At 69.3% G+C, this 52,162-nt stretch carries 56 protein-coding genes, 1 tRNA gene and 2 pseudogenes; 27 read left to right on the top strand and 32 right to left on the bottom strand.

Translation table 11 applies throughout. From position 1 onward, the window contains the following. From QM582_RS15605 to QM582_RS15585, 5 genes and pseudogenes are all read left to right on the top strand, one after another. A partial coding sequence (locus tag QM582_RS15605) for an ArsB/NhaD family transporter (protein WP_415085912.1) occupies positions 1 to 686 on the top strand: 686 nt, incomplete at its 5' end. Next, positions 683 to 1,168 (top strand): universal stress protein, encoded by a 486-nt coding sequence (locus tag QM582_RS15600; RefSeq protein ID WP_415085911.1) that lies wholly within the window; start codon positions 683 to 685, stop codon positions 1,166 to 1,168. The genes QM582_RS15605 and QM582_RS15600, both read left to right, overlap by 4 nt. A gap of 251 nt (positions 1,169 to 1,419) precedes the next feature. Next, the gene (locus QM582_RS15595) at positions 1,420 to 3,447 is read left to right on the top strand and encodes a glucose PTS transporter subunit IIA (RefSeq protein WP_415085910.1); all 2,028 of its coding nucleotides are present in this window, start codon (positions 1,420 to 1,422) and stop codon (positions 3,445 to 3,447) included. Positions 3,448 to 3,499: 52 nt separating this feature from the next. Next, positions 3,500 to 3,925, top strand: a pseudogene (locus QM582_RS15590) (CAT RNA binding domain-containing protein); the annotation flags it as partial. A gap of 211 nt (positions 3,926 to 4,136) precedes the next feature. Continuing rightward, a complete protein-coding gene (locus tag QM582_RS15585; RefSeq protein WP_415085908.1) occupies positions 4,137 to 4,334 on the top strand; it encodes a PRD domain-containing protein in 198 nt (65 codons plus the stop codon). A gap of 159 nt (positions 4,335 to 4,493) precedes the next feature. On the opposite strand, the gene QM582_RS15580 is transcribed toward QM582_RS15585, so the two are convergent. Both QM582_RS15580 and QM582_RS15575 read right to left on the bottom strand, forming a co-directional pair. Next, positions 4,494 to 4,988 (bottom strand): universal stress protein, encoded by a 495-nt coding sequence (locus QM582_RS15580; protein ID WP_415085906.1) that lies wholly within the window; start codon positions 4,986 to 4,988, stop codon positions 4,494 to 4,496. Between the two features lie 84 nt (positions 4,989 to 5,072). Beyond that, a complete protein-coding gene (locus tag QM582_RS15575; protein WP_415085904.1) occupies positions 5,073 to 6,941 on the bottom strand; it encodes a universal stress protein in 1,869 nt (622 codons plus the stop codon). 491 nt (positions 6,942 to 7,432) lie between these two features. On the opposite strand from QM582_RS15575, the gene QM582_RS15570 reads away from it, so the two are divergent. Beyond that, positions 7,433 to 8,638 carry an ROK family protein gene (locus tag QM582_RS15570; RefSeq protein WP_415085903.1) on the top strand — a complete coding sequence of 402 codons (1,206 nt, stop codon included), beginning with the start codon at positions 7,433 to 7,435 and terminating at the stop codon, positions 8,636 to 8,638. Between the two features lie 18 nt (positions 8,639 to 8,656). Here QM582_RS15570 and QM582_RS15565 read toward each other — a convergent pair whose 3' ends face one another. The 3 genes from QM582_RS15565 to QM582_RS15555 all read right to left on the bottom strand — a co-directional run bounded on the left by QM582_RS15565 (position 8,657) and on the right by QM582_RS15555 (position 11,419). Further along, complete coding sequence (locus tag QM582_RS15565) at positions 8,657 to 9,859, bottom strand: integrase (protein ID WP_415085902.1); 1,203 nt, start codon at positions 9,857 to 9,859, stop codon at positions 8,657 to 8,659. A 338-nt stretch (positions 9,860 to 10,197) separates the two neighbouring features. After that, positions 10,198 to 10,446 carry a hypothetical protein gene (locus QM582_RS15560; RefSeq protein WP_415085900.1) on the bottom strand — a complete coding sequence of 83 codons (249 nt, stop codon included), beginning with the start codon at positions 10,444 to 10,446 and terminating at the stop codon, positions 10,198 to 10,200. Positions 10,447 to 10,489: 43 nt separating this feature from the next. Further along, positions 10,490 to 11,419 carry an alpha/beta hydrolase gene (locus QM582_RS15555; protein WP_415085898.1) on the bottom strand — a complete coding sequence of 310 codons (930 nt, stop codon included), beginning with the start codon at positions 11,417 to 11,419 and terminating at the stop codon, positions 10,490 to 10,492. 267 nt (positions 11,420 to 11,686) lie between these two features. Between QM582_RS15555 and QM582_RS15550 the strand changes: the two genes are divergently transcribed. Both QM582_RS15550 and QM582_RS15545 read left to right on the top strand, forming a co-directional pair. After that, a complete protein-coding gene (locus QM582_RS15550; RefSeq protein WP_415085896.1) occupies positions 11,687 to 12,361 on the top strand; it encodes a hypothetical protein in 675 nt (224 codons plus the stop codon). Positions 12,362 to 12,374: 13 nt separating this feature from the next. After that, positions 12,375 to 12,773 (top strand): hypothetical protein, encoded by a 399-nt coding sequence (locus QM582_RS15545; RefSeq protein ID WP_415085894.1) that lies wholly within the window; start codon positions 12,375 to 12,377, stop codon positions 12,771 to 12,773. A gap of 40 nt (positions 12,774 to 12,813) precedes the next feature. Here the strand turns inward: QM582_RS15545 and QM582_RS15540 are convergent, their stop codons facing one another. Together QM582_RS15540 and QM582_RS15535 are read right to left on the bottom strand one after the other, a co-directional pair. Then, on the bottom strand, positions 12,814 to 14,001 hold the full coding sequence (locus QM582_RS15540) for a serine hydrolase domain-containing protein (protein WP_415085893.1): 1,188 nt from the start codon (positions 13,999 to 14,001) through the stop codon (positions 12,814 to 12,816). Continuing rightward, complete coding sequence (locus tag QM582_RS15535; RefSeq protein WP_415085891.1) at positions 13,988 to 14,665, bottom strand: TetR/AcrR family transcriptional regulator; 678 nt, start codon at positions 14,663 to 14,665, stop codon at positions 13,988 to 13,990. The genes QM582_RS15540 and QM582_RS15535 overlap by 14 nt, the downstream gene beginning before the upstream one ends. Before the next feature lie 182 nt (positions 14,666 to 14,847). Between QM582_RS15535 and QM582_RS15530 the strand changes: the two genes are divergently transcribed. The 3 genes from QM582_RS15530 (at position 14,848) to QM582_RS15520 (ending at position 17,450) form a co-directional block, all read left to right on the top strand. Beyond that, positions 14,848 to 16,248, top strand: a complete 1,401-nt coding sequence (locus tag QM582_RS15530; protein ID WP_415085889.1) for an amidohydrolase family protein — start codon at positions 14,848 to 14,850, stop codon at positions 16,246 to 16,248. A 12-nt stretch (positions 16,249 to 16,260) separates the two neighbouring features. Then, entirely contained in the window at positions 16,261 to 16,941 is a 681-nt protein-coding gene (locus QM582_RS15525; RefSeq protein WP_415085887.1) for a helix-turn-helix domain-containing protein, read from the top strand. A 155-nt stretch (positions 16,942 to 17,096) separates the two neighbouring features. Then, positions 17,097 to 17,450 (top strand): VOC family protein, encoded by a 354-nt coding sequence (locus QM582_RS15520; protein WP_415085885.1) that lies wholly within the window; start codon positions 17,097 to 17,099, stop codon positions 17,448 to 17,450. 143 nt (positions 17,451 to 17,593) lie between these two features. Here QM582_RS15520 and QM582_RS15515 read toward each other — a convergent pair whose 3' ends face one another. Next, a complete protein-coding gene (locus QM582_RS15515) occupies positions 17,594 to 18,475 on the bottom strand; it encodes a type II CAAX prenyl endopeptidase Rce1 family protein (RefSeq protein WP_415085884.1) in 882 nt (293 codons plus the stop codon). 117 nt (positions 18,476 to 18,592) lie between these two features. On the opposite strand from QM582_RS15515, the gene QM582_RS15510 reads away from it, so the two are divergent. Then, the gene (locus QM582_RS15510; RefSeq protein ID WP_415085882.1) at positions 18,593 to 19,054 is read left to right on the top strand and encodes a methyltransferase family protein; all 462 of its coding nucleotides are present in this window, start codon (positions 18,593 to 18,595) and stop codon (positions 19,052 to 19,054) included. 80 nt (positions 19,055 to 19,134) lie between these two features. Here the strand turns inward: QM582_RS15510 and QM582_RS15505 are convergent, their stop codons facing one another. Then, complete coding sequence (locus QM582_RS15505; RefSeq protein ID WP_415085881.1) at positions 19,135 to 19,794, bottom strand: response regulator transcription factor; 660 nt, start codon at positions 19,792 to 19,794, stop codon at positions 19,135 to 19,137. Further along, entirely contained in the window at positions 19,785 to 20,954 is a 1,170-nt protein-coding gene (locus QM582_RS15500; RefSeq protein WP_415085880.1) for a sensor histidine kinase, read from the bottom strand. The genes QM582_RS15505 and QM582_RS15500 overlap by 10 nt, the downstream gene beginning before the upstream one ends. A 131-nt stretch (positions 20,955 to 21,085) precedes the next feature. On the opposite strand from QM582_RS15500, the gene QM582_RS15495 reads away from it, so the two are divergent. Further along, a complete protein-coding gene (locus QM582_RS15495) occupies positions 21,086 to 22,012 on the top strand; it encodes a lysostaphin resistance A-like protein (RefSeq protein WP_415085878.1) in 927 nt (308 codons plus the stop codon). Positions 22,013 to 22,036: 24 nt separating this feature from the next. Here QM582_RS15495 and QM582_RS15490 read toward each other — a convergent pair whose 3' ends face one another. Next, a complete protein-coding gene (locus QM582_RS15490) occupies positions 22,037 to 22,372 on the bottom strand; it encodes a YdeI/OmpD-associated family protein (protein ID WP_415085877.1) in 336 nt (111 codons plus the stop codon). 93 nt (positions 22,373 to 22,465) lie between these two features. On the opposite strand from QM582_RS15490, the gene QM582_RS15485 reads away from it, so the two are divergent. Further along, positions 22,466 to 22,957: a winged helix-turn-helix transcriptional regulator gene (locus QM582_RS15485; protein WP_415085875.1), complete on the top strand. Its 492-nt coding sequence runs from the start codon at positions 22,466 to 22,468 to the stop codon at positions 22,955 to 22,957. Positions 22,958 to 22,978: 21 nt separating this feature from the next. Here the strand turns inward: QM582_RS15485 and QM582_RS15480 are convergent, their stop codons facing one another. Then, positions 22,979 to 23,701, bottom strand: coding sequence for a class I SAM-dependent methyltransferase (locus QM582_RS15480; protein WP_415085873.1), 723 nt, complete (start codon positions 23,699 to 23,701; stop codon positions 22,979 to 22,981). A 9-nt stretch (positions 23,702 to 23,710) separates the two neighbouring features. Further along, positions 23,711 to 24,457 carry a hypothetical protein gene (locus QM582_RS15475; protein WP_415085871.1) on the bottom strand — a complete coding sequence of 249 codons (747 nt, stop codon included), beginning with the start codon at positions 24,455 to 24,457 and terminating at the stop codon, positions 23,711 to 23,713. 161 nt (positions 24,458 to 24,618) lie between these two features. Between QM582_RS15475 and QM582_RS15470 the strand changes: the two genes are divergently transcribed. The 3 genes from QM582_RS15470 (at position 24,619) to QM582_RS15460 (ending at position 26,787) form a co-directional block, all read left to right on the top strand. Next, the gene (locus QM582_RS15470) at positions 24,619 to 25,065 is read left to right on the top strand and encodes an SRPBCC family protein (RefSeq protein WP_415085869.1); all 447 of its coding nucleotides are present in this window, start codon (positions 24,619 to 24,621) and stop codon (positions 25,063 to 25,065) included. Between the two features lie 121 nt (positions 25,066 to 25,186). After that, positions 25,187 to 25,537: a YciI family protein gene (locus QM582_RS15465; RefSeq protein ID WP_415085868.1), complete on the top strand. Its 351-nt coding sequence runs from the start codon at positions 25,187 to 25,189 to the stop codon at positions 25,535 to 25,537. Positions 25,538 to 25,545: 8 nt separating this feature from the next. After that, entirely contained in the window at positions 25,546 to 26,787 is a 1,242-nt protein-coding gene (locus QM582_RS15460) for an RNA polymerase sigma factor (RefSeq protein ID WP_415085866.1), read from the top strand. Positions 26,788 to 26,902: 115 nt separating this feature from the next. Here the strand turns inward: QM582_RS15460 and QM582_RS15455 are convergent, their stop codons facing one another. Next, on the bottom strand, positions 26,903 to 27,505 hold the full coding sequence (locus QM582_RS15455; RefSeq protein WP_415085865.1) for a DNA-3-methyladenine glycosylase I: 603 nt from the start codon (positions 27,503 to 27,505) through the stop codon (positions 26,903 to 26,905). A 104-nt stretch (positions 27,506 to 27,609) separates the two neighbouring features. On the opposite strand from QM582_RS15455, the gene QM582_RS15450 reads away from it, so the two are divergent. Further along, on the top strand, positions 27,610 to 28,785 hold the full coding sequence (locus tag QM582_RS15450) for an aminotransferase class I/II-fold pyridoxal phosphate-dependent enzyme (protein ID WP_415085863.1): 1,176 nt from the start codon (positions 27,610 to 27,612) through the stop codon (positions 28,783 to 28,785). Here the strand turns inward: QM582_RS15450 and QM582_RS15445 are convergent. Then, on the bottom strand, positions 28,782 to 30,551 hold the full coding sequence (locus QM582_RS15445; protein WP_415085861.1) for an oleate hydratase: 1,770 nt from the start codon (positions 30,549 to 30,551) through the stop codon (positions 28,782 to 28,784). The two genes, QM582_RS15450 and QM582_RS15445, sit on opposite strands and share 4 nt — an antisense overlap. Before the next feature lie 84 nt (positions 30,552 to 30,635). On the opposite strand from QM582_RS15445, the gene QM582_RS15440 reads away from it, so the two are divergent. After that, the gene (locus tag QM582_RS15440; RefSeq protein ID WP_415085860.1) at positions 30,636 to 31,298 is read left to right on the top strand and encodes a TetR/AcrR family transcriptional regulator; all 663 of its coding nucleotides are present in this window, start codon (positions 30,636 to 30,638) and stop codon (positions 31,296 to 31,298) included. Positions 31,299 to 31,368: 70 nt separating this feature from the next. Here QM582_RS15440 and QM582_RS15435 read toward each other — a convergent pair whose 3' ends face one another. After that, complete coding sequence (locus QM582_RS15435) at positions 31,369 to 31,749, bottom strand: VOC family protein (protein WP_415085858.1); 381 nt, start codon at positions 31,747 to 31,749, stop codon at positions 31,369 to 31,371. Between the two features lie 55 nt (positions 31,750 to 31,804). Here QM582_RS15435 and QM582_RS15430 point away from each other — a divergent pair, with 55 nt between their 5' ends. After that, a complete protein-coding gene (locus QM582_RS15430; RefSeq protein ID WP_415085856.1) occupies positions 31,805 to 32,554 on the top strand; it encodes a helix-turn-helix domain-containing protein in 750 nt (249 codons plus the stop codon). 46 nt (positions 32,555 to 32,600) lie between these two features. Here QM582_RS15430 and QM582_RS15425 read toward each other — a convergent pair whose 3' ends face one another. After that, positions 32,601 to 33,146: an NADPH-dependent FMN reductase gene (locus QM582_RS15425; RefSeq protein ID WP_415085854.1), complete on the bottom strand. Its 546-nt coding sequence runs from the start codon at positions 33,144 to 33,146 to the stop codon at positions 32,601 to 32,603. A 117-nt stretch (positions 33,147 to 33,263) separates the two neighbouring features. Here QM582_RS15425 and QM582_RS15420 point away from each other — a divergent pair, with 117 nt between their 5' ends. Further along, on the top strand, positions 33,264 to 34,163 hold the full coding sequence (locus QM582_RS15420) for a LysR family transcriptional regulator (protein WP_415085853.1): 900 nt from the start codon (positions 33,264 to 33,266) through the stop codon (positions 34,161 to 34,163). 253 nt (positions 34,164 to 34,416) lie between these two features. Here the strand turns inward: QM582_RS15420 and QM582_RS15415 are convergent, their stop codons facing one another. The 6 genes from QM582_RS15415 to QM582_RS15390 all read right to left on the bottom strand — a co-directional run bounded on the left by QM582_RS15415 (position 34,417) and on the right by QM582_RS15390 (position 40,675). Beyond that, positions 34,417 to 35,169 (bottom strand): ABC transporter permease, encoded by a 753-nt coding sequence (locus tag QM582_RS15415; protein WP_415085851.1) that lies wholly within the window; start codon positions 35,167 to 35,169, stop codon positions 34,417 to 34,419. Next, a complete protein-coding gene (locus QM582_RS15410; protein WP_415085849.1) occupies positions 35,166 to 35,894 on the bottom strand; it encodes an ABC transporter ATP-binding protein in 729 nt (242 codons plus the stop codon). Before QM582_RS15410 ends, QM582_RS15415 begins: the two co-directional genes overlap by 4 nt. Then, positions 35,887 to 36,432 carry a TetR/AcrR family transcriptional regulator gene (locus QM582_RS15405; protein WP_415085847.1) on the bottom strand — a complete coding sequence of 182 codons (546 nt, stop codon included), beginning with the start codon at positions 36,430 to 36,432 and terminating at the stop codon, positions 35,887 to 35,889. Before QM582_RS15405 ends, QM582_RS15410 begins: the two co-directional genes overlap by 8 nt. A gap of 79 nt (positions 36,433 to 36,511) precedes the next feature. Next, a complete protein-coding gene (locus QM582_RS15400) occupies positions 36,512 to 36,751 on the bottom strand; it encodes a response regulator transcription factor (protein ID WP_415085846.1) in 240 nt (79 codons plus the stop codon). A 343-nt stretch (positions 36,752 to 37,094) separates the two neighbouring features. Continuing rightward, a complete protein-coding gene (locus tag QM582_RS15395; protein ID WP_415085844.1) occupies positions 37,095 to 39,434 on the bottom strand; it encodes a CHAT domain-containing protein in 2,340 nt (779 codons plus the stop codon). A 359-nt stretch (positions 39,435 to 39,793) separates the two neighbouring features. Then, a complete protein-coding gene (locus QM582_RS15390; RefSeq protein WP_415085842.1) occupies positions 39,794 to 40,675 on the bottom strand; it encodes a LysR family transcriptional regulator in 882 nt (293 codons plus the stop codon). A 25-nt stretch (positions 40,676 to 40,700) separates the two neighbouring features. Between QM582_RS15390 and QM582_RS15385 the strand changes: the two are divergent. Next, positions 40,701 to 41,018: pseudogene (locus QM582_RS15385) on the top strand (hypothetical protein); the annotation flags it as partial. 67 nt (positions 41,019 to 41,085) lie between these two features. Then, a complete protein-coding gene (locus tag QM582_RS15380; protein WP_415085840.1) occupies positions 41,086 to 41,673 on the top strand; it encodes an EamA family transporter in 588 nt (195 codons plus the stop codon). A gap of 508 nt (positions 41,674 to 42,181) precedes the next feature. Here the strand turns inward: QM582_RS15380 and QM582_RS15375 are convergent. Together QM582_RS15375 and QM582_RS15370 are read right to left on the bottom strand one after the other, a co-directional pair. Then, positions 42,182 to 42,619 carry a toxin-antitoxin system YwqK family antitoxin gene (locus tag QM582_RS15375; RefSeq protein ID WP_415085838.1) on the bottom strand — a complete coding sequence of 146 codons (438 nt, stop codon included), beginning with the start codon at positions 42,617 to 42,619 and terminating at the stop codon, positions 42,182 to 42,184. Continuing rightward, complete coding sequence (locus QM582_RS15370) at positions 42,616 to 43,050, bottom strand: VOC family protein (protein WP_415085836.1); 435 nt, start codon at positions 43,048 to 43,050, stop codon at positions 42,616 to 42,618. Before QM582_RS15370 ends, QM582_RS15375 begins: the two co-directional genes overlap by 4 nt. Before the next feature lie 45 nt (positions 43,051 to 43,095). On the opposite strand from QM582_RS15370, the gene QM582_RS15365 reads away from it, so the two are divergent. Together QM582_RS15365 and QM582_RS15360 are read left to right on the top strand one after the other, a co-directional pair. Then, entirely contained in the window at positions 43,096 to 43,401 is a 306-nt protein-coding gene (locus QM582_RS15365; protein ID WP_415085835.1) for an ArsR/SmtB family transcription factor, read from the top strand. Beyond that, positions 43,398 to 44,321, top strand: coding sequence for an SRPBCC domain-containing protein (locus QM582_RS15360; protein WP_415085833.1), 924 nt, complete (start codon positions 43,398 to 43,400; stop codon positions 44,319 to 44,321). The genes QM582_RS15365 and QM582_RS15360 overlap by 4 nt, the downstream gene beginning before the upstream one ends. Before the next feature lie 81 nt (positions 44,322 to 44,402). On the opposite strand, the gene QM582_RS15355 is transcribed toward QM582_RS15360, so the two are convergent. Both QM582_RS15355 and QM582_RS15350 read right to left on the bottom strand, forming a co-directional pair. Continuing rightward, positions 44,403 to 44,475, bottom strand: a tRNA-Ala gene (locus QM582_RS15355). Between the two features lie 65 nt (positions 44,476 to 44,540). Then, positions 44,541 to 45,479 carry a phosphotransferase family protein gene (locus QM582_RS15350; protein WP_415085831.1) on the bottom strand — a complete coding sequence of 313 codons (939 nt, stop codon included), beginning with the start codon at positions 45,477 to 45,479 and terminating at the stop codon, positions 44,541 to 44,543. A 125-nt stretch (positions 45,480 to 45,604) separates the two neighbouring features. Between QM582_RS15350 and QM582_RS15345 the strand changes: the two genes are divergently transcribed. Continuing rightward, positions 45,605 to 46,681, top strand: a complete 1,077-nt coding sequence (locus QM582_RS15345) for an alpha/beta fold hydrolase (RefSeq protein WP_415085830.1) — start codon at positions 45,605 to 45,607, stop codon at positions 46,679 to 46,681. A 123-nt stretch (positions 46,682 to 46,804) separates the two neighbouring features. Next, positions 46,805 to 49,552 (top strand): PEP/pyruvate-binding domain-containing protein, encoded by a 2,748-nt coding sequence (locus QM582_RS15340; RefSeq protein ID WP_415085828.1) that lies wholly within the window; start codon positions 46,805 to 46,807, stop codon positions 49,550 to 49,552. A 453-nt stretch (positions 49,553 to 50,005) separates the two neighbouring features. Here QM582_RS15340 and QM582_RS15335 read toward each other — a convergent pair whose 3' ends face one another. The 5 genes from QM582_RS15335 to QM582_RS15315 all read right to left on the bottom strand — a co-directional run. Further along, positions 50,006 to 50,623, bottom strand: a complete 618-nt coding sequence (locus QM582_RS15335) for a histidine phosphatase family protein (protein ID WP_415085826.1) — start codon at positions 50,621 to 50,623, stop codon at positions 50,006 to 50,008. Between the two features lies 1 nt (position 50,624). Then, positions 50,625 to 51,008, bottom strand: coding sequence for a ribosome silencing factor (gene rsfS / locus QM582_RS15330; protein WP_415085824.1), 384 nt, complete (start codon positions 51,006 to 51,008; stop codon positions 50,625 to 50,627). Positions 51,009 to 51,039: 31 nt separating this feature from the next. Then, positions 51,040 to 51,672, bottom strand: coding sequence for a nicotinate-nucleotide adenylyltransferase (nadD, locus tag QM582_RS15325; protein ID WP_415085823.1), 633 nt, complete (start codon positions 51,670 to 51,672; stop codon positions 51,040 to 51,042). After that, positions 51,672 to 51,806 carry a hypothetical protein gene (locus QM582_RS15320; RefSeq protein WP_415085821.1) on the bottom strand — a complete coding sequence of 45 codons (135 nt, stop codon included), beginning with the start codon at positions 51,804 to 51,806 and terminating at the stop codon, positions 51,672 to 51,674. Before QM582_RS15320 ends, nadD begins: the two co-directional genes overlap by 1 nt. 150 nt (positions 51,807 to 51,956) lie before the next feature. Continuing rightward, on the bottom strand, positions 51,957 to 52,162 hold a 206-nt coding region (locus QM582_RS15315; RefSeq protein WP_415085819.1), incomplete at its 5' end, for a hypothetical protein.

Genomic DNA, 52,162 nt, shown 5'->3' with positions numbered 1-52,162 from the left:
TCGAATACCTGGCGTTCCGGCAATTCTTCGGCTCCGACCTGTCCATCCCGGCGACGGATCCGGAGCCGCCGGAGGTGCCGCCGCTGCCGCGGTTCTCGGCGATCGTGCTGGCGCTCACCCTGACCGGCTTCGTCGTCGCCTCACTGCTGGGGATCGAGGCCGCCTGGGTGGCGCTGACCGGTGCGCTGGTGATGCTGATCCGCGCCCTGCGGCTGGGCCAGGTCACCGCCAAGGACGTCCCGGGCTTCGTCAACCTGGGCTTCCTGGCCTTCGTGCTCTCCCTGGGCATCGTGGTCACGGCGGTGGTGCAGGGTGGCCTGGGCACCGCGATCGGCCGGGTCGTGCCGTCCGGGGAATCGCTGCCGGCGCTGTTGCTGTGGGCCGGTCTGGCGGCGTTGCTGGCCAACCTGGTGAACAACCTGCCGGCGGTCCTGGTGCTGCTGCCGTTCGCGGCGGGCTCCGGCGCCGGCGCGGTGCTGGCCGTGCTGATCGGCGTCAACGTCGGACCCAATCTGACCTATGTCGGGTCGCTGGCCACCCTGCTGTGGCGGCGCATCGCCCGGGCCCACGACCACGAGACCCCGATCCAGGAGTTCACCGCGCTCGGCCTGTTGGCCACACCCCTCGCCATCGTCGCCGGGGTGCTGGCACTGTGGGTCTCGCTGGCGATCGGAGGTGCGGCATGAGGATCGCGGTCTGGGTGACCGAGGGGACCTGGCCGGCCTGCGTGGACGCCGCCCGCGAGCTGGCCGGCTCGACGGACGCCGAGTTCATCCTGATCCACGTCCGCGAGGAATCCGGCGGCCCGGCCGATCCCGGTTTCGGCTCGCTGATCGGACGCGGCCGCCGCCGGCACGCCGACCAGGAACTGCGGCGGCTCAGCGAGGAGGCGGCCGGCACCATGCTGGCCCGGGCCGCGCGGCGGCTGGGCGCAGAGCCGCAGGTCCGGCTGGAGTCCGGTTTCCCGGAACGGGTGGTCACCGCCCTGGCCGCACAGGTCGACTACCTGATCGTCGGACGCGACGGCGATCGCAGCCGGCTCGGACCGGCCAGCCTGGGCCGGCACACCCGGTTCGTGATCGACCATGCGCCCTGCCGGGTGCTGCTGATCTGGCCCGGCGACGTCCCGGGTCTGGGTTCGATCCCGCCTCCCCCGCCTGAGCCCTGAGCCGGTGCCGGGCCGCCCCGGGAGCGGGGCCGCGACCCGGGGTCGGCGCCCGTCGCGACACCATCGATTATCCGTCGGGGAAGTTGCTGCGGGCGCCGACGCCTGGTGCTACTGTGCTCGGAGAGCAACGCGCTCTACCAAGGGTTGTTACCCGCCTAGGGGCAAGACCTGAGCTGCATCTAGCGGTGCAACTCGGGTCGTTTTTTGTTTCCGAATAGAGATTTCCCCCAGCTAGTAGACAGGAACCGACAATGGCGTCCACTACAGCCGAACAGATCGTCGAGAAAGTCGGCGGTCCCGGCAACATCACAAGTCTCACCCACTGCGCGACCCGGCTTCGCTTCGAACTGAAGGACGCCGGCCTCGTCGATGCGAAGGCCCTGGACGCCATCCCCGGCGTCCTCGGGTCGGTCCCGCAGAGCGGTGACCGTTACCAGGTGATCATCGGCGGCGCGGTCGCGTCCGTCTACGCCGACATCACCAACCTGCCGTCCATGAAGGGCGGCGCCGCACCTGCGGCCGCAGCGGCCAGCGATGCCGACATCAAGGCCGCCGAACGGGCCAAGGTCCGCGGCAAGGTGGCCTGGCTCGACGCCTTCTTCGAGTACCTCTCGAACGCGTTCCGGCCGCTGCTCGGCGTGCTGCTCGGCTCGTCGCTGATCATCGCCATCGCGGCCGTCCTGGACGCGCTGCATGTCGTCCCGTTCCAGGGTGTCGACCGGCTGACCGCCGCCGGCGCCAGCTGGGTGTTCTGGGACTCCATGTGGCGCTCGGTGCTGTACTTCCTGCCGATCATGGTCGCCTACAACGCGTCCAAGGCGCTCAAGATCGATCCGTGGATCGGCGGCGCGGTGATGGCCGCCATGTTCACCCCGGAGTTCTTGTCGCTGAACGATGCGGTCGACACGATCTGCACCAAGACCGACCTCGGCACCCAGTGCGTGGCGCACATCTTCGGGCTGCCGATGCAGCTCAACGGCTACGGCGGCCAGGTGTTCGTGCCGCTGATCATGGTCGCGGTGCTGGCCCAGTTGCACAAGCTGCTGCAGAAGATCTTCCCGGAGAACCTCCAGATGGTCTTCGTGCCGTTCTTCTGCCTGCTGATCATGGTGCCGATCACCGGCTTCGTCATCGGCCCGCTCAGCATCTGGATCGGCAACGGCCTGGGTGCCGGGCTGGCCTGGTTGAACAACACCGTCCCGCTGCTGTTCGCCGTGCTGATCCCGATGATCTACCCGTTCCTGGTGCCGCTCGGCCTGCACTGGCCGCTGAACGCACTGATGCTGGCCAACATCAGCACCCTGGGCTACGACTTCATCCAGGGCCCGATGGGCACCTGGAACTTCGCCTGCTTCGGCGCCACCGCCGGTGTTCTGGTCGTGGCCAGTCGCGCCAAGGACAACGAGGTGCGGCAGACCGCCATCGGCGCCCTCGCCGCCGGCCTGCTGGGCGGCATCTCGGAACCGTCCCTGTACGGCATCCACCTGCGCTACAAGCGGATCTACCCGCGGATGCTGGTCGGCTGTGCCGTCGGCGGCGTGACGATCGGCATCCTGGGCTGGATGTTCGGCACCGTGAAGGCCTCCACCTTCGCCTTCACCTCGCTGCTCACCATCCCGGTGTTCAGCCCGATGTGGATCTACACCATCGCCATCGTGGCGGCCTTCGTGGTGGCGATGATGCTGGTCATCATCAGCGACTACCGCACCCCGGAGCAGAAGGCCGAGTTCGCGGCCGAGCAGGCTGCGGCGTCCACCCCGGCTCCCAGCGCGGTGACCGTGACCACGGCCGCCCCGGCCGCCGGCAGCGTCGGCACCCTGGTCGCCACACGCACGGTGGCCGCCCCGGTCGCCGGCCAGCTGGTCGCGCTCACCGACGTCAACGACAAGGTGTTCGCCTCCAAGGCGCTCGGTGACGGCGTCGGCATCATCCCCTCCGACGGCCACGTCATCGCACCGGTCGCCGGTGTGCTGATGACGGTTCCGGACAGCGGCCACGCCTTCGGCATCAAGACCGATGACGGCGTCGAGGTGCTGGTGCACGTCGGCATCGACACCGTCCAGCTGGAGGGCAAGGGCTTCGCGCTCGACGTCGCCAAGGACCAGCGGGTCGAGGTCGGAGATCCGCTCGTCACCGTCGACCTGGACGCCGTCAAGGCAGCCGGGTACGACACCACCACGATGATCGTGGTGATCAACACGGCCACCTTGAAGTCGGTCACGCCGGCCGCCCCGGGCGAAGTTTCCCTGGGCGATCCGGTCATCGACATCGAGGCCTGAAAGGAGTCGCCGGTGGCCGTCCCCGCTCGGGGGCGGCCACCGGTGTGAACGCATGGAAATCGTCCGCGTCTTCAACAACAACCTCGTCCTCGCTCTGGACGAGCGGGGGCGCGAGGTCATCCTGACCGGCCGCGGCCTGGGGTTCCAGGCCCGGCCCGGTCATCGGGTGGACGCCAGCAAGGTGGTCCGCACCTTCATCCCGGCCGACGGTCGCGACCCCGATCACCTCGCCGAACTGCTGGCCGGGATCCCGCCCGAGCACATCCAGCTGGTCGGCCAGGCGATCTCGGCGACCGGGCTGGACACGGTGGGCCAGAACCCGGCCGTGGTGATCGCCCTCGCCGACCACGTCAGCTTCGCCATCCGCCGGATCAGCCTGGGCATGGACATCGTCTATCCCCTGCTCGCCGAGGTGAAGCACCTCTACGCCGACGAGTACTTTCAGGCCGAGGCCCTGCTGCGGGCGATCAACGAGCGCAGCGACGTCCAGCTGCCCGGCACCGAGGCGGTCGGTCTGGCGCTGCACCTGGTCAACGCCGGTTTCGCCAACGGCGACCTGTCCTACACCTACCGGATGACCGGGGTGATCCAGCAACTGGTGGCGGTCATCGAACAGGCCTACGGCATCAACCCTGGATTCCGGCAGCGTCAGCGTCGGCCGGTTCATCACCCACCTGCGCTACCTCTTCGTGCGGATCCACAACCACAAGCAGCTCGACTCCGAGCCGACCAGCGTGGGCAACGCGATCCGGGACGCCTTCCCGGACGCCGCCGACGTCGCCGTCCGGCTCTCCGGGGTGCTGGAGTTGCGGCTCGGTGCCGCGCTCACCCCCGACGAGATCGCCTACCTGGCGCTGCACGTGGCCCGGGTGACCAGCGAACGCTGATCACGCCCCGTCATCCTCCCGGCGCCTCCGTTATCCCAGCCCCCGTCATCCCGGCGACCACCGAGATCCCGGGTCGGAGCCCGTACGCAGCAATGTCGCGCCCCGCTCCGCAAGGGAGCGAGGCGCGACATGGGACCGCGTCAGGCGCGGCGGCCTGGTTCAGTTGTCGCTGTCGGACAGTGCCTCATCGGTGGCCGGATGCCCCTGGTTGCTGCCCGGGGTGCGGACCACGACGACGGTACAGGCGGCGTGCGCCGCAACGTGCTGACTCACCGAGCCCAGCAACATGCCCGCGAAGCCACCGATGCCGCGGCTGCCGACCACCAGCAGGTCGGCGTCGTGCGAGGCATCGATCAGTTCCTTCGCAGCGCGCCCGGCGACCACCCGCGGACGGACCAGCACCCCCGGGTCCTCCCCGAGTTCCTCACGAAGGATCGAGAGCAACTCCTTCTCGGCGATCGAGGCCTGATCGGCATCGTCGAACTCCGGGTTGTAGGTGGACGCCGACCCGGCGGGCGGCGGCGTCACCTGTCGCCAGGTCATCAACGCGGTCAGTTCCGCATTCTGCGCCAGCGCCACGTCATAGGCCCACTGCAGGGCGGCGCGACTGCTCTGCGAGCCGTCGACCCCCACAACGAGGTTCTTCCATTTCATTTCTTGATCTCCTCCATGTCTGTGCAACTGCTGGGTGGAAGCCGTCCGCCGGGTAGCCGAAGGCCGCCCGGCGAACGAACGCGGTCAGCGCAACCCCGCGCCACCCGCGACCACGGAGCCGTCGTCGTTGGTCTGCACGATCATCACGTTGCACACTGCGTGCTTGACGATCTCTCGCGGCACCGCGCCCAGCGCCTCGCCGCTGGCCGCCCCCAACCCTCGGTTGCCGACCACGATCAGGTTGTTGGGATCGTTGCCTGCGGCCTCCAGCACGGCATGCGCCGGGCTGCCGGGGATGGTGTGGGTCTCGATCCGCTTGAATCGCTGTTTGGTGAGCTCGTGCACCGATGCGTCGACCGCCGCCTTTGCCGCGGCTTCGCCGTACAGGTCGCGGTGTTCGTTCTCGCCCGGCTTCGCGAGCCCGGCCGAGACGTCCGGGTTGTAAGCGGAGACGACCACCAGGCGCGCCTCCGCGGCCGCCGCCAGACCGGCGGCGTGGCCAACGGTCGCCAGCGATGCCGGGGTGCCGTCCGAACCGACGATCACGCGCTTGTAGACCGAGGTGATCCGACGCGGTGAGCCCAGCGGCATGATCGGCGACTCCTCGTCGGCGGTCGGTGCGTTCACCCACATCGCCGCGACGCCGCCGAGAGCGAACAGCACGCCGCAGAAGGTCATCGCGTTGCCCGGGTCGTTGCCCAGCAGATGCTCGTAGATCCAGCCGAAGGTCAGGGTCTGCACCAGCTGCGGCACCACGATCATCATGTTGAGGATGCCCAGGTAGACGCCGATGCGCGCCTTGGGCACCATCGAGGTGGCCATCACGTAGGGCAGCGACGCAATGCTCGCCATCGCGACGCCGTAACCGATCAACGGCAGGAACATCAGGTAGCGGTCGGCGACGTGCGGGAAGATCGAGAAGCCGACGCCCGCGATCAGCAGGCACGCCGAGTGGACGCGCTTGGCGCCGAAACGCACCGCGATCGGAATCAGCGCCAGCGAGACCAGCAGCTGGACGATCGAGCTCCACGCGTTGGCCAGGCCTGTCCAGCCGACAGCTGCTTGGTAGGCGGCGTCCTCCGGTCCGGCGTTGAATACGGTCTTACCGATCGCCAAGGAGGCGAACTGCCACCAGATGAACAGGCCGTACCACTGGAATGCGTAAACCAGGCCGAGCTTGTGCATGCCGACCGGCATTTCTTTCACAGCACTGGCGATCTCGGCGACGATGGCGACCGGGCTGGCGCCCTGGCTCTTCATCTTGGCCAGTTCTTCGTCGGTCGGCGGGATCTCCTTCGTCACGGTCGCGGAGATCATCACGGTGATCAGCGCGCAGGCTGCGCCGGTCCAGAACACCGCCGGAACCCAGTGCGGGATGCCCGACTCGGACGCCCCCTGCACCAGCGCCTGGAAGCCGAACAGGGCGACGTTGGCGACGATGCCGCCGGCCGCGCCCAGCATGGCCTGGAGCAGGAAGCCCTGGGTGCGCTGGGAGAGCCGCAGCTTTCCGGCGATCAGCGCTTTGTAGGGCTCGGCGGCGGTGTTGTTACCGGCGTCCATCGCCCACAGCAGCACCACCGCCATCCACACGGCCGAGACGAACGGGAACAAGAACAGGCACAGCGCGGCGAGAATGCAGCCCGCGACGATGTAGGGACGGCGCTGGCCGAACTTCGGATGCCAGGTGCGGTCGCTCAACACGCCGATCATCGGCTGGATGAGCAGGCCGGTCATCGGGCCGGCCAGGTTGAGAATGGGCAGCGAAGCAGGGTCGGCGCCCATCATCGCGAACAACGGATTGATCGCGGTCTGTTGCAGACCGAAAGCAAAAGACGTACCGAATCCACCCAGATTCATCAAGAGGATGGTCTGGGTGGAGAGTAGCGGCTTTCTCTGGTCCTCGGGGTCGGCGAGATCCGCCTCCGCGATCTTGTCCCTGGTCAGGGTCGTCATCCATGTCTCCTCGGCGTTGATGGTCCAGGACGCCGCGAAGGTTAGCACGATGTTACAGGGCGATGAAAGGTTCGCCTTACCACCACGAATGGTCCTCCGCAGCTCAACCCATCAAGTGACAGGTGTCGCTGCTCGCCGCTCGTCGACTGCGCACCGAACGAACGTCTCGCGACTCCCGGCATGCCTCACTTTGAATGCACGCGAGGCCTCTGCGCATGCCTCACCAACAAATGTACGCGGGTAACAACCTGCCTGGTCAGACAACACGGTTCAGCGCCGCGCATGCCTCACTAAAGAATGCACGGGATGAGGCTGGGTGACAACCAAATGATCTGCGGTCTGATGGGCGATCACCCCGGTGGAATCTCCCCGGATTCGGGCTGTCGCCAATCAATCATGCGGCGCAGGCAGATGCCTGCCGACGTCCGCGAGCCCGTTCCTGTCACCTCAACCATCCGCCGGCCAGCGCCGCTCCCGGTACACTCGCGCCCGTGCCCGTCCGTTCCGCCAGGTCGCCGCGGATGATGCGGCGGATGAACTGGGAAGCGGTGCTGCGCTACGCCCTCGACACCGACGAGTTCACCGCGGCAGACATGATGCGCGCGACGGGCCTGACCCGCGCCACCGTGCTGGACGTCTGCGCCGATCTGGCGTCCAGAGGCTGGCTGGAGGAGCTCTCCGACCCCCAACTGCCGTCCACCGGCCGGCCCGGACGCCCCTCGCGGCACTATCGGCTGCCCACCAGTGCCGGACTTCTCCTCGGGCTGGACGCCGGAGAACACCGATTCCGAGCGATGGTCACCGACCTCCGCGGCCGACAGCTGGGCGCTCGCGAACTGCTTCTCCCGGCACCGTCCGGGTCCGGACCGGAGCGACTGTCAGCGGCCTCCGCTCTGGCAGCCGAGCTGTTGGACGAGGTCGGGGCCGACCCCGGCGAGGTCCTGGTCAGCGTCGTCGGCGTGCCTGCCCCGGTCGACGGCGAAGGCCGATCACCAGCCCACGACAAGGGCTTCTGGAGCTTGATGAACCCGGGATTCGGCACCGCACTGCCGGGACGGGTCAGCGTCGAGAACGACGCCAACCTCGCCGCCGTCGCGGAACGGGCTCAACTGGACACCGCAGGCAATATGGCCACGCTGCTGTCCGGTGAACGGTTGGGCGCCGGGTTGATCGTGGACGGACGCCTGCTGCACGGCGCCCGCGGCGGAGCCGGCGAGTTGCACGCCCTGGACATCGTCGCGGGCGCCGGCTCACCGGACGGGCTCGCCGCGCTGGCCCGCACCTGGGCGCTCGAGCTGTTCACCGATCAGCCCGCGGCGCGGCACGGGGTCCCGCCACCCAACGGCACCGTCGACGCCGCCTGGGTGTTCCAGGCCGCAGAGCGGGGCATTCCCGGTGCAGAGCAGATCGTCGTGCGTCTGGGCAGCCGGCTGGCGCGCGTGGCGATGATCCTGGCCAGCCTGCTCGACGTCACCACGATCGTGGTGGCCGGCGCAATCGCGGCGTCCATCGAACCCGTCCTGCGGGTCGCGCGCGAGCAACTGGACGCCGACTACCCTCCCCCGGCACCCGAGATCCTGGCCAGCTCGCTGGGCGGCGACGTGGTGGTGCTCGGCGCCATCGAGCGCGCCCGCCACCTGCTGCGGGCCGACCCGCTCGGCTTCGTCCCACCACACCCGGCGCCGCCATCCGACTGAGCGGGCGCCCGCCGACGATCAGCAGGCGGGCCGTGCGGCGTCCGGTGCGGCAGTGTCGTGGAGCTCGCTTTGAACCTGCAGTTCATGCTGAAGCCGCTCAATGTGGCGGGCGATCTGGGCGGGGTTCAGCCCGGCGTGTTGCTCGGCCATCAGGGCGCGGTCCGCCGGCGCGAGACCGGGTTGCTCCAGGAGCCTGCGATAGGGGGTGCGAGGACGGTCGTAGATCCGCTTGCGCCCGGCGTCCGACACCACCCAGCCCACGGCCTTGATGCACGGCAGGAGGTGGTTTCGACGAGCGGCGCTCAGCTCCCAGAGTTGATCAAGCAGCAGCCGTTCGGTGCCGGTGCGGTAGCGGACCCGGGACGCCTGCCGGACACTCCGTTCCGCTCGGCGTTTCTCGGTGTCGGAGAGCCCGTCGCCCCGATCCTGGGCACCCACCACCAGATCGACGGCCCTGGCGTCCGCCCAGCAAGCCAGCGCTCGGCAGATCACGTCGTCGGCTCTCGTCGCCACCACCATGCCTTGGAGTGGCAACGGGACGCTGTCGGCGATCCAGTCCATGGCGGCCACGACATCCCGAACCGACTCGTTGGAGGCGGTCCGCAACTGGGTCCAGCCGGTCACCGGGTCGGTCGCTATCAAGGTCCACAGGAAATCGCCGGTGAGGTGGTCGCCGCAGTGGGCGACCGCCTTCAGCTCCAGAAAGCCGGCGGTGAGCGGGGTCTCGGCGGCAACCTGGGTATGGCACGGCGGACCCAGAATCTGGCCCAGATTGGGCACGTCCGGGCACGCCGGACGGACGTCCCCCCGGTACGGCTTCAGGTAGCGGTCGATGGTCGCCGCCGACATGGCTCGCACCTCGTCCAGCACCTCCGGACTGAGCCGTGCAGCGACCCGATCGAGTTCGGCGAAGCGGAGCAGCCGGTTCAGGGTGTCGTCCATCACCGCGGCCAGATACTTGCCAGCGGGCCGGCCGGCGAGGCGCCAGACCTCCTGCAACACCACCAGGGCGTCGTCGGAGTACTTTCTCGGCTTCGGCTTACGGGGTCGCGGATCGCTGCCGCGAAGATCGAGGGCTGCCTCACGGATCGCTCGCCGGGCATGGTCCCGGGTCCAGCCCGTTGTCGCGGAGAGCCCGTCCAGCAACTCGCCCTTGTGGGCCTTGTCGGCCCGCGCGTAGCTGCGGGCGAACTGCTTGGTGACCTCGTGACGTCCCGACAATCACAACCTCCACGTCCCACCCGCGCGACCAGGGCAGTCACGCGAGTCCTTCGATGTGCGGCGCGCGCATCGACGGGCGCCGTTCGCGAGGCCGTCGCGCCGGAACAGCAGCAACCACCCTCGGATTAATATAGAGTCTATAACAATCCGCTGGGTGTCAACCGGCTGACATCGCCGGCGCGGTCATCCGGCGCCGGACACGGCTCTGGAGGCATCGGTCCGGACGCTCCGCAGCCGAGCGCGGTGGACGAGAGCTCGCCGATCCCGCTGGCCCGGGGCGTCGACCTGTCAGCGCAGCCGATCGCGCTCGCGGATCAGGTCAGCGCGCCGCTGCGAGGTCAACAGGTCGGGGCGCGGAGGTCGACCGTGGCACCCGCGATCGAGAGCTTCCCGCTCGGGTCGCACGCTTCGACCATGCCGCTGACCAGCATCATCAGGCTGAGCGGATCGTCCTGCCGCAGGGCCGCCCGGAGTTGCTGGAACAGGCCCTGCTGTTCGGCGGCGTGCTCGACCGGCGGCGGGTCCGGCACCGGCCGCAGATGCCGGCGCCGCGAGGGCGGACGGTTCGGGACGTGGCGTCTGTTCATCGCGGCCAGCCTATGGTCCGATCGCGGCGACCGGGCCGAAGGATCAGAGCTTCTCGGCGAAGAACGGGATGACCCACTTCAGCGCCTCCTCCGCACCGACCGGCTGGTCGTACAGGTCGTAGTGCGAGACGCCCTCGAGAACGAGCAGTTCCTTGTCCTTGGACGCCGCCCGCTGATGGATCTCCAGGCCGTCGCGGTAGGCGCCGAACGCGCCCTGCTTGTCGCCGACCACCACCAGCAGCGGCTGGTCCAGCAGCTGCTCGGCGAGGTTGAAGGCGTCCCAGCCCAGCGCGGACGCGCCGTGCGCGGCCTCGAACAGCACGCAGCCGTTCGCCGCCTGGCCACGATCGGTGCGGTAGTAGTCGAAGGCCTCGACGATGTCGATGTCGCCGATCTGCGCGGCCACCTCGGCGCTCGGCGGCAGCATGCCGTTCTGGACGCCGTCGGCCCCACGCGCCTCGGCGGTGCGCTGAGCGCCGATGCCCTGCAGCGCGGCCAGCAGGCCCTCGCCGGTGGTGTCCCGCATCATCCGGCCGAAGTTCACGCCGGTGATCGAGACGACCGCCTTGAACCGCTTCTCGGTCATCGCGACGTTGAGGGTGTAGCCGCCACCGCCGCAGACGCCGAGCACGCCGATCCGGTCGCCGTCGACGTAGGGCAGGGTGACCAGGTAGTCGACCACGCGACGGAAGTCCTCGACGCGCTGCGCCGGATCCTCCAGGAAACGCGGGGTGCCGCCGCTGGCGCCCTGGAAGCTGGCGTCGAAGGCGATGGCGATGTTGCCGGCCTCAGCCAGCGCGGTGGCGTAGATGTTGCCCGAGGTCTGGTCCTTGCAGCTGCCGATCGGGTGCGCGCAGACGATCGCCGGGTAGCTGGCGGTCTCGTCGAAGCCGGGCGGGAAGTAGATGTCGGCCGCGATGTCCCAGTACATGTCGGGGTTGCGGAAGGTCACGTGCTTGATGTCCGACGCCATGTCGTCCTCTCATCGAAGGGGGTTGCGGGGCCGATGGAGGCCCCAGTCCGTTCCAGTCTCGCCGACCGGGAGGATCCGAACCAGAGACAGATCCGTCCCAGGCTGGCTCACCCCGAGGGCGCCGTCGATGCCGTCCGGCTCCCCCAGCAACCCCACGCACGGTGTGTCTTCGCGAAAATATGAGCTCCATGGACAACGTGCGTTGGGAATCTGCGGCATCGAAGTAGGTGTTGCCTCGAGGCGGCCCCGGCCTTCATCATCCAAGGTATGAAGATCAAGGGCACCCTCGCGGATGAACAGAGATGGTCGCTCGCGAGCACTGCAACCACTCTCTACGACAACGCCGTCAGCACTCTGACGACGCCAGCCACGGCCCCCGGGGACCTTCAAGTCGCGATCGAAAGGGTGCTAGCGGCTGCCTCGAGGGCAGCGGAATCAGGAACCACAGCGGATTTCGAATCCGCGGCAGCGACAGCCGCAGCCGCCATGGATGCCGCCTGCGCAGCGAACGCCGAGGACGAGACGCAGGAAGCCCTGAAAATCCTATACACGCAGGCCGTTACTAAGGCAGCCACTCAAGACGACCTGGAGAATGTTCGAAAGCAGGCTGCCGGCTGGTCGACTACGGTGACCGCCGCACTGGGCGTGTTCTCGGTCAGCGGCTTGGTCTTGGGCAAGGACGTCGTCAACACGGTCGTCGCCGATCGAATGCCGCTGTTCGTCTTGTTGGCCGTCGTCGCCGCGGCATGCGCGGTCGCGGCGATACTCAGTTCATCGATGGCCACCCATGGCTGGCCCGGCCATCCGCGCGAGCCCAGCGACTTGGCCGGGCAGCTCCAAGCGATCAAAGGGGCCGTGTTCTGGATGCGGTTCTCGGTCTGGGTGTCAGGCGCTGCCGTCCTCCTCCTGATGATGGCCCTCGGGACAGCATGGTTACCCTGAAAGGAGAATCACGATGGCCGACGATGAGATCTTGAACCAGGTCCGGGCACAGGCGGCGGGGTGGTCAACGGCCATCACGGCGGCGCTCGGCGTGTTCTCGATCAGCGGCTTGGTTTTCGCAAAGGGGGCAATCAGCGCAGCCGCGGGCAAGGACGGTCGTCTATGGTGCTTCGTTGCTTTCGCCGCACTGGGAGTGTTGGCTGCACTGGTGGCCATCGGATTCTCGGCCGTCGCGTCATATGGCTGGCCCAAGCTCGGCCGGAAGAAGCATCCGAACTATGGTGCAGCGGTGACTCGCCAGCGGGAACGTGCCATCGAGGCCGCGAGGCATGGGATGCAGATCTCATTATGGGCAGCAATCGGCGCCATAGCGTTCATGGCAGGTGCAGCGGGGGTCGCCTGGTGGCCGTAGGCGCCGAGATCTCGGGCACGGGTCACCCGGCCCGAGCCGTTCAGCGCCGAGTGGGGAACGACTCGGCGATCGCTCGCATCGCGTCCACGGTCTCGATCTCGTCCTGCTCGGTGCCGTGATCGCTGAGCTTCACGATCACCGTGCGGGCGTCCGGGTCGATGTAGATGTACTGGCCGTTGACGCCGATCGCGGTGAAATCGCCGTTGCTGCTCGGGGCATGCCACCACTGCGCCGAGTAGCCCCATCCGGCCAGCGGCAGCCGGCTCGGGGTGGAGATCCGCCGGATCCAGGCGGCGGGAACCACCTGGGTGCCGCGGACCCGTCCCCCGTCCAACACCAGCTGGCCGATCCGGGCGAAGTCTCGTGCGGTGGCGTTGAGGCAGCAGAACCCCTTCTCGATGCCGTCGGGGCGGTCCAGGTTCCAGGTCGCGCCCGTCTCGGCACCGATCGGCGTCCAGAGGTCTTCGGAGAGGATCTGCGACAGTGGCCGGCCGTCGACCCGGGCCAGGATCATCGACAGCAGCTGCGGGTCGACGCTGCGGTACTCCGCCCGGCTGCCGGGCGCGAAGGCGAGTTCCCGGTGATCGGCGAGATAGCCGGGCAGGTCGGTGCTGAGCAGCAGCCGGGCCGTGCCGGTGAACGGCCACCACGGGTTGTAGTTCTCGGAGACGTCGATGCCGGACGCCATGTCGAGCAGGTCGCCGACGGTGACCTCGTCGTAGCCGCCGCCGGTGCGGAACTCCGGCAGCAGGTCGACCAGCCGGTCCTGCTCGGAGAGGTCGCCGCGTCCGATGGCCTGCCCGACCAGCAGCGACACCACCGATTTGGCCACCGACCAGGACGCCAGCCGGCTGCTCTCGGTGACACCGTCGTCGTACCACTCGTGGACGAGCTTTCCGTCGTGCAGCACCACGAAGGCGCGGGTGTGGGTCAGGCCGAGCATCTCCGGCACGGCGATGGACGAGCCCTTCCACGGCACGGTCGCCGGGAGTCGGCGTCCGGTGTCGCGGTCGAATGCCGCGACCGGTCCCGAGGAGATCACCGGACGGGAGGCGAAGGCGCTCCCCTGCGCCGACGGTTCGGTGGTCTGCAGCCGGATCAGGTCGGGCGGCGAGGGCAGCCGGAGCAGTCCGGTGGCGCCGAACGCCAGCCCGACCAGGACACCGAGAGCGACGCCGGTCTTCACGGTGCGGCGCAGCCAGCGGCGTCCGGGCTCAGCGGGTCGCATGACCGTCCCCTTCCGCGGGTCGCTCGGCAACGGTCCGGACGGCGATCGCCAGCGCTGCCAGCAGCCCCTCCAGGACCTCGTCGTCGGTGACGGCCGCCAGTGCGTGCACGTGGTCGGCGATCGCCGGGTGGGTCTGTGCGGACGCGGTCGCATAGGTGCCCATCCAGGCCTGTTGGTCGCGGCGGCGGATCTCGTCGGTGAGCAACGCTCGCCCGGCCCGCATCCCGGCGTAGCTGAGCACGGTGTCGGCCAGGATGCGCTGCTGGCGTCCGACCTGGTCGTGCGGCACGCCGGCCTCGCGAAGGGCGCGCAGGGTGAACTCCACCGTCGCCAACTCCCCCGGACCCTGGGTGGTGCGACTCGCGATCACCGCGCCGATCTGCGGATGGTCGACGAAGGTGGCGACCACGGCGCGGGCCAGCGCCATCATCCGCCGTTCGGGGTCGAGGCCGTCCGGGACCGCGGCCAGCGCAAGCTCCAGCAGCCGATCGCCGACCGCGCGCAGCAGGGCGTCCTGGTCCGGGAAGTGCCGCCAGACCGCCGAGCGGTCCACCCCGAGCTCGTCACCGAGCACCCGCCCGGTCAGCGGGCCGGCGTCCGGCCGGGCGGCGATGGCGACCGCGGCGTCCACGATCATCGCCGGGGACAACAGTCGTCGAGACATGTAGTCGATGATGTCATCACTGATGACATCGTGTCGAGCGGCGCACCGGAACGATCCGCCGCGGCGATGGCGGGCTCAGCTGCTCGGAGCCCGTGGCCCGATCCCCGGACGATGTGGCAGCCTGGCGACGGAGCGTCCTCGTCCACCCGACGTCGTCGACGCTTCCGGAGAGGCAGGAAGCCGTGAGCCTGGTGCTGTCGAACGCCAACGTCGTCGATGTCGAGGCCGGCACGGTCGGACGCGGCCTCGCCGTCGTGCTGGACGGCGACCGGATCGCCGCGCTGACCACGGATCCGCCGTCCTCCGCGCAGACCGTCGACGTCGCCGGCGGCTACCTCGTCCCGGGCTTCAACGACATGCATGCGCATCCGCTGGAACTGGCCGACCCGTCCGGCGCGCACCAGCTCATGCTCGCCTTCGGCATCACCGGCTACCGGCAGATGTCGGGATCGGCGGCGCTGCTCACCAAGCGGCGGGCCGGGGTGTTCGCCGACGGTCCGGACGCCCCGACGCCGCTGCTGCTGCCGGGTGCCCTGCTCAGCCCGCTCAACGCCGGTGACGCCGATCGGGTGCGCGCGACGATCCGCGCCCAGCATGGGCAGGGTGCCGACTTCGTCAAGATGGGCATGGTGGACGGCGCGGTCTACCCGGCCGCACAGGACGAGGCGAACCGGCTCGGCATTCCGCTCGGCGGGCATCTGCCGCCCACCACCATGGCCGAGGACGCCGCTGCCGCCGGCATCTCCTTCATCGAACACCTCGGCCCCGGCCTCGGGCTGCTCGCCTCCTGCGCCGCCGACCCACAGGCGATCCGGGACGCGCTGGCCGCGGTCCCCGGTTTGCGACTGCCCAGCCTGCGGCTCCCGTTCATCGACCGGCTGTTCGCGGTGCTGCTGGCCCGGATCGTGGTGAATCCGCAATTGCGGACGGCACCCGCCATGGTCGCGGTGATGCGCACCGCCCTGGACGGCTACAGCGACGAACGGGCCGCGGCTCTGGCCGAGGTGCTGGCGGCGCACCGAACCTGGCAGTGCCCGACGCTGATCCGGGAGAAGACCAACGAGTGCGGGGACGATCCGGACTGGGCCGCGCAGGACGAGTTGCGCTTCGTCTCGGCGAAGACCCGCACGCTGTGGGACGCGACGGCGGGGAAGGCTCGCGCTCTGCCGGCGGAGAACCGGGCGGTGTTCCATGACCTGTACGCGGCGCAGCGACGGCTGACCGCGGTGCTCGCGGACGCCGGGGTGCCGATGCTGGCCGGCAGCGACGTGACCGGCGCCTCCTGGGAGGTTCCGGGAGCCAGCCTGCACCGGGAGTTCGACGAGTTGGCTGCCGCCGGGCTGGGCCCGCTGCAGGTGCTGCGCGCGACCACGTCCGCGGCGGCGAGGTTCGCGGGACGCGCCGACCTGGGTGCCGTGCAGCCGGGACGCCGGGCCGACCTGGTGCTGCTGGGCGAGGATCCGACCCGCTCGGTCGCCGCGCTGCACGACGTCGTCGGCGTCATCCGGCACGGCCGCTACCGCGACGCCGCCGAGCTGGCGGCGATCAAGGATCGGCTGGCCCGTACCCGAACCGCCGCCTGAGGGAGCGAACCGGTGCCTGACTACGCGACTTGGCACGGACCCGCGACAGCTGCGGTGCTGTGGCGGGTGCGATCGACGGCGACCACCCAGCACATCGCTCCGGACGGCGTCCTGGACCTGATGTGGTTCGACGGTCGCTTCATGGTCGCCGGCGCCGACACCAGCACCATGGTGGTCGCGACCCGTCCCGACCGGATCACCTGGGGACTTCAGTTCGCACCCGGCGTGGCCCAGGCCCTGCTCGGATTGCCGGTCAATGAGCTGACCGACCGCCGCGTCGAGCTGTCGGAGTTGGTGCGGGTGCCGGCGAACATCCGCGCCGAGGGTGATGTGCCCGCGGCACTCGAACGGGTCTTCGTCGCACTGTGGCGCCGCGCCGATCCCGACCGCTCGCTGCTCCGGCTGGCGGCGTCCGTGGACCGGGCGGCCCGGGCCGGACTCACCGTGCGGGAGATGGCCGAGATGCACGACATCTCGGAACGCTCGCTGCACCGGATCGGCACCGCACTCTTCGGCTATTCACCCAAGACGCTGATGCAGATCCATCGCTTCCAGCGCGCCCTTGGCATGATCCACCAGGGAACGCCGCTGGGTGCCGCAGCCGCCGCTGCCGGCTACGCCGATCAATCCCACCTCAGCCGGGAGACCAAACGCTTCACCGGGCAGACCCCTGCCGAACTGAGGTCGGCCTAGGCTGCGTTCCCCGTTCCACGGACGCGCCACTCCGTTGCCTCCAACCGTCCTGCCCGCTCAGCTGCCACGGCGGGTTGGCCGATTCGTACAAGAACACCACCGGACTCGCCCTGCACCATGGGCTGCCAGCGGAACCGACGGAGGAGTTGACCCGAATGCCACATCACCACCACGCCATCGACTATGTCGAACTGAACGCACCCGACCTGGCCGCCGCCCGACGCTTCTACGGTGCCGCCTTCGGCTGGGAGTTCAACGACTACGGCCCGGACTATGCCGGCATTCGTGGGCCGGAACCGGACGCCGAGAGCGGCGGCCTGACACCGGACGGACCGGCGAACCCCCTGGTCATCCTGTACTCCGATGACGTCGACACCTCGCTGAGGGCGGTGGTCGACGCCGGCGGGACGATCCTCACCGGGCCCTACGATTTCCCCGGCGGACGACGCTTCCACTTCTCCGATCCGGCGGGCAATGAACTGGCGGTCTGGGGACCGGCAGCACGCTGACTGCCACCGAACCGGGCCGGACGCACCCGGAAAGGTCCCACGATTCCGACAACCCACCGGATAGCGACAACGTGCCGCGGAATCGACAGGCTTGCCCGAAACCGAAACCGGCGCGCCGTCGGGATTCCCGCCGCGCGCCAACCTCAGGGCACCGGGGTGAACACCGCCGACACCGCCAACAGCACGCCGTGCACGATCCCGGACGCCACGAAGCTGCCACCCTTGGCCCGGACGTAGCCGAACAGCAGGCCGGCGACCGCCGTCCACAGCGCCCAACCGCCCTGCCCGGCACCGACCGGCGACAGGAAGTGGGCCAGTCCGAAGATCAGCGACGCCAGCACCCAGCCCCAGCCCAGGTCGGCGCCGAAGACGCGCCAGGGCCGTCCGAACGCCTGGTCGAGCCGGGTCTGCACGATGCCGCGGAAGACCAGCTCCTCCCCCGGCCCGACCACCAGCAGGCCGATCAGCACGCGCGACACCAGCGGGGCCGCATCGGCGGTCAGCAACGCCGCCACCAACCCAGCCGCCAGCACGCCCGCGGCCACCGTCAACTGAGCGCCGGTGAGCGAATCGGCGCTGGTCGGACGGAGTTTGCGAAGCACCAGACCGGTGAGCGGCAGGGACACCGCGTACACCCCGGCCAGGACCAGGCCGCCGGCCCAGTCGAACGGCGTCCAGCCCAGCATCCCCAGCAGCGGGAACGCCAGCCCGCTCGCCGGACCGACCACCACCAGCGCGGTCAACCCGGCCTCGGCGGGGCGTCCGATGTCACCGAAGGTCACACCGAGCCGCCCCGGGCGCCAACCGAGCAGTCGCACCACCAGCAGCGGAACGATCATCAGGGCCAGGATCTGCACCAGCCACAGCCCGCCGAAAGTGTCCCGCTCCCACGGCGCCCATCCGGGGGTCCGGCTGGCGATCCACATCGTGCCCAGCACGGCGACGAAGACCGCCGACACGTCCGCCATCGCCCGTGCCGGTGACCCGCGTCCGGCTTGCTGCGGTTCGCCGTCGACCGACTGCATATATCGAGTGTCCCAATCCGGACGCGGTCGCGTGCCCCGACCGTCGATCTCGTCGCATTCCGGCGCAGGGCGACCCGGCTCGCGCCGCCGCCGAGCCCCTGTCACTACGCTGAGGCCATGGTCGATGCTCCGGCCTATCGGATCTGGCCGCCGGTCGCGCTGAGCGTGCCGTTGCTCGCCGGGATCGGCCTGACCGGTGTCGCCGGCGACCCGGTGGCGCTCCCGGCCGCCCCTTCCCGCACCGTCGGCTATGTCCTGGTCGTCGTCTTCGCGCTCTGGAACGGATGGGCGCTGTGGCTGATGGCCCGGCACCGCACCGCACTGTTGCCGGGCGGCGCCACCCGCACGATTCTCGACCGCGGCCCGTTCCGGGTCAGCCGCAATCCGCTCTACCTGGGCCTGATCGTCCTGGACGTGGCGCTCGCCCTGCTCTGGCCGTCGTTCTGGGCGCTGCTGCTGGTGCCGGTCGGTGTGCTGGCGCTGTGGTGGGGTGCGATCCTGCCCGAGGAGCGCTACCTCGACGGCAAATTCGGCGCCGAGTACGCGTCCTATCGCGCCCGCGTCCGACGCTGGCTCTGAGCTCCGATCGCCCGCAGCAGGGCTCCCCTGGCGTCGCCCGACCCGACCGCGAGCAGATTTGTCAGACCCTCCGTTTGGGCTCAGCCAACCCGGGCCCGTTGCACGGCGAGGGCGATCTGGACGCGGTTGCTGGCGTCCAGCTTGCCGAGCAGCCGACCCACATAGGTCTTCACCGTCGGCAGCGACAGGTAGAGACGGTCGGCGATCTCCTGGTTGCCGAGGCCGTCCGCGATCAACAGGGCCACCTCGCGTTCCCGGTCGCTCAGCTCGGCGAGCGGGTCGGCGGCGTCCGGACGGGGTGCGCGGGCGGCCAGCTGGGCGACGCGCCGGAGCACCGCCGGACTGAACGGCATCCCGCCGGCGGCGGCCTGCCGGACCGCGTCGATCAGTTCCTCCGGCGGCGCGTTCTTGAGCAGGAATCCCTGCGCGCCGGCGTCCAGGGCGTCCGCGATGAACCCTTCGGTGTCGAACGAGGTGAGCACCACCACCGCGGCGCCGTGCCCGGAGGCGACGATCTCGCGGGTGGCGGCGATCCCGTCCAGGACCGGCATCCGCAGGTCCATCAGCACCACGTGGGGACGCAGCGACGCCACGGCCTGCACGCCGGCGCGCCCGTCGCCGGCCTCGCCGACGACCTCGATGCCGGGCGTCCCGTCGAGGATCAGGCGTAGTCCGGCGCGGATCAGCGGCTCGTCGTCGACCAGCAGGGTGCGGGCGGTGGCGGGCGGGGTCAGCTCCATGGCACCCATGCTCGCAGCACGAACTCGCCACCGTCGCGGCCGGCGTCCAACCGGCCGCCGGCGAGCTCGATCCGTTCGCGCAGCCCGATCAGGCCGTACCCGCCGGCCAGCGGCGACCCCGCACCCAGCGGGTTGCGCACCTCCGCCTGCGTCCACTGCCCCGGCGCCCCGGTGAGGGTCACCGCGACCGGCCGTCCGGGAGCATGCTTGACCGCGTTGCCGATCCCTTCGGCGACGACCCGGGCGAGCGCCCGCGATGCCGCCGGCGCGAGCTCGTCGAGATGCTCCGCCAGGGCCGGGTCGACGACGAACCGGACGTCCGCGCCGGGCATCGCGGCCAGGCCGCCCCGGCCGGCCAGGGTCAGATCGGCCAGGGTCGGGTCGAGCCGGACGTCGTGCTGGTCGTCGCGCAGCACGGTGAGCACGGCGTGGAGTTCCTCGGACGCCGTCTGCGCCACCTGCTGAATGAGCCGGGACGTCTCCTCGACGCGCGCGGGGCCGGCGTCCGGATGCACCGCGAGGCCGCCGGCATGCAGCGAGATCAACGACAGCCGGTGGGAGAGCGTGTCGTGCATCTCGCGGGCCATCCGGGTCCGCTCCGCGAGCCGAGTCCCCGCCACCACGGCCGCCTGTTCCCGCTCCAACGCCTCGGCCCGGTCGCGCAGCGACACCACCAGCTCGCGCCGCCGCCCCACCGTCACGCCGATCAGCACGGCCACCGCACCGACCAGGACCGCGCCGGCGAGGCCCAGCCAGAAGTCGGTGTCGGCGGCCAGAAGCGGGAGCTGCACCGCCAGCCAGCCGATCCCGGCCGCGATCAGCCAGCCGTGACGACGCCAGGACGCCACCGTTCCCAGCGCTATCAGGGACGCCGGCATCGCCAGCGCGGACACCGAAGCGGCGGTGATCACGACGGCGGCGATGCCCGCACGGCGTCCCGGCCGGGCCCGTGCGCCGATCACCAGCGGCAGCAGGGCGATGGCGAGCACGCCGAGGGCCACGTCGCCGAGCATCCGCGCCGCGATCGGGCCGATCTCGGCGTCCGGGATGCGATCGAGATCGGGGTGGACCAGCATCCACCCGCCCACCTGCGCCAGGGCGCCGACCAGCGCCGCCCCGGTCAGGGTCGCCGCGGTCACGGCTCCCCGGAGAATGCTCACCCGGGCAATCTACCGAGCCCGCCGAGGGCGTCCTGTCGTCCGAAGGGATGACAGCGGAGGCGACCTTCGGCGCCGGGCGGCGTCCGGTCGGCCGATCCCGGGGAACCCGCACCGACGCCGAGGCTGAAGCCATGACACTCTCACTGGAACCCACCACCACGTCCGCTCCGGCACCCGCCCCGGAATCGCTGCCCTACTTCCGGCTGAGCCGGCTGGTGCCGGGGTGGTGGCGTCCGCTGGCGAGCCTCGGCCTCTTCGTCCTCTTCTACCTGGTCCTGCTGGTCGGGCTGATACTGGCCTGGCTGCTGCTGGGGTTCGATCCGGGCACCATGGACGCCGAGGCGATCGACATGAACGACCCCGTCCAGGCGGCCTGCCTCAGCCTGATGCTCGCCCTCTTCATTCCCGCCGGACGCCTCACCGTGCGGCTGATGGGTCGCCGCGGCACCCTCGACTCGGTGGCGGGACGTTTCCGGTGGGGGCTGTTCGCCCGCTCGCTGGCGATGATGACCGCGCCGGTGCTGCTGCCGCTCGTCGTGGCCTGGACGTTGAACCCGGTGATGCCGGTGTTGTCCGGGCGGACCGCGAGCATGCTGGCGGTGGCCCTGCTGATCATCCCGCTGCAGGCGGCCGGCGAGGAATACCTGTTCCGCGGCCTGCTGATGCAGACGGTCGGGCACTGGCTGCGCGCGCCGGTCTGGGGCCTGCTCGCCTCGCTGCCGCTGTTCGTGCTGGGACACAACTACGACGCCTGGGGTCTGGTCTCGGTGGGCGTGTTCGCCGTGGTGGCGACCTGGCTGACCTGGCGCACCGGCGGGTTGGAGGCGGCCGTCGCGCTGCATGCGGTGAACAACGTGGTCGCGTTCGCACTGGGTTCGTTCGGGATGGCCGACCTCAACGAGACCAGCGGAACCTGGCTGGACGCGGCGCTGTCGTCGATGATCCCGATCGGCTTCGCGGTCATCTTCGGCCAGTGGTGGCGCCGCACCGAGGCTGGCACCCGCTACGCCCGCAGCACCACGTCGGTTCGTTCGGTCCAGGGGTCGATCCAGGGTTGAAGCGACCGAGGAGCGGTGATCGCGTCAGTAGCCGAGCGCCGTTCGCCCGGCCGGGGTCATCCGTCCCGCTGCTTCCAACCGGGCGGCGATCGCGGCGTTGCGCGCCGACGTCGTCCCCTTGCCGCGCCGTGGGGTGAACTTCTGCAGGTACGAGGTGGTGTCGTTCGCCCGCCGGGTGCTCTCGCTCCAGCCGAAGGCGATGCCGGCTTCGAGCAGGTCGTGGAAGCTGACCGAGGGCGTCGGACTGCTCGCCTTCTGCAGCACGACCCACAGGCCCGGGTGGGTGCGGTGGTTCTCGCCCAGCCACGTCCACAGCTCCTCGACCGACGCGAAGGCGCGGTGCTCGAGTTCCGGTGGCATGGAACGAGGTTACAAAGATCGAACCGGATTAGTGATGGCGAATTGCAATCACTGGGATTGATGATTGACTGAGGCCGGAGTCAAGGAGGTCGAGTGGATCCGCGATCGGGGTGCGCCATCAACGCCGCCGTCGAGGCGCTCGGCGACCAATGGTCGTTCCTGGTGCTGCGCGACATGATCTTCGGTGACCGGCGCTACTTCCGTGAACTGCTCGGCGGATCCATCGAAGGCATCGCCTCGAACATCCTCGCCGACCGGCTCAAGAAGCTGGTCGCGGCCGGCATCCTGACCAGGCAGGACGCCGGCCGCGGACGCCGAGCCCGCTACAGCCTCACCGAGGCCGGCATCCAGACCGTCCCGATCCTGTTCGCGCTCGGCAACTGGGGCCTGGACTGGCGCGAAGGAACCCCGGAGCTGCGCACCCGCCAAGAACTGATGCGCGCCGAGGGGCCCGCCTTCATCGACGAGCTCATGGACGAACTGCGCACCCGCCACCTGGGCGCCGAACCACCACCCCGCACCGGCCCCGGCCCGCTGGAACGACTCGACGCCGCCTACCGGGCCGCGATGGACGCCGATCGTTGACCGGCCGCCCAACCGGCCTCGCTACAGCCGGGTCGCCACGAAGACGAACTCGTGCCCGGAACGGTCGGGCGCGTCACGGACCTCGTCCACCCGGAAGCCAGTGGCAGCGAGCGACGCCTCCAACTCCTCCCGCTCCCGGAAGCGGAGCGTGGACGAGGTGGGCACCACGGTGCCGTCCGGGAAGCTGACGGCGCCGTCGAAGGTGACGAACGGAACCGCCACCCGAGTCACCTTGCCCCACGACTCGACGACCCCGACGCCGGCGACCTCGACGCGCTGCGGCGTCCAGTCGCGGAGCCAGTCCTGCCACACCCGCCGGGCCGGATCCCGCGACTCGAACACCAGCCGCCCACCCGGCCGCAGCGCCCGGTGGATGCCGGCCAGCGTCGCCGTCCAGTCGGCGTCGGAGAGGAAGACCTGCGCGACATTGCCCGTCATGGTCGCCAGGTCGACCTGCAACGGCGGCAGCGTCGTCGCGTCTCCGAGGATGAATCGCACCTTGTCCGCGCCGGGTTTGGCGCGAGCGACAGCCAGCGACGCGGCCGCCGGGTCAACGCCGGTCACCTGGTGATGACGCTCGGCGAGCAGCAACGCGAAGACCCCGGTGCCGCAGCCGACGTCGAGGATCTCCCGGGCGCCGAACTCCTCGACGATCGCGAGGTACGCGTCCAGGTCGTCCCGATCGGCTTCGAACCGGTCGTACAGCGGCGCGAGCCGCGGGTCGGCGAATTTGGCGTCCGGCATACGGGCACCCTAGCCGCCCCCTCGCGCAGCACCCTCGGGGTCGCCGGACCAGAGCCGCGAGCGGACACCGGCCGGACGCCCGGCCCTGCCCGCCAGCACCAGGCGGCCCACCACCATCGACCAGAGCAACCAGCTCACCAGCGCGGTGGCCAGCAGCCAGACCGGCGTGGTCCCCGCGAAATAGCTGCCGGCGACCTGCAGCACGCCGACCGCCAGGCTCAGGCCGATCATCGGCCGGCCGCCGAGCGCGACGCCGAACGCCACGATGGATGCACCCAGCGCGATGGCGGCGAAGTGGATGCCGCCGAACACCTGGGCGGCCGAGAGCAGCGCGCCCTGCTCGGACACCGACACAGTGCTGACCGGATAGACCAGCCGGCCCAGTGCGAGCGTCGCGCTCACGAAACCGACAGCACCGACCCCGTGCACCACGACGCCGACCAGTGACGCGATCGGGCTGCGCTGTCGCAGCCGCCGATACAGCAGCACGAGCGCAACCGTGTAGCCGGCCACGGCGAAGGCCAGCCCCTCGTCCGCCAGCGCCAGCGCGCCGCGATGCCGGCCCGCCCATTCCAGCAGGCTCACGCTGGTCGGCAAGTCCTGGGAAGCGAGGCCCACACAGAGCAGCGCCCCGGTGAACAGCAGTCCCCCGGCGATCAACAGCCAGCCGCAGGCCTTGGCCTCGCGCCGGGTCCTGCGCACCTCAGCGGCGTCCGATCGCTCGCCGCCGGCCGCAGCGGGCTCATCCGCAGGCATGGTTCGAGGCTAATGCGTGGGGCTGTTGCCCGCGGCCGGTTCCGAGGCCCGCCGCACAGCGTCACCAAGAATCCTCCCGTGGCTGTCCTCGGGCCGCTGTTTCGTTCGTCCCCCTTGTAGACGGACCCGTCCCAGGGCCCGCAGACAGAAGGGAGCCGGTCATGGGCCGCTTCACCACCATCACCCGAGCAGGCACGGTCGCGGGCAGCGCCGACGACATCGTCGCCCTGCTCGCCTCGACCCGGGGCTACACCGAGATCAACCCGTACCGCACCGCGGACCCGAAGCTGGTCATCGAACCGTTCGGGCCGGAGTCGGGGGTGGGTGCCGGATTCTCGTTCGCCGGCAAGGACGGGAAGGGCACTCAGACGGTCGCCGCCGTCCGCGCCGACGGAGTCGACTTCGACATCGACATGGGTGCGATGGGCAGATCGCGCCAGTCGATCGACCTCACCCCGGGCCGGGGCGGCACCCAGGTGACCTGGAGCGCGAAACTGGACGCCGGGAACAATCCGGTGCTGCGCATCTTCGGGCTGGTCGCCAACAAGGTGCTGGGCCCGAGCCTGGAGACCGGCATCGCGAATCTCGCCGGGCGCGACTGGCGCTGAAGCAGTGGTTCGACGGGAAGCTCTGTCGAACCTCCTCGGACAAATGCCGTAGCCCTACGATCGGGGCACGGTTCCACCACCATGCAGACTCCACCACCACCACGCAGACAAGGGAACTCCCATGAAGTACACATTTTTCCTCTACAGCGACGAGGCCGCGTACGCCGAGAAGTCCGAGGCCGATATGCAGCAGGAACTCGCGGTGTTCGGCGCCTACATCGGCGCGCTCCGGGAAGCCGGGGTGTTCGTTGCCACCGACTGGCTGCAGCCGACCGCGACGGCGACCACGGTGTCGATCCGGGACGGTGAGGCGGTGGTGCACGACGGGCCGTTCTCGGAGACCAAGGAACAGCTCGGCGGCTACTTCGTCATCGAAGCCCCGTCGCTCGATGCCGCCCTGGAGTGGGCCAAGAAGTGCCCGGTCGCCCACTACGGCAAGGTCGAGGTGCGCGCCTCCGCCATGGGCGGCTGAGCCGTCCGATGACGCACACCGACGGGTCGAGCGCGACCGACGACACCCTGCTGGGGATCGTCCGGGACGACCGCGCTCGGCTCATCGGCGCGTTGACGCGGTGGTGCGGCGACCTGCAGCGTGCCGAGGACGCCTTCGCCGAAGCGGTCGAGGCCGCGCTGCGCAGCTGGCCGTCGAACCCGCCGCGGAACGCGCAGGCCTGGATCGTCACCGTGGCCCGCAATCGGATCCGGGACGTGGTCCGCTCGGCCGCCGTCCGGACCTCCGCGGCACTCACCGACGAGATCGAGGATTCGCTGGAAAGCGGTCCGACCCCGAGCCGGGACGACACCCTCGGCCTGCTGTTCGCCTGCGCGCATCCGGCCCTCGACCGCGGCGTCCACGCGCCGCTGATCCTGCAGGTGGCGCTGGGGGCGAGCACTTCCGACATCGCCACCGCCTTCGCACTGCCGGTCGCCACGCTGGCCAAGCGGCTGGTGCGGGCGAAGCAGAAGCTGCGGGCGAATCGGGCGTCGTTCGAGATTCCGGAACACATCGACGCCGGACGCGTTCAGGCGGTGCTCGACGCGATCTACGCCGCCTACGCCGTCGACTGGCTGCGGATCGCACCCTTGGGCGCCACCGAGCGGATCGTCGAGGACGCCATCCACGCCAGCCAATTGCTGCTGCGGGAATGCCCGGAGAATCACGAGATTCGCGGGCTCGCCGCACTGCTGTTGCTCCTGCATTCCCGCGCCGCCGCACGGATAGCCGGCGACGTCCTGGTGCCTTTGGACGAGCAGGATCCCGACGACTGGGATCACCACCTGATCAGCCGGGGAAATCAGACCTTGCACGGCGGCCTGCGCTATCCCCGGCAGGGTCCGCCCGGGCCGTACGAGCTGCAGGCCGCCATCCAGTCGGCGCACGCGACCCGCACGTCCGCGAGCGAAACTCCCTGGCCGCTGATCGCGCAGCTCTACGACGCGTTGATCGCGGAGACTCCGAGCATGGGTGCGCAGGTGGCCCGTGCGGTCGCGATCGGACGCGCCGCCGACGCGTCCGCCGGGCTCGCGGTGCTCGACATGCTGCCCCAGCGCTATCCCGCGATCGGCACCTTCCAGGCCTTTCACGCCGCGCGCGGGGCACTGCTGCGCGATGCGGGACAGGCCGCGGCAGCCCGGGAGGCACTGCAGCGCGCCCACGATCTGTGCACCGACATTCCGAACCGCAACTACCTGAGCCGGGTCCTCGCGGAACTCGACGGCTGAGCGAGCCGCCGCTTCCACCCTCCGCCCCTCGTCGCCGTCACCCTGGGCCACCGCTCCGGCATCGACTGAGGCACGGAATCCGGGACGGGTCTCGACCGAGATCGACCGAGGAAAGTCAGCGCTTCCCCTGGCCATCCTCCGACACCCGCCAGCATCCGGCCAGGTGATCGTCGACCATGCCGGCCGACTGCATCAGCGCGTACATCGTGGTCGGCCCCACGAAGCGGAAGCCGCGTTTCCGCAGCGCCTTGCTCAGCGCGGCCGACTCCGGCGTCACCGCGGGCACGTCGGCGAACGCCGCGGGACGCGCACGCTCGGCCGCGGCGCCGGTGGGCGCGAAGGACCAGATCAGCGCGTCGAGTTCGCCGTCGGCCATGTCCCGCACCAGGGCCGCGTTGGCGATGGTGGCCTCGATCTTGGCGCGGTTGCGGACGATGCCGGCGTCCGCCATCAACCGCTCGACGTCGTCGGGCCCGAACGCGGCGACCACCGCCGGGTCGAAGCCGGCGAACGCCTCACGGAACCGCGGGCGCTTGCGCAGGATGGTGATCCAGGACAGCCCGGCCTGGAAGCCCTCCAACGCCAGCTTCTCGAACAGCGCGCGGTCGCCATGCAACGGCACGCCCCACTCCTCGTCGTGATAACGGCGGTAATCGGGGTCGTCGCCGACCCACCCGCAGCGGGAGAATCCGTCGAGTCCGATCACGATCGCGTCCATCGGGGGACGGTACCAGCAGCGTCGCCGGGCAACGCCGTCGACGAGTAATGTCCGAAGCACCGACGCCGTCGGTGCCGCCCGATCCCCGAATCGTCAGAGTCGCCATGAAGCTCACGCATCGCGCCCAGCACGCCGAGCCGTTCCACGCGCTGGCTTTCGGCGAGCGCGCCGCCGCCCTGGAAGCAGCCGGGCATCGCGTGGTGAAGCTGTCCATCGGCGAGCCCGATTTCGGCGCGCCGCCCGCGGTGCGCGAGGCGATGCGGGCGGTGATGGACGGTCGGCCGCTGCCCTACACGCCCGCCCTCGGGCTGCCGGCGTTGCGGACGGCGATCGCCGGCTTCTATCGCGACCGGCACGGCGTCGAGGTCGACCCGGCGAGGATCGCCATCACCACAGGCGCCTCCTCGGCACTGCTGCTGGCGACCGCCGCCACCACCGAACCCGGCGACGAGGTGATCATCGCCGACCCGTCCTACCCCTGCAACCGGGAGCTGGTGACCTCGTTCGGCGGCACCCTGGTCACCGTCCCCACCACGGCCGCGTCGCGCTACCAGCTCGATGCGGCGAGCGTCGAGGCGTCCTGGAGCGAACGGACGAACGCGGTGATGATCGCGAGCCCGTCCAACCCGACCGGCACCAGCATTCCGTTCCCCGAGCTGGCGGCGATCTGTGACCTGGCGCGCAGCCGCGGCGCGTGGCGGATCGTGGACGAGATCTACCTCGAGCTCGCCGACCCGGACCGGGACGGCTCCCCCGCCCGCAGCGTGCTCGCCGCCGACCCCGCGGCGGTCGTGATCGGCAGCTTCTCCAAGTACTTCGGGATGACCGGCTGGCGGCTCGGCTGGGCGGTGCTCCCCGAGCCGCTCGTGGCGCCGGTCGAGAGGCTGGCGATGCACTACTTCCTGTCCGCCTCCACGCCCGCGCAATATGCGGCGCTGGCCGCGTTCACGCCGGAATCGCTGGCGCTCTGCGAGCAACGCCGCCTCGAGCTGGTCGCCCGCCGTCACCTGGTGCTGGACGGCCTCGCCGCCCTCGGCCTGCCGGTGCCGGTGAGGCCCGACGGCGCCTTCTACGTGTACATCGACGTGTCCGGCACCGGGCTGGACGCCTGGACCTTCTGCGAACGCGCGCTCGACTCGGTCCATGTCGCCCTGACGCCCGGACGCGACTTCGCCGCCGCGACCGCCGACACCCACGTGCGGCTGTCCTATGCCGCGTCCGCCGACGAGCTGACCGAAGGGCTCAGCCGCCTCGGGACATTCCTCACCAGCCTCGGCTAGCGGAACATCGTCCGGGCCGCCCGGGCCATCACCAGCGGGTCCTTCTCGTAGTGGTGGACGGGGGTCAGCGGCTTGTCGAGCCCGAGCAGCGTATAGACGGCGAGCTGGGCGGCACGCACCGAGTACTGCTCGGTGAAGACCATGTCGAACGGCATCTCGGCGAATTGGCTGACGAAGGCCAGGTTCGTCGAACCGTCCGGCACCACCTTGGGACGGTCGAGGGTGGTCCGCCGGTTGAACAGCGCGGACGCGTACGGCATGTGCGACGGAACGACGTTGACGATCGAGTCCATGATCCGCTCGGTGTGGTTGCCGATCGGGTCGGCCGTCTTGTCCAGCCGCGCCAGATGACCGAGCACTTCCTGCAGCATTTCGCGTCCGGTCATCTCGATGAACGGCTTGGCGACGAAATCGCCGTGCCGCCGCGGGTACATCGCGTAGCCCCAGAAGACGCCCTGCTCCGCGGTCTGCGCGCGATAGTGCGGCTGGTGATGCACGACCAGCGACAGCAGCACATTCGAGTCGACGAAGGTGTTCAGCGCATTGCCGGGCAGCTGACGGGTGAGCCGGGAGATCTGCGCGATCAGATAGTGATCGGACGTGGTGACGGTGAAACTCGTCCATTCCGACTGCTCGCGGTCGCCGAAGAATTTGTCCGGGTGACCCAGGTTGTAGAAGTGATCGGTGGCGCGCTTCCACAGCTCGGCGCTCGGGGCGTAGCGCAGGTCCTCGACGAGCGGCGTGTCGAGATCGCCCAGAGAGGTCGAATCGGTGATCGACCCGTTGGTGTCGAAGACCAGGTCGCCCGGGTTGAGCGTGATGACGCCTGGGGCGTCGCCATTGTCGACCTCCTGGTAGCGCAGTGCGGTCACCGTGATGGTGTCCCGCAGCGGGGTGTCGGCGAACACCAGTTCGGTCACCTTGCGGTTGTTGACGAACCTGACGCCGTGATCCTTCAGGAACGCCCGCATCGGCAGGATCACCGACTCGTACTGGTTGTACGGCGTCCGCGTGACGCCCTCCAAGGTGTTGATCCGGGAGAATTCCAGGATCATCCGGTTCATGTAGCGGCGCAGTTCGGCCGCCGAGGACTGCTTCTTGAAGGCGAACGTGGTTTGCCACATCCACCAGAAGTTGGTGGTGAAGAAGTGCGGACTGGAGGCGAACCACTCCTCGATCGAGATGTCGTCGAGCTCGGACTCGCGAGATTCCGGCAGCATCATCAGCCGGGTCAACAGCAGCCGCTCGGCATTGGTGAACTGCATGTGCACGGAGGAGTTGGGGCCGGAAGTCCGCAGGCCGTCGCGATCGATGAGCCGGCCGATGTCCTTGGTGGGATGAGCGTGGTCGAACTCCAGGATCTCCTCGGTCACCGACTTTCCGGGCTGCTCCAGCGACGGCACCGAGCCCATCACGTCCCAGAAGTTCTCGTAGGTTTCCTCGTTCAGCATTCGCCCGCCGCGATTGGTGAAGCCTGCGTCGTTCGACAGTGGGCCATGGCCGTACTCGGACGCGAAGTCCTTCGTGGCCTGGCCGTCGTTGGCCCCGTGCTTCTCCAGGCCCAGCATGGTGATCTGGCTGCCGTCCCAGCCGCCGTCGCGGATCAGATAGATCCCCGCGGCCAGGTTTCCGATGCCGGTCCCGATCATGTATGCGTGCGGTGCCATCGCAGTCGCGCTTCCTTTCTCAGTCGTGCCGGACGCGGTCGCGTCCTGGGTGGGACGGACGGAGGTTGGTCGCCGCGTCCAAAGTGGAGTGTACTCCATTTTGAGTCTGATCCGTTAGACTCGACGTCGACGCAGCACGGACGCGGACGCGCGGCAGGCCGGCCGAAGCAGACGGGGAGGATCATGAAGAACGACGAGACGACCGAGGAGCCGACGGCGCCGATCGGGCTGCGGGAACGCAAGAAGTCCGACCGCCGCCGGCGCATCTTGGCCGCGGCCGCCCGGCTCTTCGCCGAGCGCGGCTACGACTCGGTGACGACCGCGGAGATCGCCCGGGCCGCCGACGTCGGCGTCGGCACCCTGTTCCGGTACGCCGGCTCGAAAGCAGAACTGCTGGTGTCGGTGATGAACGACCGGGTCTCCGAGGGCATCGCCGAAGGGCTCGCCCGAGCCCGCGGCGGCGAGGACCTGGAGCGGTCGATCCTGGCGATCCTGCGGCCGCTCGCCCGGGAGTCCTTCGACCACCCCGAGAACATGCTGGCCTACGAGCGCGAAGCCCTGTTCGGCGTCCCCGCGCACCGCGAGGCCGCGAGCGCCCGCGTCTCCGAGATCGAGGGAGCCATCCTGGACGTCCTGCGCACCCACCGGGCACGCCCGCGCAGCGCGTCCGTCGGCTTGGAGGACATCGCCCACACCATCTACGCCACCCTCTACGTCGACATCGTCCGGGTCGGCGTCGGCCATGCCCCGCTCGCCGACCTGCCGGACCAGGTTCGGCGTTCGGTGCACATGCTGGTGGGGGCCCTGCTGGAGGACCAGGCGGCCTCCACGGACGGACGGCCCTGATCCGACACCGGACGATCGATGATCGGGGACGCGACAACCACCGCCGCGATGCGGTCGCCTGCCATCCGGCCTACTCCGCGTCGGCGTCGCTCTGCATCGCCCCGATGGCGTTGCCGGCCGGGTCTTCGAAGAAGATCAGATGCCCCACCCCGCTGATCGTGAACCGGTCCATCAGAATCCTGCCGCCCGCCGCGACGACCGCCCGCGCGGTCGCCTCGACGTCCTCGACGGTGAAGGTGCACTCGGGGGCGATCGTCCGCCGGCCCGCGATCAGCTCGCGGCGCTGCTGCAACGCCCCCTGAACGGGGGCATCCTCCGCGCCGGTTCGAATGTGGTAGAACCCGGGCGGTCCCCAGGGTACGAAGCTCCAGCCGAACACCTTCTCGTAGAACGCCCGGGAGGTCGGAATATCGTCGGCGTTGAGCGCGAAGTGCGCGAGATTCACTGCCATGTTCATCATGGTCTCAACGAGGCTCTTTGTCAGGCCATCTAATATCTGACCAGATATGTCGAAAACACGACACGAAGGCGAGCCGTACGTCCGCGGCTACGCCGTCACGCATCCGCCAGGAACTGCGGCGCTGCCCATCGAGCCCGGCTGGGACCAACTCGTCTACGCAGCCTCGGGATCGATGACCGTCGTCGCGGCGGCAGGCTCCTGGACGGTGCCACCCGCGCGGGCCCTGTGGATCCCGCACGGGGAGCAGGTGCAGATCGTCAACCGCTTCCGCGTCGCGGTGCGCACCCTCTACTTCGCCACCGAACTGAACGCCCTGCCTCCTGCGACCCGCACCGTCACCGTGACCGGACTGGTTCGCGAACTGCTGCTGCACGCGGTGACCCACAGCCCCCTGGACCTGGACGTCCCCACCGACAGCGCGCTGCTGACGCTGCTGATCGACCAGCTCCACTATCTCTCCGACGAACCGCTGTGGCTGCCCACCCCGGCCGACTCCCCCGTCGCTCTCGCGGCCGCCGAGTTGATCCGGGACGACCCCGCCCGATCCGCCACCGACGTCGCCCGGACGGTCGGCGTCAGCCAGCGCACGCTCGAACGCATGTTCGTCGCCGCAACGGGATTCACCTTCGGCGCCTGGCGACGGCGTGCGCGCATCCTGGCCTCGCTGCACCACCTGGTTGCCGGCGACTCCGTCACAGCGACGGCGCCCGCCGTCGGTTACAGCACGCCCTCGGCCTTCGTCACCGCCTTCAAGCACCAGCTCGGCGCGCCGCCGAGTGTGTATCTCCGCTCCTGAGATCCGCGGGCCCGGCCACGCCGTGCCGCAGGCCGTCCCACGTCCGTCACGAGACAGGATCCGACGCGCCTTTCTCCAGCGCGGCGGCGAAAGAGGTCCAGAACGTGGCGACGAGATCGTCGATTGCGCCGGACGCCAGCACGTCCGATTCCCAGCGAATGCACACCTCGGGCGCTCCGACCACCGTCACGCCGAGGTAGACCAAGATGCTGCGCAGCTGCGATTGGGCGACGGCGGTTCCCGCCCCGTTGAGACCGGTGCCGATGATCGCGGCGGTGCGGCCGGCGAAGGAGTTGTTGCCCCACGGCCGGGAGCCCCAGTCGATCGCGTTCTTCAAGGCACCCGGGACGGAGCGGTTGTACTCAGGCGTCACGAAGAGCACCGCGTCGACCGACTCCAGTGCCTGCTTGAACACGACGGCTTCGCCGGGAAACGCCTCGTCCCGGTCGTAGTTGTACAGGGGCAGGTCACAGATCGGGATTTCCGCCAGCTCCACCGTTTGAGGCGCCCTGGCGATGACATGGTCCGCCAGCTGCCGGTTGATCGACGACACGGACAAACTGCCCACGATGTACCCCACACGAATACCCACCAGCGGCTCCCTTCGTTGACGTGTTGATGCCAGGTCATCCGACCCGGTAGACAGCAAAGCCCGCTGCCTGGGCGCCACGGAACTGCCGAATAGTGACCACAGTTATACGGTGGGCGCATGAATCTGGAGCTTCGGCACTACCGGCTGTTCGCGACCGTCGCACGGACGCAGAGCTTCTCCGCAGCCGCGCGGGCGCTCGGCATGTCCCAGCCGGCTGTGTCGCGCGGCGTCGCGGTGATCGAGCGTCGACTCGGCACGCAGTTGGTCGAACGCACGACCCGGAGCTTCACCCTCACCCGGGCGGGCACCACCCTGCAGGCCGAGGCACGCCACGTCCTCGATGCCGCCGAGGCTGCAGAGGCGGCAACCATCCGGGCCGGGTCCCGGCAGGCACTCGTCGTCGGCGTCAAAGCCGACAGCGCGGGCGACTTCCTGCATCTCCTGCTCGAGGAGTACCGCGATCCGTCGCACGATCCGGGGGTCGAGTTCGACTTCCGCGAAACCCACGAACTCGCCGACGCCGTCCGCCGAGGCGCGTGCGACGCCTGCCTGGTCGCCTGGCCACTCGCCGATCCCGGCCTGGCTTCAGTCGAACTGTGGAGCGAACCACGCGTCGCTCTCATCGCGGACACCCACCCGCTGGCGAGTGCGGCACGCCTCCGCATCGACGACTTCCTGCACGAACCGGTGGCCAACTGGCCGGGGCTACCCGACGAACTGGACCGCTACTACCAGGGCCGGGACACTCTGCCGGTCGATGCCGGCGCCGCCGTCGGCCCAGCCGTGCACGGTTTGGCCGAAACGCTCCGGCTGGTGGAACTGGGCAGGGCGATCACCTTCCTCCCCCTGTCGGTGGCCGAGAGGTTCAGCAGACCGCACCTGGTTCTGCGCACCGTCAGCGGGCTGAGCGGCAGCCGGATGTTCCTCGCCTGGCGTGACCACGGCGTCACCTCGGAGCTTGAGCGGTTCATCGGCGCCTGCCGCCGCCTTGCCGCCGACCGCAGTGGGCGAGGTTGACCTGCGCCCCACAGTGCTCAGCGTCCGAGTCGGCCCCACGGCATAGTCGACGACCGCATGTCGGACGGGGTTGTAGTCGCTGCGGACAGATGCAATGCGACGAACACGGCCAGGCGAGCGATGCCCAGCACCGGCGTAATGAGGGCCACGGTCGTGGTCATGCGTCTCCCCTCGGTGATGCCCCCGGCATCACACCGCACGCAACGTCGGGTTCAACTTGGCGCGCCCCGGCGCGGCCGACCGTCGCACCCGCTCAGCGGTTGAGCTGGAGGCGCGACCATGCCAGGCAGGAGAGCAGGACGGACGCCAGGGGAACCGCGAGCGTGAGCGCCAGTTGCGAGGCCGTCACGGCGGCGCCGCCGGACATGGCCCAGAGCGCGGGTGCGGCGAACGGCATCCAGCCTCCGGCTCCGGCGAGGGCACCGACCTGAGCGACGACAACGAGCGCGACCGTGCATCCGACGGCCGCGAGCACGGAGCGGGTCACTGTTGCGATCCACGCGATCGGCCCCGTGATCCCCGCGGACAGGAGGGCCAGGATGAACAGCCGCCCGAGCGCCGCCCACGCTTCGGCGTCCGGCGAACCGTACCCGAGCGCGAGACCGAGGACGAGGACACCCACGGTGAGCATGGTGCCGACCACGACAACCCACAACGCGTAGACGGTGAGCTTGGCGAGCGCGATTCGGGCGCGGCCGACGGGCAGGGCGAACAGACCGGCGATCGTGCCCTCGGTGAACTCGCGGCCGAACATCCAGGCCAGCACGATCCCGAAGCCGAGGATGGCGGCGACGGCGGTGACCTGGGCTGCCCCGGCCAGCAGGCCGTCCCAGTTCAGGGTGCCGGCGGGCCCGGCCTTCGCCGCCAGGTCGGGGTTGCCGCCGGCCACGCCCGCGGTGATCCCGCCGAGCAGTGCAAGCATGCCCACAACGACGGCGAGGGTGGCGATCACCCCGACCAGGGAGTGCGTCAGCTTCACGGCCTCGGCCCGGATCGCCGCCCTCATCGGCGAGCCTCCGCACCCTGGCGCTGCTCGTCGTCGTCACGGATGCGTTCGAAGAAGACGCGTTCGAGGTCACGCCCGGTCGTGTCGAGAGTGCCGATCAGGCGTCCCGCGTTCATCAGCAGCACCCGGTCCGCGATCCGCGCCACCTCGTCGAGATGGTGGCTGCTGACCAGGATCGACGCGCCCGCCCGGGCACATCGCAGCAGTTCTTCGCGGAGCAGGATCACCGACGCGGGATCGAGCGCGTTGCTGGGCTCGTCCAGCACGATCAACCTGGGGTTGTGCTGCATGGACGCGGCGAGGCCGACGCGCTGCCGGTTGCCCAGCGAGAGACGCCGAAACCGGCGCTCCGCGACCGAAGCGAGCCGCCACCCCTCGATCGCCTGCTCGACACACCCAGGGTCGGCGCCACGCAGGAGCGCGGCGAGCCCCAGGTTCTTCCGGACGGTCAACTCCGGGTAGGCCAAGGGCACCTCGATCAATGCCCCCACCTGCACCCAGGCGGACCCGGGCACCGCGTCCAGTGGCTGCCCGAGCACCCGCACGGTGCCGGACTGCGGACGGAGCATCCCGAGCGCCAGGCGCATCAGGGTCGTCTTTCCAGCGCCGTTCAGACCGACCAGCGCGACGATCTCGCCCGGCTCGACGGCGAACGCCAGATCGGTGACGCCGGCGCCATTGTGGAACACGCGGCTGACCTGCTCGAAGGCGAGCACCTCACTCACCGCCCAGCACGTCGACGGCCGACGCGAGGACGTCATCCAACGACGCGCCCTCCATCTGGGCCCAATCGAGCAACGCCGTGCTCAGTCCCGCGATCACCGCGGCCACCGCGATGCGGGCTGGGGCCTCCAGCACACCACGATCGAGCAACGCAGCCGTCAGTGCGGCAGCGGTGTCGTTGCTGTTTCGCTCCACCGCTCCACGCAGCGCCGGCGTCCGGGCCACGATCAGCAGGATCTCACGCAGCTTCTGGGTGCTCTCGGCGTCGACCTGCAACCATGCCTGCCGGATGCCCTGCACCAGGGCCCGCATCGGGGGTTCTTCGCCGGGGCGGGCGCGCACCGCCTCAGCCATCAGCGGGTCGAACGGGTCGGCCAGCAGCAGCGCCTCCTTCGTGGCGAAGTGTCGGAACAACGTCATCTCGCTGACCCCGGCACGCTCCGCGACCTGGGCCGTCGTGGTCGCCTCGTACCCGCGCTCGGCGAACAACTCCACGGCTGCCCGCTGCAGCGCCTGATGCGTCCGGTCCCATCGCCCCATGCCTCATATGTTAGTCACTAACTATTTTTCGGCAACCCAGACACCTCCGCCGGCGACTTCCACCCGCGCCGTCGTCGATTCAGTTGAGGTCGGCGATGCCGGTGCGGAGGGCGAACAGGACGAGTTGGACGCGGTCGCGAGAGTGGGTCTTGGCGATGAGGTTGCCGATATGGCTCTTGACGGTGGGCATGGTGAGCCAGAGCGCGTCGCAGATCTCCTGATTGCTGAGCCCCTGGGCGACGAGGCGAAGCACCTCGCGTTCGCGGCGGGTGAGCAGGCCGACGACCGGACGGCATCGGCGCCGTCGATGGCCTGCCACAGCACGCGCATGTCGGGTTGGGCGTCGATGATCATGGCGAGACCGGCGGTGAAGAAGGGTTCGTCGTCGGCGAGGGCGATGGTGATCACGGACGGCTCCACGGCAGCATCGCGGTGATCGTCCAGCCGCCGGTGGTGGGGTCGGGCCCGGCATGGATGGTGCCGCCGAAGGCGCGGGCGCGTTCGTCCATGCCGATGAGGCCGTGTCCGGTCTGTTCCTGCGGACAGGGCCGGAGCGTCTGGGGCGGTCTCCTGCAGCCCGCCGAAGGACACTGCGGACCTGGTGGACGGCGGGACGGTGGTGCGCCGCCATCAGCTGCTCCCACTCGATGGCCCGGGAGCTGTCAGATCGTTCGGTCGCCAGAGAAACGAAAGAGGCGCCAGCCGTCCCGGTCTGACGGGTGAACTGACCCGCGCCAAGCCGGAAATCCCTTGTCCAGTCGGACCGCGATGTCGCTGGGGACCCGAATCCGCTGGTCGGAGAACACTGCCCGGGCATGCCGATAGCTGTCCCAGGCGCTCAAGCCGGAGGCGAACCAGTGGTGGAAGGCCGTGGCGAAAATCAACGCGACCTGATCGTTCACCGGCGCTGACGTCGAGATCACCGCGCGGCACCCCTTCTCCATCAGCGCGACGTCCAACGGTACGGACCTGCCCACCTGGCCTGGACGAAACACCCCAGCACCGGAATCGCAGGCGGAGAGAAAGGTCAACTCGGTGGCACTGGCATCGACCGAGCGCAGGATGCCCGGGGCTGACAGCAGGTCATCGTCCAGCAGGATGCCGCTCTCATACTCGCGGCTCCCAGTGACCCCGTGCCCGGCCACATGGACCAGCCGCGGCCAACTCCCCCGCCAGTCAGCCATCACCACGGCATCGGTGATGGCGCGGACGATCTCCAGTTCCGCTGCTGCAGCAGCCAGATGGCTGCCGCCCGACCCGGCATACCCGATCACACCTCCCGTCAAGTCGCCGGTGCTGAGCGAAGAGCGTCGGTGGAGTCGCAACGAATGGCTGTAGGAAGCGGTCCGGAAACCCAGGGCGAGGGCCGCGTCGTGCAGAGGAAGGTCGTACGCTCCGAGCCCCGCCGAGATCAGCAGGTCGGTGATTCCACGGTCGAGGAGCACGCGAAGTGGCGTCAACAGTTGGACGAGCGCGCCGGTCACGGTTGCCCGATCGGGTGCGGGGTAGACGATCTCGAGGTCCAGCACCTGCCCATCAAGGGTCCCATTGCCGCCGCGGTAGACCACTACCGCTGAGAACCACCGGGACTGCTCCTCTACGGAGAAATGCAGGAGAGCCTCTCCGGAGGCCAGAACCTCCGGGTTGGAATGGAGTGGTACGCGATGCACGCCCGCTTCGGCGAGGCGCAGCTCCGTGGCCGACTCGGACAACAGCTCTTGGTCAAGCGGGCTGCCAAAGGCGTGACGGCGTGCAGCGTCTTCCAGAACCTGCAACCGGCGTTCCCACGCGGCGGCCACTGCGGGGGCGGCGGACCGCGTGTCGATCGAAGGCAAGGTGGAGTCGAAGAGCGCACGCTGGCGCTGGTCGATCATCGCGATCAGGTCGGCAGCTGCTGGAGCCGGGTCGATTCTCGCCGGGGCCTCCCCGACCCACTGGTCGCGATGGTCGCGCAGGATGGTGAGGTCGGTGGTGGGTACGCCGAAGTTCCACAGATGAAGTAGGTCTCCCTCCTCGATGAGTCGGTAGAACTCGATTCGAACTATTCCCACCTCGATCAGTACGTCCAGCTGCTGCGCGGTGCGGTGGTCGTCGTAGCTGAAGTGGAAGGGCAGATACGCCGGATCCTCCTCCGGATCCAGCACAATGAACAGGTCGACGGACGAGTCGCTCGGAAAGCGGATACCGAAGCTCGGGGCATAACACCAGCGTCGCAGGCTCCGCTCATCGCGGTCGGTCTCGACGATCGCCGTCAACGTCAGCACATAGCCAGCTGAGGCACGCCAGAACCGAGCCCCCTCGGTCGCGACGGTGTCGCGCAGCCACGCCGGTGGAACGTCACCAGGATGCTCCGGCCAGGCGCCGGGTACCGACAACCACACATAGCGATCCGCCCGCGCACACTCCAGTCGCATCCGGGCGGCGTCCCGCTCCGGGTCGGCACCGAGGAGACGTGCCTCCAGCGGAGTCAGCGACCATAGAAAGCTGCTGGCTGACTCTCGACACAGCCAGGCGTAGAGCTCGTCCATCGACAATCCGTCCGGCGCTTCGGCGCAGAGCGTGGAAATGCCGACTTCGAAGTCTCGAGTGGGAGCCCATCCTTCGCCCCATGTCTCGGCGATGCGTTGCTGGAGGTGTGAACCGGCGAACCACGCCCCCAACGGGGACCCGTCCCACTCTTCGTAACGTCGCGCGGCCCACAGCATGGACTGCAGCGAGGGAAGCAGCCACGCGGCTAGATCCGGGCTCAGCTCACCACCGCGCCAGGCGTGGTTGATGAGCTGCACCACCTGGCGGGTGTCCAGTTGGTCGGCGAAGACCAGGTCAGCCGTGTCGACACCGAGTAGATGGCCTACTCCGACACCAAGAACAACCGTGCATCGGGTGATCGGCCCCCGCTCGGAAAGCTCGGGAAGCCGGGACGCCCACTCCGGAGGAAACGCGCTCTCGGCCACCTGGGTGATCCACGCGCGCCGCAGCCGATCCAGAGTGTCGGGAGTCACCTTGTGTAGTTTGGCACATGCTGGGCGACCAGAGCCGTACTGCGACACAGTCCGCCTTGACAAACCGGCTTCCCTTGTCAGCCTCAGGGGTCTTGACATCCACCGACCCAGGTAAGCCCATAAGACGTACTGGCTGAAACACGGAGTCCATGCCCCTCAAACAGCCAGATTTCACATCCTGCAAATACCTGGTTCTGAGCCGCGGCAATTCCCGCCAAGCCTGCTCCCCAGGCTCGGAACAAGAATCGCACAGAGCCTGCGAAGGATCACGAACGGGCCTTCCTGATGCACGATCAGGTACAACCTGACTGGCCGGATGCTCGACGCCAGTGTGCGACTGACGACATGACAGCCGACCTCTACAACTCGCGGGGCTGCGGCGTCAGCTGGGCCACGAGGGCTCGCGCGGCGGGTGACGGGTTGAAGCCGCTCCAGGCGAGGTACTCGATTCTGGTGGGACCGGCGGCGATGGGGATGCTCCGCAGTCGGGAGTCGGCGGGAACGACTGCGGGTGGGAGAAGCGCGATGACGAGGTCGCTGCGCACCAGGTCGAGGATCAGGTCGGTGCTCATCGCCTCGAATGCCACGTCGCGCCTGATTCCCGCCACGCGGAAGGCGATGTCGGACTGCGCTCTTCCGGGTGCGCCCGCCGGAAAGTCCACGAACATCTCCTTCGCAAGATCGTGCAGCCGCAGTCGGCGTCGTGCCGCGAGGCGATGGCCGGCGGACAGGACGGTGACGAGCCGCTCGCGGGCGAGCACGCGACTGCTCACCCCCTGCGGTGTCACCGTGTCGGCGAGCCCCAGGACGGCGACGTCCATCTCGCCGTTCTTGATCGCGGCGATGAACTCGTCGCTGCCTCCGCTGCGGAGTCCGATGCGCACCGCGGGGTGTGCGCGATGGAATGCGGCGAGGGTGGCCGGGATGTCGACGGCGGTGACGGTGGGGATGAGTCCGATGGTCAGGGTTCCGCGAATCTCGCCCATTGCGGCGGCCGCGTCGGAGATGGCGCGCTCGGCCGCGTCCAGGCTTGCGCGGGCCGCTGCCAGGAACGCGTCGCCGGCAGGGGTGAGTTCGACGCGGCGGTTGGTGCGGGCGAACAGGGTCACACCCAGCTCGCGTTCGAGGGCCTTGATCTGGTGGCTGAGCGCCGATTGGACGACGTGGCACCGCTCGGCGGCGCGGGTGAAGTTGCGCTCCTCTGCGACGGCCAGGACGTACCGCATCTGCTGCAACTCCATACCATCATGATGCAGATTCATCGCAATGATGACAACAATGTGTTGGACTCATCGTAGGGGTCGAGCCGACGATGGACGCGTGACGACCGTGACCGCCCCACCCGTACCTGCCGCAACCGGCAGGAGCCGCTTCGCCTGGACGGCGCGGACTGCGATCGTGCCGATGGTGTGGGGCACGACGTACATCGTCACCACGCACCTGCTGCCCGCGGGACATCCGCTGTTCGCGGCCATGATGCGCTCGCTCCCGGCCGGGCTGATCGCGCTGCTGATCGCCGGGCGACTGCCGCGGGGGTCGTGGTGGTGGAAGAGCCTCGTGCTGGGCACCCTGAACATGGGCGCGTTCTTCCCGCTGCTCTTCCTGGCCGCGCAACAGCTCCCGGGCGGGGTCGCGGCCACCCTGGGGGCCGGTGCAGCCGATCATGATCGCCTTCCTCGCGGTAGCGATCCTGCACGAGAGACTGTCGGTCTGGCGGGTCTGCTGGGGCGTGGTCGGCATGATCGGCGTCGCGCTCGTCGTGCTGGGTCCCGACGCGGCCATGTCACCGGTGGGCATCGTCGCCGGGCTTGCCGGGGCCGCGTCGATGGGCACCGGCGTCGTGTTGACCAAGAAGTGGGGCCGCCCCGACGGAGTCTCCCCGATCGGGTTGGCCGGCTGGCAGCTCACCGCCGCCGGACTCGTGCTCCTGCCTCCCGCCCTGCTGATCGACGGCGTCCCGCCCGGTATCGACCGCACAGCGGTGCTCGGCTACACCTGGCTCGGCCTGGTTGGCGCGCTGCTGACGTACACGATCTGGTTCGCCGGTATCCGCCGGCTGCCGGTGACGGCGACGGCGTTGCTCGGGCTGCTCTCCCCGGTGGTGGCAGCGGTCCTCGGCGCTCTGATCGCCGGCGAGGCACTCACCTCGGTCCAGTTCCTCGGCTTCGCGCTCGCCCTCATCGCGATGGTCGCGGGCCAGCTTCCGTCTCCCCAACCGAGAGCACAGATCTCATCCTGAAAGGCGTAGCCATCCTGAATCGCCGGCGCCTCGACCTGCACCACCAGGTCGACCGGCGTCCGGTGGCCCGAAACGACGAAAGCCGCCCTTTCGGACGGCCCCACAAGCATCGATTGCCCTTGTGACAAGGGAAAACAAGTGGACGCAATGGAACGCTGCGGGAACAGGCGACCACGGGTCGAGAGGCTGGTTTCCGCGTGGAATCAAGGCACCTGCGGGGATGCCGACCCCGAGGGCGAGGCCGACGACCCGCTGATCGGGGCGTCGGCGGAACCAAGTAAACGACCTCGAACACGGCTCACTGACGAGGAAGTGGACGCTATGCGAACAGCCCGCGAGCAAGGTGTCAGCGTGAACGCGCTGGCGCGCCGGTTCGGGGTTCACCGAGGCACGGTCTGGGCGAAGACGCGCTGACCGACGCGCAGCAGCGCGCGGCGTACAGACACCTTTCGCGGGATGAGAACGAGGCAACGTTGACCCGCTCGGGCTCGCTAACCGCTGGGCACCCTCACTGCTTCGTTCTGTGTTGCTTCACCGCTTTCACGGTTCCGTCGGGGTTGTAGGTAATCCATTCGCCGGACTTACGGCCGTGATCGTATTCTCCGGCATCGAGCGGGCGGCCCTGGGCGTCCCAACGCTCCCATCGGCCGCGCTTGACATCGCGATCGATATCGCCGCGTTGCAACAGGGCACCGTTGGCGCGATACCAGGTCCAGGTCCCATGCAGCACGCCGTGTTCATAGGGGCCTTCGGAGCGGAGCCTGCCGTCAAGGGAGTAGTGTCGCCAGGTTCCGTGGCGCTCGCCTTCGCCGTAGTTGCCGACCATCACCCCGCCGTGGGGGTCTGGCTCGGTCCACTGGCCGGTCTTCCGGCCCTGGTCATCGAGCGTGTTGGGCGACTCAGGTGCGGCTCCTACGCGCGGCTCGTGAGCTTTGTTCCGTGTCATGACTCTGTGCTTCGCGCTACAGCGGCGGTTCGGTCGTTGAAGACCAACTCCCAGAGGTGCCCGTCAGGATCGCTGACATATGCGGTGCATGCGCCGTCGTGCTCGGCGGCTGGCTGGGCGGAGCCTCCCGCGTCTGCGGCGCGGGCGACAACATCGTCGATCTCCTTCTTACTGCCCATCGCGCACGAGACGACGACAGCGCCGGGGTGAGCAGTCACCGGGCCTGCGATACCGGCGCGTTCGACATAGGTCGCGTACTCGCTGAGCTCGATCAGAAACAGCGACAGGTTCGGCAGCTCGAAGGCGATCATGTACTCATCGATCCCCGGCGTCTGCAGGCCCAGGCCATCGCGGTAGAAGCGCAACGAGCGCTCCAGATCGGCAACGGGTAGCGAGACGACAACAGTGGCAGGGTTCACGACCACGATCATAACATGCCTTGCTATTCACATGAATGATCGGCAATACTTGAGCATATGGATGGTTTCGCGGTGATCGCTGAACCGACCCGGCGCGCGATCGTGGATCGCCTCCGGCTCGGTGAGAGCGACGTAGGCGGCCTTGTTGATGAGCTGCGGGTGTCGCAGTCGCTGGTGTCCAAGCACCTGCGGGTGCTGCGACAGGCGGGTGTGGTGGAGTCGGAGGTCGCGGGCAAACGCCGGATCTACCGGCTCACGGGCCGGCCGCTGCCGGACGTGCTCGCCTGGGTCGCGCCCTACATCGAGCGATGGAACACGAGCTTCGACCGGCTGGCAGCAGCTCTTGATGAGGAGGAACGATGACGGACACCCCGCAGGCTCCGCGCGACGAGGCGATCGCAGCGCAGGTCCACGCGCCGATCGAGGTGGATCTGGAGCTGGAGGAGGATCAATGGACGATCGTGATGCGCCGACGGTTCCCACACGCCCCGCAGAAGCTGTGGGCGATGCTCACCGAGCCCGCACGGCTCGCCCGTTGGTCGCCGATCGTGCCGGACCGTCCTTTGACCGAGCCGGGGCCCGCGAGTTGCCGGGAGAACTCGGGTGATGACCCGATCGATGCCGAGGTTCTTGTCGTTGACGCCCCGCGGCAGCTCGTCCACCGCTGGGGACCCGACCTGCTGCGTTGGACGCTCACGCCCGATGGCGAGGGCACCGCGCTCGAGCTACGACAAGCGACCGGGGGTCATGGGGCGGCCGTGATGCTTGTTGCCGGATGGCAGGTGTGCCTGGGGCGTCTGGCCGCCGAAGACGGCGCCGACCGAGAGCGCCCGACCGGGCAACGCGCGATGGCCTACGGGTGGGAGGAACTGCGCGACAAGTACCGAGACCAGTTCTCCGAGCGGATCGGCACACAGGAAGGCAGCATGAGCACAGCGTTCCGAGGAGTGTTCCTCACCAGCACCGATCCTGCGGCGACCGCGCGGTTCTATCGCGATATCGCAGGGTTCCCGTTGGAGCAGGCGGGCGAGGGCGGCTACAACTACTGGCGGCTGGACCGCGATGGCATGCAGTTCGCGATCCACGACGCACAGGCATTCGCGTCCTACGCCTACCCGCCCAATCGCGATTCCAACCTCGCCCATCTCTACTTCCGCGTAGCGGACCGCGATGCCTTCATCGCCCACCTCCACGATCTCGACGTGCAACCCTTTGCGGTCGACGATGTCGTGGTCACCGTGGTGGATCCCGATGGTCGCAAAGTCATGTTCGGCACCGCCTGAACGGCAAGAAGAAGGCGAAGAAACTAAAACGGGAACACAGGGCATCTTCCGATGTCTCGTGTTCCCGTAAGACACTCTGGGTGGAGCTAAGGGGATTCGAACCCCTGACCTCTTCCATGCCATGGAAGCGCGCTACCAACTGCGCCATAGCCCCGAACGGGCGGCTCGGTGACCCGAGCACGAGCAAGAACTCTAGCCGATCGTCGCCCGTCGCGCGAATCAACGACCGCTGTTCGGTTCAACCTCGGGAGCCAGCAGCTGCTCGGCGCACCGGCGGATCAGCCCGTGGTCCATGGCGTAGTACAGCGCGTAGAACCGGCGGTAGGCGTCGACCAGCCAGGCGTCCGCGCCGAGGCGTCCGATCAGCTCCCGCTGCAGCCAGGCGGCGTCCGCACCGTTGCCGGGATAGGGCGTCGTCTCCAGGAAGGCGACCGCCCCGACCTGGTCCAGGACGGGGTCCGCGGCGAGGGCGTGGACGCTGAAGTCCAGCACCGCGGTCACCCGGCCGTCGGCGTCCGCCATCACGTTGGCCGGCGCCAGATCGGCGTGACAGTAGGCCGGCTCGACCACCCGCGCACCGAGCCGGTCCAGCAGCCGGCTGACCTGCCCGTCCAGGTCGGGTACCGCCGCGGCGAGCAGCCCGTCGCTGTACCGGAGCCCGATCTCGATCTGGGCGGCCAACAGCTCGGTCAGCGAGCCGAACTCGTCGGGATCGCCCAGCACCCGTCCGAAACCGGTCCGCGGCAGCGGCAGCTCACGCAGCCGCCCGGCGGCGTCCAGCAGGCTCAGCAGCCCGGTCCGCCGCCGCTTCGGATCGGACGTCTCCGCCAGCCACTGCGCGAGCGGGACGCCGGGCAGCCGGCGTTCGATGCTGTAGTTCTGGGACCCCAGCCGGTCCTGACTGAGCACCCGCGGCAGCCCGAAACCGAGGTCGATGCCGGCCCACGACTCCAGCAGGTCGGCCAGTTCCCGGTCGGGCGGCGCGTCCCCGGGAGCCTGGATCCGGAGCACCCGGTCGTCGTCCAGGGCGAAGACGCGCGCCTCGCCGCCGCTGCCGAGCAGTGCGGACGCCTCGACACCGAACGACGCCAGGATCGCGGCCTCGTCCGGCCCCACCTGCACGTAGGTCTGCTCGACGGTCTCGGGCTGCTCGCTCACCGGGCGAACCTATCCGATCCGCACCCGGTCGTCGCGGCCCAGAACCGCACGGGCGGGGTCCATTTCGTCGGTGCCGAACAGTAGGCTGCGGCCCAACCGTGAGGTTCTCGACGAGGAGGTCGACCGTGCCGATTGACAACCCGTTCTACACGCCCGAGATGCAGGGTCCGTACGAACTGCACTCCCTGGGCCGCTTCGAACTCGAGGACGGCGGGGTGATCCCCGATCTGCAGCTGGCGGTCGCCACCCGGGGCACGCTGAACGCCGACAAGAGCAACGCGATCCTCATCCCGACCTGGTTCTCGGGCACCCATCAGACCTGGGATCAGGTCTATATCGGCCCCGGCCGAGCCCTCGACCCGGAGAAGTACTTCATCGTCGTGGTCAACCAGATCGGCAACGGGCTCTCGACCTCGCCGCACAACGCCGCCGACGCGTCCATCGCGATGTCCCGGTTCCCCGACGTGCGAATCGCCGACGACGTCCGCGCCCAGGAACAGCTGCTGCGCGAGGTGTTCGGGATCGAGCGGCTGGCGCTGGTCGTCGGCGGGTCGATGGGCGCCCAGCAGACCTGGGAATGGGCGGTGCGCTTCCCCGACAAGGTGCTGCGGGCGGCGCCGATCGCCGGCACGGCGCAGAACACGCCACACGACTTCCTGTTCACCCAGACCCTGCTGGACGCGATCACCAGCGACCCCGGTTTCGCCGGCGGCGACTACGCGTCGAACCTCGACGTGCAGGCCGGTCTCGGACGCCACGCCGACATCTGGGCGGTGATGGGGCTGTCCACCGAGTTCTGGAAGTCGGGTTTCTGGAAGAACATCCCGATGCTGAACGGCGAGACCACCGAGGAGTTCGAGACCTTCCAGGCCGGCTTCATCCGGGCCCTGTTCCAGCTGATGGATCCGAACGCCCTGCTCGGGGTGGGGTGGAAGTGGCAGCGCGGCGACGTGGCCCGCAACACCGGTGGCGATCTCGCCGCGGCGCTCGGCCGCATCACCGCCAAGACCTTCGTGATGCCGATCGATCACGACATGTTCTTCCCGGTCGCCGACTGTGCCGCGGAGCAGCAACTCACCCCGGGCAGCGAGTTGCGGGTGCTGCCGTCGATCGCCGGCCATTTCGGGTTGTTCGGCTTCAACCCCGACTACCTGGCGGCGGTGGACGCCAACCTCGCCGAGCTGTTGGCGACACCGGTCTGAGCCCCGGGGGGCCGCGCGGTTTCGACAGGCTCGACCGTCGGTGGTTGAGCCCGTCGAGACCGGGTTGGTGGCTTTCGACAGGCTCAACCGGCGATGGCTTCGACCCGGCCTAGAATCGAATCCATGACCGAGTGCCTGTCACCTCTGGTCCGCCCACTGGGCGAACTCTCTTCCACTGATCTGCCCATCGCCGGTGGCAAGGGCGCGAACCTCGGCGAACTGCTCCGCGCCGGCTTCCCGGTGCCGGACGGCTTCGTCGTCACCACGGCCGGCTACGACGCCTTCGTCGCCGCCAACGACCTGGACGCCCGACTCGCCGCCGCCGACTCACCGGACGCCGTCGCGGCCCTGTTCCGCGACGCCACCATGCCCACCGAGATCGCGGACGCCGTGGTCGACGCCTACCGCCGGCTCGGCGACGGCCCGGTGGCCGTCCGCTCGTCCGCCACCGCCGAGGACCTGCCCGGCGCGAGTTTCGCCGGCCAGCAGGACACCTACCTCAACATCACCGGCGCCGATCGGGTGCTGGACGCTATCCGGCGCTGCTGGGCGTCGCTGTGGAACGAGCGCGCCGTCGCCTACCGGGAGCGTGCCCAGCACGACGCGTCCGCGGCGCTGAGTATCGCCGTCGTGGTGCAACGCCTGGTGCCCGCCGAGGTCGCGGGGGTGATGTTCACCGCCAACCCCGCCAACGGACGCTGCGAGCAGACCGTGATCACCGCCGCCTGGGGGTTGGGCGAGGCTGTGGTCGGCGGGCTGGTCGAGCCGGACGAGTACGTCGTCGACCGCAGCCTGCCGGAGCCGATCGCGTCCCGGCGGATCGCCGAGAAGAAGGTGATGACGGTGCGCACCGACGGCGGCTCCGAGCAGATCGCCACCCCCGCCTCGCAGGCGTCCCGGGCCACCCTCAGCGATGCCCAGGTGCTCGAACTCGCCGCGCTGGGCGAGCGCGTCCAGCAGCATTTCGGCTGCCCGCAGGACATCGAATGGACCTTGGCCTCGATCCACCAACCGGCGCCCACTGCGCGACCATCGGCGGATCGAGGCTTGGCCGACGGCGTCTTCCAGCTGGTCCAGGCCCGGCCGATCACCGCGCTGCCCGAGCCGATCGGCGATGTGCCGACCGACTGGCCGCTCCCCCAGCCCCGCGACCTCTACTTCCGGGCCAGCATCGTCGAGCAACTGCCCGACCCGCTGACCCCGCTGTTCGCCGACCTGATCCGGGTCGCCGTGCCGATCGGACTGAACAAGCTGCTGGCCGCCTTCAACCCGAAGCTGGTCGGCACCGGCGTCGACTTCCCCACCATCAACGGCTACGCGTACTACGAGTACAGCCGGGCGGCGCTGGGCCGGATGTCGGGACTCACCCCGGTGGCCATCCTGATGCTCAGCCGGAAGGACTTCGTGCTGGACCGCTGGCACGACCACGCCCTGCCCGACTATCGGGCGGCGGTCGCGGGCTGGGTCGACCGATACCCGGCCGCGCTGCCGGCGTCCGAACTGATCGGCGGGGTCCGCGACCTGCTCACCGCGGCATGCATCTACTACAGCAATGTGCAGATGGTGATCCCGGCGGCCGCCCTCAGCGAACTGACCTGGACCGGGCTCTACAACGCGCTGCTGCGCCGCGACGGCGATCCGCAGGCTTCCGATTTCCTGCTCGGCTTCGACTCCACCCCGGTGCGGGCCGAGAAGTCGCTGCACGCCCTCGGTGTCTGGTGCCGGACGGTGCCGGGGCTGGCCGACGCGCTGGACGCCGCCCCGGCCGCGGACGTGCTGACGGCCTCCCCGGAGGGTGTCGACGCGGACGACTGGGCGGCGTTCGTCACCCGGCTGCGCGACCATCTGAGCGAGTTCGGGCACACCATCTACAACCTGGACTTCGCCAACCCGGTACCTGCCGACGACCCGACCCCGGTACTGGAGGCGCTCAAGCACGCCATCGCCGGACGGTCGGCCGATCCCGAACAGCGGCAGCGCGAGACGACCGAACGTCGCGAGCGGCTCACTCGGGAACTGCTGGCGCGACTCGATCCGGTGCGCCGCACGACGGCCGCCGGGAGCCTGGCCACCGCGCAGCTGTGGGCGCCGATCCGCGAAGACGCGCTGGCTGCGATGGGGCTGGCCTGGCCGACGATCCGGCGGCTGCTGCGCGAGCTCGGCGGACGCCTCACCGGTGCGGGTGCCATCGCCCGCCCCGACGACGTGTTCTGGCTCACCGCCGCCGACGTGGACGCCGCGTCCGCTGCCCTCGATGCCGGCACGGAGCGGCTCGACGACCACAGCGCATCGGTCGAGCAGCGGCGCCGGGAGTGGCGCGGCCGGCAACTGGCCAGTCCCCCGCAGTACCTTCCGGTGTCGGGCTGGATCAGCTGGATGGACAGCATGATGCCGGCCCACGAGGGCGAGCAGACCGGCCCAGTGCTCAAGGGCACCGGCGGCTCCGGTGGACGGGTCACCGCCCCGGCCCGGGTGCTCGCCGGACCGGACGACTTCGCCGCCTTCCAACCCGGAGAGATCCTGGTCGCCCCGATCACCACACCGGCCTATACGCCGCTGTTCGCGCTGGCGTCCGGGGTGGTGACCGATGTCGGCGGCGTGCTCAGCCACGGCTCGATCGTGGCTCGCGAGTACGGCATCCCGGCCGTGCTGGGCACCGGGAGCGCCACCAAGCGGATCCGCACCGGCGACGTGATCACCGTCGACGGAGCTGCCGGCACCGTCCGGCTGACTGGTGTGGACGAACCCGACGAGGCACCGGCAAGCCCACGAGTGCCGACCTGGGCGTGGGTCACCGCCGGCACCGCGACGGCAGCCGTCGGGGTGGCACTGATGACGAGGCACCGGCGGCACGAACCGATTCGTGGTTGATATCAGCCGCGTCGATCGGCCGCCGACAGGCTCGAACCACTTTCTCGTGGAAATGACCAGCTTCCCGGGCCATCATTTCCACCAGGAAGTGGTTCGAGGGCCAAACCTGCCGGATCACCCGCGTCATAACCACCGAAAGCTGGTTCGAGCCGACGATCGTCCACTGGGGCGGGCTCACCCCACCCTCGGTGCAGCTGCGGAAACGCAACCTCAAGCGCTATCAGTGCGGTGTTCGCTGGTTGAGCCTGTCGAAACCCGTTGCCAGCGGTCTCGGCACGCTCGACCAGCGGAAATCAGCGCTTCTCGAGCAGAGGGGGACGGGTGCCCGAGGCAGGTAGGTGGGCGTCCTGACGATCGGCCGAGCGTGCGAGGCCGATCGGAGGGTGGGCGGCGAGGGCACCCGTCCCCCTCTGCGGCAGCAGACCCACCACACATCCGGCACACCCAGAGAGCTCAGACCCCGTCCGCGACATTGTTGTAGGACAGCAGCCGCCAGCGTTCACCGCCGGGCTGCAGCACCGACCAGGAGGCGTTCCACAACCCGCCCAGGGTGAGGTTGTGGGCGTAGTCGAGGCCGAGCAGGAACACCATCGCCACCCGCAGCGCGAAGCCGTGGCCGACCGCGACCACGGTGGAGCCGTCCGGGCTGGCTTCGGCGATGTCCAGCAGCGCCTCCGCGACCCGGGCCCCGGCCTGAGCGCCGGTCTCCCCGGACGCCGAGCGCCGGGCGTCGCGTCCCGCGGCCAACGCCTCGGCGAAATCGGGGTGGGCGGCGAACACCTCGGCGTTGGTCATCCCGACCCAGTCGCCGACGTCGATCTCCTTCAGCCGCGGGTCGAATTCGATCGGCAGCCCGGTGTGCCGGGCCAGTTGCTGGGCGGTGGCGGACGCCCGACCCAGGTCGGAGGACACAATCCGATCCGGTCCGAGGGCGGCGATTCGCGGGGCCGCGGCCGCCGCCTGGGTCAGGCCCCGAGCGTTCAGGGCGACGTCGGCCTGGCCCTGGTAGCGGCCCTCCGCATTCCAGGCCGTTTCGCCGTGGCGCCAGACCACGACCCGTGCTGCCGTCATCTCAGGAGACGGAGCTGTCGACCGGCTCGGGAAGCTCCAGGTCGATCCGCGGGCAGTCCCGCCACAGCCGCTCCAACGCGTACAGGGCGCGCTCCTCGGTGTGCATCACGTGCACCACGAGATCGATGAAGTCCAGCAGCACCCAGCGGTTCTCACCATGCCCCTCGCGGCGGGCCGGCTTCGTCTTCTCGGCCAGCAGAGCCTCTTCGACGGCGTCCACGATGGCGCCCACCTGACGTTCGTTGGAGGCGCTGACGATCAGGAAGACGTCCGTGATCGCCAAGGGTTCCGATACGTCGAAGGCCACCAGATCGCTGCCCAATTTGTCGGACGCCGCCCGTGCGGCGATGCGGGTGAGGGCGATCGCGTGGTCTGTTGCAGTCATCTGGCTCCCGGTTCGGCGGTTGGTTCTGGTGCTAGCGGTAGAGGCCGCGCTTGGCGATGTACTGGACGATACCGTCCGGAACCAGGTACCAGATCGGCAGATGGTCGCGGACCCGGTTGCGGCAGTCGGTGGACGAGATGGCCAGCGCCGGCACCTCGATCAGAGTGACCTTGTCGGACGGCAGGTGCGCGATGTCGTGCTCGCCCAGAGTGGTGCCGGGCCGGGTCACCCCGACGAAGTGGGCCAGGTCGAACAACTCCAGCACCCCGTGCCAGGTCAGGATCTGGCTCAACGCGTCGGCGCCGGTGATGAAGAACAGGTCGACGTCCTCGCCGTAGTGCCGGCGCAGGTCGCTCAGGGTGTCCAGGGTGTAGGTGGAGCCGGGCCGGTCGATGTCCACCCGGCTCACCGAGAACCGGGGGTTGGACGCGGTGGCGATGGTGGTCATCAGGTAGCGGTCCTCGGCCACCGACACCTCGCGATGCGCCTTCTGCCACGGCTGCCCGGTGGGTACGAAGACGACCTCGTCGAGGGCGAATTTGGCGGCCACCTCGCTGGCGGCCACCAGGTGGCCATGGTGGATGGGGTCGAAGGTGCCACCCATCACACCCAAGCGGCGACGCCTGGAGCCGTCATCGACCCAGGCGATCCCGGTATTGGTCATCAGGCGTGCGGGCGGCTCTTACCCACGCCGAAGACCACCCGCAGCCCGATCAGCAGCAGAATGAACACCGCTCCGCCGATGATCCACGGCTGGTACGGATTGTGCGCCGCCGCCGTCTCCAGTAGAAAACCCATGCGCGGGATCCTAACGGGCCGGGGCTGCCGGGACCACCGCCCCGCCGCAGGGCGGATCGGACGGTTGCCGCGCCGCTTGCCCCGTCCGCCTCGCCGGCCAACCACGTTGACATCCCGACTGGGTGCGCCGCCCATCCGGCGCTCGCCTAACTATTTGGGGCTCGCTGAACTCAGCGAGCCCCAAATAGTTAGGGAAGCGCTGATCAATGCTGTTCCGAGCGAGGACGTGCCCGGCGGGATGAGCTGCGGCCCCCAGATCTTGTGGGCGTACTGGACGTACGGCGCAAGTTTTGGGGGCCGCAGATCGCCCGCCGGGGACGCCGCAGCCGGGACATGATTGATCAGCGCTTCCTTAG

The sequence above is a fragment of the Micropruina sp. genome (assembly GCF_047607385.1).
Classification (GTDB): Bacteria; Actinomycetota; Actinomycetes; order Propionibacteriales; family Propionibacteriaceae; genus Micropruina.
Note: the sequence above shows the minus strand (reverse complement) of the source record. Positions and strands in the feature narration are given on the sequence as shown.

Excerpts from the sequence above, each read along its gene's own strand:
- QM582_RS15600 (WP_415085911.1), top strand. The coding sequence starts at position 683 with ATGAGGATCGCGGTCTGGGTGACCGAGGGGACCTGGCCGGCCTGCGTG.
- QM582_RS15595 (WP_415085910.1), top strand. The coding sequence starts at position 1,420 with ATGGCGTCCACTACAGCCGAACAGATCGTCGAGAAAGTCGGCGGTCCC.
- QM582_RS15580 (WP_415085906.1), bottom strand. The coding sequence starts at position 4,988 with ATGAAATGGAAGAACCTCGTTGTGGGGGTCGACGGCTCGCAGAGCAGT.
- QM582_RS15575 (WP_415085904.1), bottom strand. The coding sequence starts at position 6,941 with ATGACGACCCTGACCAGGGACAAGATCGCGGAGGCGGATCTCGCCGAC.
- QM582_RS15560 (WP_415085900.1), bottom strand. The coding sequence starts at position 10,446 with ATGAACAGACGCCACGTCCCGAACCGTCCGCCCTCGCGGCGCCGGCAT.
- QM582_RS15555 (WP_415085898.1), bottom strand. The coding sequence starts at position 11,419 with ATGGCGTCGGACATCAAGCACGTGACCTTCCGCAACCCCGACATGTAC.
- QM582_RS15550 (WP_415085896.1), top strand. The coding sequence starts at position 11,687 with ATGAAGATCAAGGGCACCCTCGCGGATGAACAGAGATGGTCGCTCGCG.
- QM582_RS15545 (WP_415085894.1), top strand. The coding sequence starts at position 12,375 with ATGGCCGACGATGAGATCTTGAACCAGGTCCGGGCACAGGCGGCGGGG.
- QM582_RS15540 (WP_415085893.1), bottom strand. The coding sequence starts at position 14,001 with ATGCGACCCGCTGAGCCCGGACGCCGCTGGCTGCGCCGCACCGTGAAG.
- QM582_RS15535 (WP_415085891.1), bottom strand. The coding sequence starts at position 14,665 with ATGTCTCGACGACTGTTGTCCCCGGCGATGATCGTGGACGCCGCGGTC.
- QM582_RS15520 (WP_415085885.1), top strand. The coding sequence starts at position 17,097 with ATGCCACATCACCACCACGCCATCGACTATGTCGAACTGAACGCACCC.
- QM582_RS15515 (WP_415085884.1), bottom strand. The coding sequence starts at position 18,475 with ATGCAGTCGGTCGACGGCGAACCGCAGCAAGCCGGACGCGGGTCACCG.
- QM582_RS15510 (WP_415085882.1), top strand. The coding sequence starts at position 18,593 with ATGGTCGATGCTCCGGCCTATCGGATCTGGCCGCCGGTCGCGCTGAGC.
- QM582_RS15505 (WP_415085881.1), bottom strand. The coding sequence starts at position 19,794 with ATGGAGCTGACCCCGCCCGCCACCGCCCGCACCCTGCTGGTCGACGAC.
- QM582_RS15495 (WP_415085878.1), top strand. The coding sequence starts at position 21,086 with ATGACACTCTCACTGGAACCCACCACCACGTCCGCTCCGGCACCCGCC.
- QM582_RS15490 (WP_415085877.1), bottom strand. The coding sequence starts at position 22,372 with ATGCCACCGGAACTCGAGCACCGCGCCTTCGCGTCGGTCGAGGAGCTG.
- QM582_RS15480 (WP_415085873.1), bottom strand. The coding sequence starts at position 23,701 with ATGCCGGACGCCAAATTCGCCGACCCGCGGCTCGCGCCGCTGTACGAC.
- QM582_RS15475 (WP_415085871.1), bottom strand. The coding sequence starts at position 24,457 with ATGCCTGCGGATGAGCCCGCTGCGGCCGGCGGCGAGCGATCGGACGCC.
- QM582_RS15470 (WP_415085869.1), top strand. The coding sequence starts at position 24,619 with ATGGGCCGCTTCACCACCATCACCCGAGCAGGCACGGTCGCGGGCAGC.
- QM582_RS15465 (WP_415085868.1), top strand. The coding sequence starts at position 25,187 with ATGAAGTACACATTTTTCCTCTACAGCGACGAGGCCGCGTACGCCGAG.
- QM582_RS15460 (WP_415085866.1), top strand. The coding sequence starts at position 25,546 with ATGACGCACACCGACGGGTCGAGCGCGACCGACGACACCCTGCTGGGG.
- QM582_RS15455 (WP_415085865.1), bottom strand. The coding sequence starts at position 27,505 with ATGGACGCGATCGTGATCGGACTCGACGGATTCTCCCGCTGCGGGTGG.
- QM582_RS15450 (WP_415085863.1), top strand. The coding sequence starts at position 27,610 with ATGAAGCTCACGCATCGCGCCCAGCACGCCGAGCCGTTCCACGCGCTG.
- QM582_RS15445 (WP_415085861.1), bottom strand. The coding sequence starts at position 30,551 with ATGGAGTACACTCCACTTTGGACGCGGCGACCAACCTCCGTCCGTCCC.
- QM582_RS15440 (WP_415085860.1), top strand. The coding sequence starts at position 30,636 with ATGAAGAACGACGAGACGACCGAGGAGCCGACGGCGCCGATCGGGCTG.
- QM582_RS15435 (WP_415085858.1), bottom strand. The coding sequence starts at position 31,749 with ATGGCAGTGAATCTCGCGCACTTCGCGCTCAACGCCGACGATATTCCG.
- QM582_RS15430 (WP_415085856.1), top strand. The coding sequence starts at position 31,805 with ATGTCGAAAACACGACACGAAGGCGAGCCGTACGTCCGCGGCTACGCC.
- QM582_RS15420 (WP_415085853.1), top strand. The coding sequence starts at position 33,264 with ATGAATCTGGAGCTTCGGCACTACCGGCTGTTCGCGACCGTCGCACGG.
- QM582_RS15415 (WP_415085851.1), bottom strand. The coding sequence starts at position 35,169 with ATGAGGGCGGCGATCCGGGCCGAGGCCGTGAAGCTGACGCACTCCCTG.
- QM582_RS15405 (WP_415085847.1), bottom strand. The coding sequence starts at position 36,432 with ATGGGGCGATGGGACCGGACGCATCAGGCGCTGCAGCGGGCAGCCGTG.
- QM582_RS15390 (WP_415085842.1), bottom strand. The coding sequence starts at position 40,675 with ATGGAGTTGCAGCAGATGCGGTACGTCCTGGCCGTCGCAGAGGAGCGC.
- QM582_RS15375 (WP_415085838.1), bottom strand. The coding sequence starts at position 42,619 with ATGACACGGAACAAAGCTCACGAGCCGCGCGTAGGAGCCGCACCTGAG.
- QM582_RS15370 (WP_415085836.1), bottom strand. The coding sequence starts at position 43,050 with ATGATCGTGGTCGTGAACCCTGCCACTGTTGTCGTCTCGCTACCCGTT.
- QM582_RS15365 (WP_415085835.1), top strand. The coding sequence starts at position 43,096 with ATGGATGGTTTCGCGGTGATCGCTGAACCGACCCGGCGCGCGATCGTG.
- QM582_RS15360 (WP_415085833.1), top strand. The coding sequence starts at position 43,398 with ATGACGGACACCCCGCAGGCTCCGCGCGACGAGGCGATCGCAGCGCAG.
- QM582_RS15340 (WP_415085828.1), top strand. The coding sequence starts at position 46,805 with ATGACCGAGTGCCTGTCACCTCTGGTCCGCCCACTGGGCGAACTCTCT.
- QM582_RS15335 (WP_415085826.1), bottom strand. The coding sequence starts at position 50,623 with ATGACGGCAGCACGGGTCGTGGTCTGGCGCCACGGCGAAACGGCCTGG.
- rsfS (WP_415085824.1), bottom strand. The coding sequence starts at position 51,008 with ATGACTGCAACAGACCACGCGATCGCCCTCACCCGCATCGCCGCACGG.
- nadD (WP_415085823.1), bottom strand. The coding sequence starts at position 51,672 with ATGACCAATACCGGGATCGCCTGGGTCGATGACGGCTCCAGGCGTCGC.
- QM582_RS15320 (WP_415085821.1), bottom strand. The coding sequence starts at position 51,806 with ATGGGTTTTCTACTGGAGACGGCGGCGGCGCACAATCCGTACCAGCCG.